This window comes from Streptomyces sp. CB01881 (assembly GCF_002953255.1).
In the GTDB taxonomy this organism is placed as follows: domain Bacteria; phylum Actinomycetota; class Actinomycetes; order Streptomycetales; family Streptomycetaceae; genus Kitasatospora.
The window spans coordinates 6343321-6399340 of sequence record NZ_CP026498.1; the positions used below are offsets into that span (position 1 = coordinate 6343321).

Annotated in this window: 57 protein-coding genes and 1 tRNA gene (1 of these 58 cut by a window edge); 12 read left to right on the top strand and 46 right to left on the bottom strand. The window is 72.1% G+C overall.

What is annotated here, in order from left to right; all coding sequences use genetic code 11:
* Window positions 1-1363: polyketide synthase (locus C2142_RS39945; RefSeq protein ID WP_241002637.1), on the bottom strand; the 1363-nt coding region annotated here is incomplete at its 3' end.
* 351 nt (window positions 1364-1714) lie between these two features.
* On the opposite strand from C2142_RS39945, the gene C2142_RS17345 reads away from it, so the two are divergent.
* Window positions 1715-2488 carry an alpha/beta fold hydrolase gene (locus C2142_RS17345; protein ID WP_148643480.1) on the top strand — a complete coding sequence of 258 codons (774 nt, stop codon included), beginning with the start codon at window positions 1715-1717 and terminating at the stop codon, window positions 2486-2488.
* 101 nt (window positions 2489-2589) lie between these two features.
* Here the strand turns inward: C2142_RS17345 and C2142_RS17350 are convergent, their stop codons facing one another.
* The gene (locus C2142_RS17350; protein WP_162002493.1) at window positions 2590-5442 is read right to left on the bottom strand and encodes a LuxR family transcriptional regulator; all 2853 of its coding nucleotides are present in this window, start codon (window positions 5440-5442) and stop codon (window positions 2590-2592) included.
* 1182 nt (window positions 5443-6624) lie between these two features.
* Window positions 6625-7476 carry a mycofactocin-coupled SDR family oxidoreductase gene (locus C2142_RS17355; RefSeq protein WP_148643482.1) on the bottom strand — a complete coding sequence of 284 codons (852 nt, stop codon included), beginning with the start codon at window positions 7474-7476 and terminating at the stop codon, window positions 6625-6627.
* A 165-nt stretch (window positions 7477-7641) separates the two neighbouring features.
* Between C2142_RS17355 and C2142_RS17360 the strand changes: the two genes are divergently transcribed.
* Entirely contained in the window at window positions 7642-8691 is a 1050-nt protein-coding gene (locus C2142_RS17360) for an acyl-CoA desaturase (protein ID WP_148643483.1), read from the top strand.
* Window positions 8692-8974: 283 nt separating this feature from the next.
* Entirely contained in the window at window positions 8975-9232 is a 258-nt protein-coding gene (locus C2142_RS17365; RefSeq protein WP_148643484.1) for a hypothetical protein, read from the top strand.
* Window positions 9233-9408: 176 nt separating this feature from the next.
* Here C2142_RS17365 and C2142_RS17370 read toward each other — a convergent pair whose 3' ends face one another.
* Together C2142_RS17370 and C2142_RS17375 are read right to left on the bottom strand one after the other, a co-directional pair.
* Window positions 9409-10053, bottom strand: a complete 645-nt coding sequence (locus C2142_RS17370) for a response regulator transcription factor (RefSeq protein WP_148643485.1) — start codon at window positions 10051-10053, stop codon at window positions 9409-9411.
* Complete coding sequence (locus tag C2142_RS17375) at window positions 10041-11339, bottom strand: sensor domain-containing protein (RefSeq protein WP_241002638.1); 1299 nt, start codon at window positions 11337-11339, stop codon at window positions 10041-10043. The genes C2142_RS17370 and C2142_RS17375 overlap by 13 nt, the downstream gene beginning before the upstream one ends.
* A gap of 184 nt (window positions 11340-11523) precedes the next feature.
* Between C2142_RS17375 and C2142_RS17380 the strand changes: the two genes are divergently transcribed.
* Entirely contained in the window at window positions 11524-12567 is a 1044-nt protein-coding gene (locus C2142_RS17380; RefSeq protein WP_241003216.1) for an acyl-CoA desaturase, read from the top strand.
* A gap of 225 nt (window positions 12568-12792) precedes the next feature.
* On the opposite strand, the gene C2142_RS17385 is transcribed toward C2142_RS17380, so the two are convergent.
* From C2142_RS17385 to C2142_RS17405, 5 genes are all read right to left on the bottom strand, one after another.
* Window positions 12793-12865: transfer RNA gene (locus C2142_RS17385), tRNA-Lys, on the bottom strand.
* A gap of 383 nt (window positions 12866-13248) precedes the next feature.
* Window positions 13249-14121 carry a hypothetical protein gene (locus tag C2142_RS17390; protein WP_148643487.1) on the bottom strand — a complete coding sequence of 291 codons (873 nt, stop codon included), beginning with the start codon at window positions 14119-14121 and terminating at the stop codon, window positions 13249-13251.
* 209 nt (window positions 14122-14330) lie between these two features.
* Window positions 14331-15092 (bottom strand): hypothetical protein, encoded by a 762-nt coding sequence (locus tag C2142_RS17395; protein ID WP_148643488.1) that lies wholly within the window; start codon window positions 15090-15092, stop codon window positions 14331-14333.
* A gap of 87 nt (window positions 15093-15179) precedes the next feature.
* Window positions 15180-15764, bottom strand: coding sequence for a hypothetical protein (locus C2142_RS17400; RefSeq protein WP_148643489.1), 585 nt, complete (start codon window positions 15762-15764; stop codon window positions 15180-15182).
* A gap of 182 nt (window positions 15765-15946) precedes the next feature.
* Window positions 15947-17311: a transcriptional regulator gene (locus C2142_RS17405; RefSeq protein WP_241002640.1), complete on the bottom strand. Its 1365-nt coding sequence runs from the start codon at window positions 17309-17311 to the stop codon at window positions 15947-15949.
* Window positions 17312-17524: 213 nt separating this feature from the next.
* On the opposite strand from C2142_RS17405, the gene C2142_RS17410 reads away from it, so the two are divergent.
* From C2142_RS17410 to C2142_RS17440, 7 genes are read left to right on the top strand one after another with little or no spacing between them, the layout of a single operon-like run.
* Window positions 17525-18706, top strand: a complete 1182-nt coding sequence (locus C2142_RS17410) for an inositol-3-phosphate synthase (protein ID WP_148643490.1) — start codon at window positions 17525-17527, stop codon at window positions 18704-18706.
* A 14-nt stretch (window positions 18707-18720) separates the two neighbouring features.
* Window positions 18721-19965, top strand: coding sequence for a methionine adenosyltransferase (locus C2142_RS17415; protein ID WP_148643491.1), 1245 nt, complete (start codon window positions 18721-18723; stop codon window positions 19963-19965).
* A gap of 5 nt (window positions 19966-19970) precedes the next feature.
* Window positions 19971-20801 (top strand): TIM barrel protein, encoded by an 831-nt coding sequence (locus C2142_RS17420; RefSeq protein WP_148643492.1) that lies wholly within the window; start codon window positions 19971-19973, stop codon window positions 20799-20801.
* A gap of 10 nt (window positions 20802-20811) precedes the next feature.
* Window positions 20812-22770 carry a phosphotransferase gene (locus tag C2142_RS17425; RefSeq protein WP_148643493.1) on the top strand — a complete coding sequence of 653 codons (1959 nt, stop codon included), beginning with the start codon at window positions 20812-20814 and terminating at the stop codon, window positions 22768-22770.
* Complete coding sequence (locus tag C2142_RS17430; protein WP_148643494.1) at window positions 22767-23744, top strand: aminoglycoside phosphotransferase family protein; 978 nt, start codon at window positions 22767-22769, stop codon at window positions 23742-23744. The genes C2142_RS17425 and C2142_RS17430 overlap by 4 nt, the downstream gene beginning before the upstream one ends.
* A complete protein-coding gene (locus C2142_RS17435) occupies window positions 23741-24481 on the top strand; it encodes an SDR family oxidoreductase (RefSeq protein WP_162002494.1) in 741 nt (246 codons plus the stop codon). Before C2142_RS17430 ends, C2142_RS17435 begins: the two co-directional genes overlap by 4 nt.
* 11 nt (window positions 24482-24492) lie before the next feature.
* A complete protein-coding gene (locus C2142_RS17440; RefSeq protein WP_148643496.1) occupies window positions 24493-25791 on the top strand; it encodes an aminotransferase class III-fold pyridoxal phosphate-dependent enzyme in 1299 nt (432 codons plus the stop codon).
* 6 nt (window positions 25792-25797) lie between these two features.
* Here C2142_RS17440 and C2142_RS17445 read toward each other — a convergent pair whose 3' ends face one another.
* From C2142_RS17445 to C2142_RS17465, 5 genes are all read right to left on the bottom strand, one after another.
* Window positions 25798-26214, bottom strand: coding sequence for an NUDIX domain-containing protein (locus tag C2142_RS17445; RefSeq protein ID WP_148643497.1), 417 nt, complete (start codon window positions 26212-26214; stop codon window positions 25798-25800).
* A gap of 284 nt (window positions 26215-26498) precedes the next feature.
* Window positions 26499-26915: a hypothetical protein gene (locus tag C2142_RS17450; protein ID WP_148643498.1), complete on the bottom strand. Its 417-nt coding sequence runs from the start codon at window positions 26913-26915 to the stop codon at window positions 26499-26501.
* Between the two features lie 39 nt (window positions 26916-26954).
* Window positions 26955-28052: a DUF4192 domain-containing protein gene (locus C2142_RS17455; RefSeq protein WP_148643499.1), complete on the bottom strand. Its 1098-nt coding sequence runs from the start codon at window positions 28050-28052 to the stop codon at window positions 26955-26957.
* 76 nt (window positions 28053-28128) lie between these two features.
* On the bottom strand, window positions 28129-29175 hold the full coding sequence (locus C2142_RS17460; RefSeq protein WP_162002495.1) for a DUF4192 domain-containing protein: 1047 nt from the start codon (window positions 29173-29175) through the stop codon (window positions 28129-28131).
* A gap of 225 nt (window positions 29176-29400) precedes the next feature.
* On the bottom strand, window positions 29401-30438 hold the full coding sequence (locus tag C2142_RS17465) for a DUF932 domain-containing protein (RefSeq protein WP_148643501.1): 1038 nt from the start codon (window positions 30436-30438) through the stop codon (window positions 29401-29403).
* A gap of 325 nt (window positions 30439-30763) precedes the next feature.
* On the opposite strand from C2142_RS17465, the gene C2142_RS17470 reads away from it, so the two are divergent.
* On the top strand, window positions 30764-31057 hold the full coding sequence (locus C2142_RS17470; protein WP_241002641.1) for a DUF6087 family protein: 294 nt from the start codon (window positions 30764-30766) through the stop codon (window positions 31055-31057).
* 34 nt (window positions 31058-31091) lie between these two features.
* On the opposite strand, the gene C2142_RS17475 is transcribed toward C2142_RS17470, so the two are convergent.
* The 31 genes from C2142_RS17475 to C2142_RS17625 form a co-directional block, all read right to left on the bottom strand.
* Complete coding sequence (locus tag C2142_RS17475; RefSeq protein WP_148643502.1) at window positions 31092-31400, bottom strand: hypothetical protein; 309 nt, start codon at window positions 31398-31400, stop codon at window positions 31092-31094.
* A 107-nt stretch (window positions 31401-31507) separates the two neighbouring features.
* Window positions 31508-31864, bottom strand: a complete 357-nt coding sequence (locus tag C2142_RS17480) for a single-stranded DNA-binding protein (protein WP_148643503.1) — start codon at window positions 31862-31864, stop codon at window positions 31508-31510.
* 3 nt (window positions 31865-31867) lie between these two features.
* Entirely contained in the window at window positions 31868-32473 is a 606-nt protein-coding gene (locus tag C2142_RS17485; protein ID WP_148643504.1) for a hypothetical protein, read from the bottom strand.
* 103 nt (window positions 32474-32576) lie between these two features.
* Window positions 32577-32927, bottom strand: a complete 351-nt coding sequence (locus tag C2142_RS17490; protein WP_148643505.1) for a hypothetical protein — start codon at window positions 32925-32927, stop codon at window positions 32577-32579.
* Between the two features lie 99 nt (window positions 32928-33026).
* On the bottom strand, window positions 33027-33479 hold the full coding sequence (locus tag C2142_RS17495; protein ID WP_194235786.1) for a hypothetical protein: 453 nt from the start codon (window positions 33477-33479) through the stop codon (window positions 33027-33029).
* Window positions 33476-33832 carry an HU family DNA-binding protein gene (locus tag C2142_RS17500; RefSeq protein ID WP_148643506.1) on the bottom strand — a complete coding sequence of 119 codons (357 nt, stop codon included), beginning with the start codon at window positions 33830-33832 and terminating at the stop codon, window positions 33476-33478. The genes C2142_RS17495 and C2142_RS17500 overlap by 4 nt, the downstream gene beginning before the upstream one ends.
* 94 nt (window positions 33833-33926) lie before the next feature.
* Complete coding sequence (locus C2142_RS17505; protein WP_148643507.1) at window positions 33927-34163, bottom strand: hypothetical protein; 237 nt, start codon at window positions 34161-34163, stop codon at window positions 33927-33929.
* A gap of 67 nt (window positions 34164-34230) precedes the next feature.
* Window positions 34231-34830, bottom strand: coding sequence for a hypothetical protein (locus tag C2142_RS17510; RefSeq protein WP_148643508.1), 600 nt, complete (start codon window positions 34828-34830; stop codon window positions 34231-34233).
* A 159-nt stretch (window positions 34831-34989) separates the two neighbouring features.
* On the bottom strand, window positions 34990-35952 hold the full coding sequence (locus tag C2142_RS17515; RefSeq protein ID WP_148643509.1) for a LysM peptidoglycan-binding domain-containing protein: 963 nt from the start codon (window positions 35950-35952) through the stop codon (window positions 34990-34992).
* A 126-nt stretch (window positions 35953-36078) separates the two neighbouring features.
* Entirely contained in the window at window positions 36079-36537 is a 459-nt protein-coding gene (locus tag C2142_RS17520) for a hypothetical protein (protein WP_206670984.1), read from the bottom strand.
* A 290-nt stretch (window positions 36538-36827) separates the two neighbouring features.
* The gene (locus C2142_RS17525; RefSeq protein ID WP_148643511.1) at window positions 36828-37904 is read right to left on the bottom strand and encodes a hypothetical protein; all 1077 of its coding nucleotides are present in this window, start codon (window positions 37902-37904) and stop codon (window positions 36828-36830) included.
* A 102-nt stretch (window positions 37905-38006) separates the two neighbouring features.
* Window positions 38007-38591: a hypothetical protein gene (locus tag C2142_RS17530; RefSeq protein WP_148643512.1), complete on the bottom strand. Its 585-nt coding sequence runs from the start codon at window positions 38589-38591 to the stop codon at window positions 38007-38009.
* A gap of 138 nt (window positions 38592-38729) precedes the next feature.
* Window positions 38730-38915, bottom strand: coding sequence for a hypothetical protein (locus C2142_RS17535; protein WP_148643513.1), 186 nt, complete (start codon window positions 38913-38915; stop codon window positions 38730-38732).
* Window positions 38916-39000: 85 nt separating this feature from the next.
* Window positions 39001-39465 carry a hypothetical protein gene (locus tag C2142_RS17540; protein ID WP_148643514.1) on the bottom strand — a complete coding sequence of 155 codons (465 nt, stop codon included), beginning with the start codon at window positions 39463-39465 and terminating at the stop codon, window positions 39001-39003.
* Window positions 39466-39568: 103 nt separating this feature from the next.
* Window positions 39569-40165 carry a GTP cyclohydrolase I gene (gene folE / locus C2142_RS17545; RefSeq protein ID WP_148643515.1) on the bottom strand — a complete coding sequence of 199 codons (597 nt, stop codon included), beginning with the start codon at window positions 40163-40165 and terminating at the stop codon, window positions 39569-39571.
* Window positions 40162-40893 carry a 7-carboxy-7-deazaguanine synthase QueE gene (locus C2142_RS17550; protein ID WP_148643516.1) on the bottom strand — a complete coding sequence of 244 codons (732 nt, stop codon included), beginning with the start codon at window positions 40891-40893 and terminating at the stop codon, window positions 40162-40164. Before C2142_RS17550 ends, folE begins: the two co-directional genes overlap by 4 nt.
* Window positions 40890-41390 (bottom strand): 6-carboxytetrahydropterin synthase, encoded by a 501-nt coding sequence (locus C2142_RS17555; protein ID WP_241002642.1) that lies wholly within the window; start codon window positions 41388-41390, stop codon window positions 40890-40892. Before C2142_RS17555 ends, C2142_RS17550 begins: the two co-directional genes overlap by 4 nt.
* Window positions 41387-41758, bottom strand: a complete 372-nt coding sequence (locus tag C2142_RS17560) for a hypothetical protein (protein WP_148643517.1) — start codon at window positions 41756-41758, stop codon at window positions 41387-41389. The genes C2142_RS17555 and C2142_RS17560 overlap by 4 nt, the downstream gene beginning before the upstream one ends.
* Complete coding sequence (locus C2142_RS17565) at window positions 41755-42687, bottom strand: hypothetical protein (protein ID WP_148643518.1); 933 nt, start codon at window positions 42685-42687, stop codon at window positions 41755-41757. Before C2142_RS17565 ends, C2142_RS17560 begins: the two co-directional genes overlap by 4 nt.
* On the bottom strand, window positions 42684-43589 hold the full coding sequence (locus C2142_RS17570) for a hypothetical protein (protein ID WP_148643519.1): 906 nt from the start codon (window positions 43587-43589) through the stop codon (window positions 42684-42686). Before C2142_RS17570 ends, C2142_RS17565 begins: the two co-directional genes overlap by 4 nt.
* Complete coding sequence (locus tag C2142_RS17575; protein WP_148643520.1) at window positions 43586-44431, bottom strand: hypothetical protein; 846 nt, start codon at window positions 44429-44431, stop codon at window positions 43586-43588. Before C2142_RS17575 ends, C2142_RS17570 begins: the two co-directional genes overlap by 4 nt.
* 69 nt (window positions 44432-44500) lie before the next feature.
* Entirely contained in the window at window positions 44501-44773 is a 273-nt protein-coding gene (locus C2142_RS17580; protein ID WP_148643521.1) for a hypothetical protein, read from the bottom strand.
* Between the two features lie 151 nt (window positions 44774-44924).
* Complete coding sequence (locus C2142_RS17585; RefSeq protein ID WP_148643522.1) at window positions 44925-46181, bottom strand: hypothetical protein; 1257 nt, start codon at window positions 46179-46181, stop codon at window positions 44925-44927.
* An 82-nt stretch (window positions 46182-46263) separates the two neighbouring features.
* A complete protein-coding gene (locus tag C2142_RS17590) occupies window positions 46264-47523 on the bottom strand; it encodes a recombinase RecT (protein WP_148643523.1) in 1260 nt (419 codons plus the stop codon).
* A gap of 304 nt (window positions 47524-47827) precedes the next feature.
* Window positions 47828-48139: a hypothetical protein gene (locus tag C2142_RS17595; RefSeq protein ID WP_148643524.1), complete on the bottom strand. Its 312-nt coding sequence runs from the start codon at window positions 48137-48139 to the stop codon at window positions 47828-47830.
* A 138-nt stretch (window positions 48140-48277) separates the two neighbouring features.
* Window positions 48278-48430 (bottom strand): hypothetical protein, encoded by a 153-nt coding sequence (locus C2142_RS17600; RefSeq protein WP_194235787.1) that lies wholly within the window; start codon window positions 48428-48430, stop codon window positions 48278-48280.
* Between the two features lie 118 nt (window positions 48431-48548).
* On the bottom strand, window positions 48549-48767 hold the full coding sequence (locus C2142_RS17605) for a hypothetical protein (RefSeq protein WP_148643526.1): 219 nt from the start codon (window positions 48765-48767) through the stop codon (window positions 48549-48551).
* 208 nt (window positions 48768-48975) lie between these two features.
* Window positions 48976-49686, bottom strand: a complete 711-nt coding sequence (locus C2142_RS17610) for a hypothetical protein (protein ID WP_148643527.1) — start codon at window positions 49684-49686, stop codon at window positions 48976-48978.
* A gap of 14 nt (window positions 49687-49700) precedes the next feature.
* Complete coding sequence (locus C2142_RS17615) at window positions 49701-53138, bottom strand: hypothetical protein (RefSeq protein ID WP_148643528.1); 3438 nt, start codon at window positions 53136-53138, stop codon at window positions 49701-49703.
* A gap of 16 nt (window positions 53139-53154) precedes the next feature.
* Window positions 53155-53988 carry a hypothetical protein gene (locus C2142_RS17620; RefSeq protein WP_148643529.1) on the bottom strand — a complete coding sequence of 278 codons (834 nt, stop codon included), beginning with the start codon at window positions 53986-53988 and terminating at the stop codon, window positions 53155-53157.
* Window positions 53988-56020: the 3' portion of a hypothetical protein gene (locus C2142_RS17625; protein WP_148643530.1), read on the bottom strand. It continues 1672 nt past the right edge of the window; 2033 of the gene's 3705 nt are visible here — the last part of the coding sequence; the start codon falls outside the window, past its right edge; it ends in the stop codon at window positions 53988-53990. The genes C2142_RS17620 and C2142_RS17625 overlap by 1 nt, the downstream gene beginning before the upstream one ends.

Below are 56020 nucleotides of genomic sequence, written 5' to 3' on the forward strand. Positions count from 1 at the left end.
GGGCGTTGGTGCCGGAGATCCCGAACGAGGAGACGCCGGCCCGGCGGAGCACACCGTCCGCCTTCTCCCACGGCCGGGCCTCGGCGAGCAGCTCGACGTCGCCCGCCGTCCAGTCCACGTGCGAGGACGGCGCGTCCACGTGCAGGGTCTTCGGCAGCACGCCGTGGCGCATCGCCTCGACCATCTTGATGATCCCGGCGACACCGGCCGCGGCCTGGGTGTGGCCCAGGTTCGACTTCACCGAGCCCAGCCAGAGCGGGCTGCCTTCGGGACGGTCCTGACCGTACGTCGCGAGCAGCGCCTGCGCCTCGATCGGGTCGCCCAGCGTGGTGCCCGTGCCGTGCGCCTCGACGGCGTCCACGTCCGCCGTGGACAGGCCCGCGTTGGCCAGCGCCGCCCGGATCACCCGCTGCTGCGACGGGCCGTTGGGGGCGGTCAGGCCGTTGCTCGCACCGTCCTGGTTCACCGCCGAGCCCCGCACCACCGCGAGGACCTCGTGCCCGAGCCGGCGCGCGTCCGACAGCCGCTCGACGAGCAGCATGCCGACGCCCTCGCCCCAGCCGGTGCCGTCCGCGGCCTCCGCGAACGCCTTGATCCGGCCGTCCGGGGCCAGCCCGCGCTGCTGGCTGAACTCCACGAAGGTCTCGGGCGTGGGCATCACGGTGACGCCGCCCGCGAGGGCCATCGTGCACTCGCCCTTGCGCAGCGCCTGGATCGCCCAGTGCAGCGCGACCAGCGAGGACGAGCACGCGGTGTCGACGGAGACCGCGGGGCCCTCCAGGCCCAGGCTGTAGGCGACCCGGCCGGAGACGACACTGCCGGTGTTGCCGTTGCCGATGTAGCCCTGGAGCTCGTCGGGGATGGTGCTGAGGCGCGAGGCGTAGTCGTGGTACATCACGCCGGCGAAGACGCCGGTCTGGCTGCCCTTGAGCGAGGACGGGTCGATGCCGGCCCGCTCGATCGCCTCCCAGGAGACCTCCAGCAGCAGTCGCTGCTGCGGGTCGGTGGCCAGTGCCTCGCGCGGGCCCATGCTGAAGAACTCGGCGTCGAAGTCGGCCGCGTCGTGCAGGAAGCCGCCGGTCTTCGCGTAGGTGTGGCCGGGCTTGCCGGGCTCGGGGTCGTAGATGCCCTGGGTGTCCCACCCGCGGTCGGACGGGAAGCCGGTGACGCCGTCCCCGCCCGCGTCGACCAGCCGCCAGAGGTCGTCGGGCGAACGGACGTCCCCCGGGAAGCGGCAGCTCATCCCGACGATCGCAATCGGCTCATTCTCCCGGCGCTCGTTCTCGCGCAGGCGCCGTCGAGCTTCACGAAGATCGGCTGTCGCTCGCTTGAGGTAGTCGAGAAGCTTCTCCTCGTTGTCCACCCAACGTCTCCTCACTGGTCCGGCCAGGAATTCGCGTGCTGGAAATGTCGATTCGGCTTGCGGCGCCGGAATCGGGACATGACGAATAACACCCAGCGGCGCATATATTCGTACGCTACGCAGGCGGCCCCTGGCCCGCCCACCCCTAACCCGCCCCTACCCGCCCCTATGGCGGGGGACTTCCGGGGCCGCGCGAACCGGGCCGACCACTGTGGATTCCCAAGTCCCTTGCCGCGCACGGGTGGCACCAATAGCCTGCAACGGAAGACGGTCACCGGGACCGCCAGCCGCAGCGTAATTCACCGCTCGGCTTCTCGGGAACACCCGACCCCAGGAAAGGACGCAGGAATCATGGGAGAGGCAGCGGGAGTGGCCAGTCCGTGGATTCGCAGGTTCCACCCGTCGGCCGACGCCCCCGTTCGGCTGGCCTGTTTTCCGCACGCAGGCGGTTCGGCCTCGTTCTATTTCCCGCTGTCACAGGCACTGGCGCCGGCCGTCGACGTGATCACCCTGCAGTACCCGGGCCGCCAGGACCGGCGCCACGAGGCGGGCATCGGCGACCTGCACGACCTGGCCGACGTCCTGGTGGAGGAGCTCCGCCCGTGGACGGACCTGCCGCTGGTCCTCTTCGGGCACAGCATGGGTGCCTCGCTGGCCTTCGAGGTCGGCCGCCGGCTGGAGCGGGAGGGGATCACCCCCGTCGCCCTGGTCGCCTCCGGCCGCCGCGCGCCGTCCCGGCACCGCGACGAGTACGTGCACCAGCGTGACGACGAGGGCCTGGTACGGGAGTTGAAGGAGCTCAGCGGCACGGAGCCGGGAGTGCTCGGGGACGAGGAGCTGCTCCGGATGATCCTCCCGGCGATCCGCAGCGACTACCGGGCCGCGGAGACCTACAAGTACCGCCCGGGCTCCGACCTGAGCTGCCCGGTCCACGCCCTGGTCGGGGACAAGGACCCGAAGGTCACCGTGGACGAGACCCGCTCCTGGGCCGACCACACCACCGGGCCCTTCGAGCTGACCGTCTTCGACGGCGGCCACTTCTTCCTCGCCCCGCACGCCGCCGAGGTCAACCGCATCCTCGCCGATCGTGCCCGCGCCCACGTGCGCAGCACGGCCGGCGCCTGACGGCGGCCCGCCCTCCCGGCCGCTTCCCCCGCGCCGGGACGGGCACCGCACTCCGTGCCGGGGCCGCCACCGTCAGGCGGCCACCGGCACGGCCCTCCCCCTCACGCCTCCCGCTCCGCCAGACCGTTCGGCCCCAGGGCCCCGTCCCGGCCGTCGAGCAGCTCGTCCGGCTCCCGCCGCAGCTGGAGGCCCTCCAGGAGTTCGTCCCGCCGGCTCACCTGGAGCTTGCGGTAGATCCTGGTGAGGTGCTGCTCGACCGTGCTCACGGTGATGTAGAGCTTGCGGGCGATCTCCCGGTTGCTGTGGCCGACGGCGGCCAGCGTGGCGACCCGGCGCTCGGCGTCGCTCAGCGCGGTGGACCCCGTGTCCTTGACGCCCTCCGGCTCCTCCTTCTCCGCCGCGAAGTTCTCGCCCGGCAGGTCCCCGAGGAGCTGCGGCGGCACGGCGTCGACGTGACAGAGCTTGGCCTCCTGGACGGCGCGCCGCCCGGTGGCCCGGGCCCGGCCGAAGTCGCCGAGGCGGTGGTAGGCGGAGCTCAGGTCGGCGAGCGCCCGGACCAGTTCGAGCCGGTTGCCGGAGCTCTGGAGCAGCTCGACCGCCTTCTTCAGGAGCCTCGGCCGCTGGCTGATGTCCTCGGCGGCGGCCTTGACCCGCAGCGAGGTGCCGCGGATCGCCGCCCCCTGGGCATCGGGCAGTTCGAGCTGGCGCTCGATCAGTTCACGGGCCACCTCCGGGCGGGCCAGTCGCAGGTAGGCCTCGGCGAGGTCGCTGCGCCAGGGCAGCAGCGACGGCACGTCGGCCTTCCACTGCTGCATCTTCTCCCCGCAGGTCTGGAAGTCGCTGAGCGCGGCGAGCGCCCGGTCGACCGCGAGGTGGTGGTGGCCGCGGGCCCTGAGGTAGAGCATCCCGAAGGCGGTGTCGAACATGGCGTCGGGGACGAGCTGGTTGAGCAGCTCCGCCGCCTTCTCGTGGCGGTTCAGCGCCGTGTTGACCATGACCAACGTGGAGACCGGCAGCCCGATGAGGACGCCCCAGCCCTTGGGCTGGAGCCGGCCGAACGCCGCCTCGGCCTTCGCCTCGGCGATCGCCAGGTCCCCCTGCCGGAAGGCGATCTCGGCCCGGACGCTGCCGAGCACGGCCTGCCAGGTGTTGGCCCGACGGCGCACCGCCTCGTCGATCAGCCCGTCGCACCAGACGGTGGCGAGGTCGGGGCGCCCGGCGAACTGCAGCGCGAGCAGCGCGAAGGCGATGATCTCCAGGGTGCTGTCGCTGAGCAGGCAGCTCTGCAGGATGTACTCGGCGCTGACGACGGCCGCGTCGGACGACTCCCGCTGGAGCACGTCGGTGAGGGTCGAGGTGGCGCGCGACCAGGGGTTGCCGAAGGAGCCGCCGACCTCGGGGCCGCCGGTGACCTCGCTCCGCTCCTCCATCGGACTGCCCTGCGAGGGGCCGCACATCGCCATGAAGATGAGGCTGAGCTCGGCGGCGAGCTGGGCGTCGTCCAGGTCGCCGACGGCGTTGAGGGTCTGGAACACCTCGCCCGCGCCCTCGATGTCGCCCTGCCAGAGCAGGTACCGGATCACGTTGACGGCGTCGCGCCCGGTAAGGAAGCCGGCCCGCACCGCGCTGCGCAGCGTGTCGAGGTGCGGGAGGATCGTCGCCGGGTTGATCCGCCAGGCGGCCCGGGCGAGCATCGCCGTGATGGCGAGCCGCTCGTCGTCGTTGACGCAGGCCTCCAGGGCGAGTTCGAGGCAGGCCGTGGCGTGTTCGGCGTCGTTGCCGGCGAGGGCCTGGGCGGCGGCGTCCCGCAGGACCTCCATCGCCCAGCGGCCGGAGGCGCGGTCGGCGGCGAGCAGGTGCCGGGCGATCTCCGCCGTGGTGGAGCCCAGCTTGTGGAGCAGTTCGGCGCAGAGCGCGTGGAGCTGGGAGCGGTCCTCCGCCTCCAGGCTGCCGAGCACGGCCGCGGCCACCGGGGCGGGGAAACCCGAAGGGCCGAGCAGTCCCGCGCTGCCGAGGATGTCCAGCATCTCGGCGGCGCGCTCCGGCATCACCCCGAGCAGCCGGGCGATCAGCGCCGGCGACGCGTGGGCGCCCAGCACCGCCTGGCCCTGGGCCACTTCGAGGAGCGCGGGCTCCCAGCGGTGCAGGATGGCGCGGACGGCCTGGTCGAAGCCGAAGCCGGGCGGGCCGTCCCGGAAGCCGTCGTCCTCCAGCTCGTCCTGGCGCTCGCGGCACTCCTCGACCAGCGCACCGGCCAGCATCGGGTTGCCGCCGCTCAGCCCGTAGACCCAGCCGGCGACCCGGTCCGCGCTCTCCCGGCCCAGCCAGTGGGTGGCGAGTTCGCGGACGCCGTCCCGGGAGAGCGGGTCGAGGCGGATGCGGTGGTGCGACTGCCTGGTCGTCTCGGCGTGGAAGAACGGACGGGTGGGCCTGGGTCGCGACCACTCGTTCAGCACCAGCAGGACGCGGGCGGAGTGGATGCGGCGCCGGAGGTAGAGCACGACCTGGAGGGAGGCGGCGTCGACGAAGTGGACGTCGTCGATGCCGATGACCACCGGACGGTCGGCGGCCAGCTCCAGGATCAGCGCGCACAACTCGCGCGTCCCCGGGACCGGCCGGCGGTTCAGGTCGTCCGCCTGGTCGTCGGCACCGGTGGGCCTGCCCGCCAGCTGGAGCAGGTCGGCCGCCCGGTCGGCCACCTCGTCGGGCAGCGACGGGTCCTGGAGGAGCTGGCTTATCGCGCCCATCGGGAGGGCCTGTTCCGCCTTGGCACCGGTCGCCCGCAGAACCAGGGCGCCGCGGCCGGCGGCCCGGTCCGCGAAAACGTTCAGCAGCTCGGTCTTCCCGCTGCCGAGCGCCCCGCTGACCAACGCCACCGTCCCGTTCCCCTCGGCGCATTCGGCAAGAAGGGTGTCCAGGGTGTCCAGGGCTTTTAAGCGATCGGCCAGAAACATTGCTTTCCCCCTAAGCGAATCAAGCATTCCCCGCAGGTTTACGGCCAGGAGCACGGCATCGCGCAACGCGCCCGCCAAACCCACCCGGTCACCGCCCCACCGGGCCGCTCCCGGGCAGGCGTCACCTGAAACCCACTCCCCCACCACGCTCAGTGATTGTTTCTACACCGATCAGCGAGGGGATGCCGTGACCCGCATCACAAACCGGCCTAGACCATAACGCGTACCCGACAAGGGATCGGTTCGGCCCGCCGAAGGACAGCCGACCCCCATTGGCCGCTTCCCCCCACGGGCCCGGTGCTGGGCCGGCCGGTACCGCGGCGCTCCGCCGACGCCTTGGTCCGGGTCACTATCGCGTCCGGCACGCCGGACGTCGCTCTGCTCTTCTGTTCTTCCGACACTTCCGACGCCACCGGTGCGAGTGCGCCGGTGGTCCCCTTCCCCCGCCCGCCACCACCCGGGCCGCCCGGAACCGGGCGGCAGGAGGAATGACGGGGCCGACGCCCGCGCGCCGGAACCAGGGACGGGCATCCGGGGCTGGACAGTCACCGGAAACCGGCAACTGCGCTGCGTCGCCATCAGATTGCCTCCCGCCGCGACGCCCTGGCAAGTCGTGCCGGACCGGAACCGCCGAGGGTCTCGGCCCGGCGTCCGGCAATATGTCCGGATTGGCCACCGGATGCCCCGAGCCGCGAACGCCCCCGGGCGCCGCACCCCGCGACGGGAACGGACCGACGGCCCCAGGGGACCCCAGGGGTACCGAAGCGGGCCGGCGCCGCCGCACCGCCCGCCCGGCGCCACCCGTTCCGGCCCGCCGCCGCCAGCGGACGGGCCTGCCGGTACGGCGGATTCCGGACTACTCACCGTCAGCGATTCGGCCATTGCCGACTCCGCTTCCGCAACACCGGGCCGGCCGGGAACCCCGCCGCCCGCGAGCCCGTTGCCCCCGTCGACCGGCCGTCCTCACCGACGGCCTTCCCGTCCGCCCCTCGCTCCCTCGTCCCCTCGCTCCCGCAACGGAATCCTCGTGCCGACAGACTCCTCCTGCCGACAGAAGGCGCGGTCCGCCCGCCGCCGCCGGGCACCCCGTCCCGCGTCCGGCCCGGGGTCGGGCCCCGGCACGGCCACGGGGGGACGGGGCCGTGCCACCCGCGCCGGACGCACCGGCCGTGCCGGCCGCTGTCAGGCGCCCACGCCCGCCTTCACGATCTGTCCGCCGTCGACCTTGAGCTGGAGCCCGGTGACGTAACGGGACTCGTCGGAGAGCAGGTAGACGACCGCGTGCGAGACGTCGGACGGCTCCACGCAGCCGACCGGCAGCGCGGTCAGGCTCTCGTACACCGGGACGGCGTCCTCCGGGCCCGGCGCGTCGAGGTCCGGGCGGAACACCTGGTGCATCCGCTCGTTCAGGATCATCGGCGTGGACACCAGGGACGAGTGCACCGCGTTGATCCGGCGGCCCGACGGGCCGAGCTGCACGGCGAGCGTGTTCACGTAGTCCACCAGACAGCGCTTGGCGAACATGTAGCCCGCCATCCCCGGGCCGCCCGGGTTCTCGCCCTGCCCGGGCAGCAGCCCCGCCACCGAGCCGATCACGACCACCGAGCCGCCCGCGCCGAGGTGCGGCAGCGCCGCGTGCACCGTGTTGAGCGCCCCCGACAGGTCGATGTCCACGCTCTCCGTGAAGGCGTCCACCCCGCGGTCGGCGCCGATCGCGATGATGCCCGCGTTGGCGACCACGGCGTCCAACCGGCCGAGCTCCGCCACACCGTCGGCGAACGCCGCCCGGACCGCGGCACCGTCACGCACGTCGGCCCGCCGGGCGAAGGCCCGGCGGCCCGCCTTCTCCACCAGCCGGACCGTCTCCGCCAGGTCCTCCGGCGTCGCACCCGGATAGCCGGTGGCCGCCACGTCCGCGCAGAGGTCGACGGCGATCACGTCGGCGCCCTCCTCGGCGCAGCGCACCGCGTGACTCCGACCCTGCCCCCGGGCCGCCCCCGTGATGGCAACCACCTTGTCCTGCAAGCGACTCACGCCGACTCCTCCGCTTCGCGATCCCCCCGTTCCGCGAGCCTAGGCAGGGCCCCCCGGCCCCCCAACCCCTATTCGCGGGCGGCGCCGACAGTGGGGTCCTCCCTACCCCGAATAGGGGCGTTAACGGGATTACGGCAGCTCCGCCGGATGAGCAGACTGGCGTTCATGACGTTCGAAGCCCTGGTCACGCCAGCGTCGCCCGTGCCGGACACCCGGGAGACGGGCAGCGATTTCGCCGCCCTGTCCCGCCGGATCTCGGAGGCCGGCCTGCTGGACCGGCGACCGCTCTACTACACGGTGCGGTTCACGCTGGTGGGCCTCTCCCTCGTGGGCGGCGTCGCCGCGGTGGTCGCCCTCGGCGACTCCTGGGCGCAGCTGCTGGTCGCCGCGGCCATGTCCGTGGTCTTCGGCCAGATCGCCCTGGTGGCCCACGACCTGGCACACAAGCAGGTCTTCAGCTCCCGCCGGGCGAGCGAGGGCTGGGGCATCTTCGTCGCCGACCTCCTGCTGGGCATGAGCTACGGCTGGTGGATGAACAAGCACAACCGCCACCACGCCAACCCCAACCACGAGGAGAAGGACCCGGACGTCTCGCCCGACATCCTGGTCTGGTCGAAGCGCCAGGCCAGCGCCGCCAAGGGGCTCCCCAGGTTCGTCGGAAAGCACCAGTCGCGGTTGTTCTTCCCGCTGCTCATGCTGGAAGGCCCCAACCTCAGCTACAACAGCTTCCGGGCCCTCAACAAGCCGACCATGAAGCGCCCCGTCGTCGAGGGCACCCTGCTCGTCGCCCACTTCGTGCTCTACCTGGGCGGGCTCTTCCTGCTCCTGCCGCCGGGCCTCGCCGTCGCCTTCATCGTCGTCCACCAGGCGCTGTTCGGCCTCTACCTCGGCAGTGTCTTCGCCCCCAACCACAAGGGCATGACGATGGTCACCAGTGAGGACCAGCTCGACTTCCTCCGCCGCCAGGTGCTGACCTCCCGCAACGTGAAGGGCGGCGCGTTCATCGACGCCCTCATGGGCGGGCTCAACTACCAGATCGAGCACCACCTCTTCCCCAGCATGCCGACCCCCGCCCTCCGCAAGGCGCAGCTCATCACCGAGCAGTTCTGCGCCGAACTCGGAGTCTCCTACCACCAGACCGGGCTCATCGCGTCCCACCGCGAGGCGCTGCGCCACATGCGCGCCATCGGCGAGCCCATCCGGCTGGAGTTCTGACCGGGGCGACGCCCAGAGACTCCGGCCCGGTGCCCTCCGCTCATCATCCCCCGTATGAACGGAGGCACCGGGCCGGTAACAACCCGCCCCGCTCCCCCCGGCTCCCCCCGCTCCCCCCGCACGCCACCTGGACACCCCCGACCGACCCCCTCCCCCGGCCCCCGCACGACTTCCCGAAGCACGAAGCCGCCGGCGCATCGCCGCCGCGGCCGCAGCACGGCAACGAACACGGAGAGCACCACAACGACGTTCCCAGCGATGGGCCATCGGTCAGGAGGCCGTCATGACGTCACCACACCCCCCGGCCCTGCCCGAGGACGCGTTCGTCTGGGACGCCCTCATCGGTTCCGGATTCGCCGACGCCCTCCAGGAGGGCCTCGCCCGCGCCGCCCACCGCACCCGCCTCCAGGACTTCGCCGCCGATCCGCCCGCCCCCGGCGGCGGTGACGCCGGACACCGGCTCCGCGCCCGTCTCCCGGCTCCCGCCGACCAGCCCGCGCTGCGCAAGCCCCGCTCCGCAGCCACCCGCCGGCACCACTGAACCGCCGGCCCCCTGAACCCCCACGGCCTCCGCGGCCCCGGCCTTCCCCCCGTGAGGCCCGGGCTGCGGGGGCCGTGGGCTGCCCTGTCCGCCGCCGGCCCTCCCGGAGCCCCCTCCCGTGACTCGTCCCCCGAAGTCCTCTCCCTGGGCCACTCCCTGGGCCACTCCCGGAGGTCTCAGAGGTTGAGGTGGGCGAGCACCGCCAGCACCCGCCGGTTGTCGTCGCCCGACTGCGCCAGCCCCAGCTTCCCGAAGATGTTGTTGGTGTGCTTGCTCACGGACTTCTCCGTGATGCAGAGCTGACGCGCCACCGCGGCGTTGCTGCGCCCCTCCGCCATCAGCGCCAGCACCTCCCGCTCTCGCGTGGTGAGGGACTGCATCGACCCCTTCGCCGAGCTCCGCTCCAGCAGCTGGGAGATGACCGAGGTGTCCATCGCCGTCCCGCCCGCGGCCACCCGCCGCACCGCGTCGACGAACTCGCTCACCTCGAAGACCCGGTCCTTGAGCAGGTACCCGATGCCGCCCCGGTGGTCGGTGAGCAGCTCCTTGGCGTAGAGGTGCTCCACGTGCTGCGACAGGACCAGCACCGGCAGCCCGGGCAGCTCCCGGCGGGCCTCGGCCACCGCCTGCAGGCCCTCGTCCGTGAAGGTCGGCGGCAGCCGCACGTCGACCACCGCCACGTCGGGACGGTGCTCCAGCAGGGCCTGCAACAGGCCGGGGCCGTTGTCCACGGCCGCGACCACCTCGAAGTCGTTGAGGGTGAGCAGTTGGGTGATCCCCTCCCGCAGCAGCGCCAGGTCCTCCGCGATCACAACACGCATGGCAACTCCATCGTCACTGTGGTGGGGCCCCCCGCCGGGCTCTCCAGGTCGAGCGTCCCGTCGAAGGGGGCGAGACGCCGGCGCAGGCCGTGCAGCCCCCCGCCCTCGCGGACGGTCGCGCCCCCGCCCCCGTCGTCGCCGACGACCAGCCGCAGCCGGCCGTCGACGTAGCCGAGCCGCACCCACGCCGAGGTGGCCGCACTGTGCTTCGCCACGTTGGCGAGCGCCTCGGCGAGCGCGAAGTAGCCGGCCGACTCGACCGGCGGCTCCGGCCGCGCGGGGAGGTCGATGTCGACCCGGACGGGAATGGGCAGGTCGAGGGCGAGCGCCCGGACGGCGCCGTCGAGGCCGCGCTCGGCCAGCACGGGCGGGTGGATGCCGCGGACGAGGTTGCGCAGGTCGGCCAGGGCCTGGGCACTGGCCTCGCGGGCGTCGCCCAGCAGCCGGTACGCGGTGTCGGGGTTCCTGTGGAACATCTGCTCCGCCAGCCCGAGCTTGAGCCCGATCGCGACCAGCCGGGCCTGGGCACCGTCGTGCAGGTCGCGCTCGATCCGCCGCAGCTCGGCGGCCTGGGCGTCCACCGCCGCGGACCGGGTCTCGGTCAGCTCCGCCACCCGCCGGGAGAGGTAGGCCTTGGCCGTCGGGGAGAGCAGCTTCTGGGTGATCCGGGTGTGCACCCTCAGCAGGCGTCCCGCGCACCAGAACCCGAGGTACATGATCCCCAGGCCCTGGAAGAACGAGAGCACCGCCGTCGTGGTGCTGTGCACGGGCCAGATCAGCCCGTAGCCGTAGGTGGGGTCCATCAGCGGCCAGAACAGCGGGGTGGCCACCACCCCGTGGAGCCCGTAGATCATCAGCCAGCCCGGCAGCAGCCCGAAGAGCAGCCCGACCGGGGCGTCGATCAGGAGCCAGAGCAGGTCCCGCCAGGTCGACAGGTCGGTCAGCAGCAGCCGGCAGTACCGCACGCTGCTGGGCACGTCCAGCGGTTCGAAGTCCTCCCCCTCCTGCGGCCGGTAGGGGCTGGGTATGTCCACCCCCCACCAGGAGCTGAGAAGCCGCCGGTGCAGATCGGCCACGCCCCGGACGGCGAACAGCGCTATCGGCAGGGTGAGGACACCGACGCCCAGCGGGAGCGCCAGGATCGAGACCACCGAGAGCGCGAGCATCGGGACGGCCCCGAGCTGGGAGAGCACGGCGACCGCCACGCCACGCCGTGCGGAGACCAGGGCCGCGCACAACCAGGGAACGAGTTCGGAGCGCAGCCACGACCGTCGGGCACTGCTCACGGGCACATCGACTCCCCGCCCCCGTCTCGTCGGTGCACGTCTCCTGCTACGCAGCGTACTTGAGCCGAGGCGTTCCGGATGGGGGGAGGGGGAGTTTTCTCCACCTTGAGAAGTGGGGTTTCACCGGTTCTCCCCGGGCGTCCCGCCGACAAGACTCGTCGTCATGAGCACTGAGTCCGCGACGATGCCGGATGCCCCCGACCTCCGGCGGAACGCGCCCCGGTCCGAAACCGGCGGCAGCGATTTCGCCCAGCTGAGCCGCCGCATAGCCGCCGAGGGACTGCTCGACCGGCGCCCGGTCTACTACACCGTGCGCTTCGGCCTCGTCCTGACCGCGTTCTTCGGCGGCTGGTGGGCCCTGTTCGCCCTCGGCGACACCTGGCTGCAACTGCTCCTCGCCGCCGCGATGTCCCTCGTGTTCGCCCAGATCGGTCTCGTCTCGCACGACCTGGCCCACCGCCAGGTGTTCAACCAGCGCCTCCACAGCGAGATCGGCGGCCGGATCGCCGCCAACCTCCTGATGGGGATGAGCTACGGCTGGTGGATGAACAAGCACACCCGCCACCACGCCAACCCCAACCACGAGGAGCGCGACCCGGACGTCGCCCCCGACATCGTGGTCTGGTCCAAGCGGCAGGCCAGCCAGGCGAGCGGGGTCGCCCGGTTCATCGGCCGGCGGCAGGCGTACCTCTTCTTCCCGCTGCTCCTGCTGGAGGGCATGAACCTCAGCTACAACAGCTTCCGCGCCCTCAACAAGCCGACCATGAAGCGCCCCGTCATCGAGGGCACCCTGCTCGTCGCCCACTTCGCGGCCTACTTCGGGCTCGTCTTCGCCGCCCTTCCGGCCGGCAAGGCGCTCGCCTTCATCGGCGTCCACCAGGCACTGCTCGGCGTCTGCCTCGGCTGCGTCTTCGCCCCCAACCACAAGGGCATGCTGATGGTGACGCCCGAGATGAAGCTCGACTTCCTCCGCCGCCAGGTGCTGACCTCCCGAAACGTGCGGGGCGGCGTGCTCATCGACGTCCTCATGGGCGGGCTCAACTACCAGATCGAGCACCACCTCTTCCCCAACATGCCGACCCCCGCGCTCGGCCGCGCAGCGCAGATCACCAGGGAGTTCTGCGAGGAGAAGGACATCCCGTACTACGAGACCGGCATCGTCCGCTCGTACCGCGAGATCCTCACCCACCTGCACCGCACCGGCGAGCCCATCCGCGCCGCCGGCTGACAGACTCCCGGTGCGCGACCCGCCCCCGTGGTCGCGCACCGGGCCCCCCGCCGATGCCCGAGCGGGAAGCGCGGAAGGCCCGGCCGGATCCCCCCGGCCGGGCCTTCCGGCGTGCCGGACGTGCCCGAACACGACATGTGCCCGAACACGACAGCACCCCGGCCGGAGAACCCGGCCGGGGTGCTGCGTCACGAACCGAGGGGGTGTGGCCCCCTCATCCCAGTGTGGGCCGCCAGGGGCTCGAACCCTGAACCTACGGATTAAAAGTCCGCAGCTCTGCCAATTGAGCTAGCGCCCCCTGCTCCACCCACGTCCACCCTCGTCCAGGTTTCCGCAGGTCAAGCGGGGTACTGCTTCGGTCCTCGTCCAGGGGAGTCTACTCAGGTCTACCCCGATGTCAGGCGGATCCGTCCCCGCACTGTCCCCGCTCTATCCCCGCACCGTCCCCGCGTTGGGCCGGCCAGAGGGCCAGCCAACTGTGATCACTGATCGTGACCAGGGCCGATGCGCTGTCGGAAACTCGACGGCTTCGGATCTTCCAACACAAGGGAAGGAGTTTCCTCCTCCCGCAGCGGAACCGACCACCAAGCTACCGGATCACGCCCTTGGCGTCGCCTGTGACTGCTGGTCGGCTCCGCCGGGCAGGCGGCGGAACGTCGCCCACCCGGCGGCCCAGATCCGCTACTCGGCTGCGGCCGGCTCCGGCACCTGATGCAGTTCCTTCGGCACCTCGTGGACCGCCCACCCCGAACCGCGGCTCCAGCGGTAGACCGCCGCCGGCTCAAACCTGGACGCCACCCAGATGTCGCCGATGTGGTCCGGGACCTCCGGGTCGCCGACCGGCTTGAACCGGTTCCTGAGCGCCAGGCCGACGGACATGTGGGACGTGTCCGACCAGATGAACAGGTGGGCTTCCGGCGCGGCCGCCAGCTTCTTGACCTTGTTCTGGCCCTCCGACGTCGCCAGGAAGTCGGAGACGTACGGGGCGATGTGCTCGGCCGTGGGCGAAGCTACGCCGTGGCTGAGGGTGGAGGCGAAGATGCGACCGGCCCGCGCCGGGTCGGTGCTGATCTGCGCAACCGAGATGACGTCGATGCTGTTCATCATGTCCAGCTCGGCGGCGTACTCCGGCACCGGCCAACCGTTGGCCCACCGGGTCTTGTCCTCGTAGGGCTCCAGGCTCGCCCGGGTTTCCCCGCGCTGCTCCAAGTTCTTGAGGAGCTCCTTGAGCTTCGTGGCCGGCGGGCCGCCGATCCGCGCACCCGAACGGAACCGGACCGCCCAGGCACCGAGGAGTCCAGGGATCACGGTCTCGTCGTACTGCCTGTTGATCGACTTCCACATGGCCTGGTTTTCGCCATCGGTAGTGGAGCTGATCTCCAGCCCGATCGTGCGTGCGTGGTCGGGCTCATCGGGACGGGCGAGCCAAGCATCGATCATGCCAGGCCCGGTCTGGTCGTCGACCGCCACCGTGCGGGTGCCGAGCACCTCGTTCACGATGGCTGCGGCCAGGTTCTCCTCAGGGGTCGGCTCGACCCCTCGCTTCTTCGCCATGCTACGGAGAGTAGGCGCTGTCACTGTCCGGAGTCGAGCGATTTTCCGTTCAACTCGGTTGACTGTCTGTCGAGTTCGCGATCAAGGCCATCCGCATGGACACCGCGGGCGCTCGGGGTATGAGGTGTCGGCCGAGAGCCCTCCGGGGCCGCCTCGGGCCCGACCGGGGCCGGCTTGGCCCGGGGCGGCCCACGGGTGTGAGAGGTCGTTCAGGCGACCTTCCCGGCGGGCAGGGCGGGGACGGCGGGCAGGAGGACTGCCTGGAGGCCGTTGTTCCACATCTGCGACTCGCTGCCCTGCGGCCGGAAGTGGCGGGCGCGGTGCCGGGGGTGCCTCCACAGGTGGCGGAGCGCCCAGATGGTCTCGTTGCGGCTGCGCCACCACCAGGCCTCTTGCGGCGATGGGGCGAACTCCCGGTCCCTGGGGATCGCGGCCGCTGAGGTCCCGTCAGGGCCGACGATGTGCTCGACGGCGATGTCCACCGTGCCGTTCTCAGAATCGAGGCTGATGAGCAGGGCGCTGGCGGAGGGGTGCTGGCTGCGGATGCGTGCGGCAAGCGCGCCGGCTACGTCGGGGGCGGGCAGGCGGAGCAGGTAGCGGGCTGGGGCGTCGGCGCCCATCGGGACTACGGGGAGGCCGCTGACGTTCAGGGCATCGGGCAGGAGACCTTCCATGTCCCGGATTCGCAGGTGGTCGCGGAGCGATATGCGTTCGCCTTCCCGACGCCGCCACAGCTCTCGCCGGTGCGGGGTGACCAGGACGGTGCGGACCTCGGGCCACAGGGCCTGGATGCGTGGGCCGCCGGATTCCTTGGTGAACTCGATGCTGGCTGTTCCCGGGCGGAATGCCCTGGCGGTGGCGGCGAGGACTTCGAGCGCGGCGGCGGCCAGTGCCGCCTGGGCGTCGGCGACGGCGGTCAGTGCGGCGTCGTACGGGCCCTGGAGCTCCGCGCGCTGGAAGGGCGCAGGCATGGGCGGTGGGGCAATCACGATCTTCGGAGTTGACATGAGGTGTCCTGGGTTGGGGCCGGGCCGCGCGGCGGCGGCCCGGCTCGCGGGTCACTTGGCGGCGGCGAGCTGGCGGTGGGCCAGGTCGGCCAGGCGGTCGCCGAGGGCCTTCGCGGCGCGAAGCTCAGCGGAGGAGCGGCCGGCCCCGGAGGCGCAGCTGTCGAGGAACTGCGTGGCGATGGTGGTCAGGCGCCACATCGCGAGGGTGTCGTAGGCGGGGATGGTGCGGGTCCAGCCGCCCTCGGGGCCGATGCGGTGGGTGATGCCGGCGCGGTAGGCGAGCAGCAGCCGGTCGTCCGCCTCGTCGCCGGTGTAGTCGCCTGGGAGTCGTCCGCTGCGGGTCAGCCACTCGCAGAAGGGGCCGGGCAGGACGAGGGTCCATCGGCGGCTGGAGACGACGTGGTGGCGGGCCTGCTCGGCGTGGGCTGCGGCGTAGCCCATGTGGCGGTGCACGGCCTCCGGGTCGGTGTCGACCGCCTGTAGTGCCCAGTCGTAGCCGCAGGCGGCGTGCTCGTGGTGGCGGCGGGCGGAGGGGCCGAGGGTCTCGTCGGCGGCGCTGCGGCGGTGCTTGTCTCGGGCAGTTTGGAGGTCACCGGGGGTGGCGGGTCCGGGCGCCGGTGTGGTTGGGGTGGACATGGCGGCCTTTGCTTCGGGGCCGGGCCGCTTGGGGCGGGCCGGCTGTGGGCTGGGGGCTTGCCGGGTGGTGCCCGGCTGTTGCCCCCAGCCTCCCCAGCGAAGCACGCCGCTGAGAACATCAACTACCGCCCTAGTCAAGATAGTTGAGGTGTCGAGGATCCCGCTGCGCGCCTTCGGGTGGATCAGCCGGCGTAGGAGCTGAGGAAGTCGCGCGCGGTCGCGGAGTCTCGGCGCCGGGCGAGTTGCGCGCAGAGGCTGTCCAGGGAGCCGCTGGAGCGGGCGGAGGCGACGCCTCCGAGCAGGACGACGGCCTCGGTGGCCCGGCCGACGGCGTGGTCGACGTCGTCCTGGACGAGGTGGGCTTCGGCGGCCCGGGTCAGGAAGAGGGCGTGGTCGCGCTGGCAGCCGGACTGGCCGTACGCGGCTGCCAGCGCGGCATCGAAGTGGCGCAGGGCCCGGCTCGGATCGCCTAGGTCGAGGGCGCACGATCCGGCGAGGTTCTCCAGCTCGCCGCGGTTGAACCAGTAGGCCCACGCCGGGTCGTCGTCTCGCGGACCGCGGTCGAGGGCTTCGTAGGCGTCGCTCAGGGCATGGGCGCAGTCGGTCCGCCGGCCGGTCTTCGCGTAGGAGCGGGCGAGGCGGGCGTGCAGCATCGCCTGCACGCGGGGGGTCGCTGTGCGGGCGACGGCGCGCTGAGCGGTCTGCACCAGGTCTACGGCCTCGGCCGGCCTGCCGACGGAGTAGACCTGGATCGCCATGAACGCGAGTGTGTTGGCGCCGGTGGCGTGGTCGTCGGCGCCGGCTGCGGCGCGCAGCGCGGTGAGGTAGTGGCGTTGGGCGGCTGCGTGCTGGCCGGCGTCGAATGCCAGCCAGCCGTTGATCCGCGAGGCTTCGGCAACCGCGCTGTGGAGCCGACGGCCGACGTCCTCGGTGTACCGGGCGTCGTCCAGCAGGCGGGCGGCGAAGCTCAGTTCTTCAGCAGCCAGGGAGCGCAGGCCGCCGCTGCCGAGGGTGTCGTCCAGGCGCCGCAGGTCGTCCAAGCGCTGCTCGATGCGGTCGACCATCTGGTGGTCGACCTGCAGCCGGCCTTCGGTGGCGGCGGGGGCGGGATGTCCAAGTGAGGTGAACCAGTGGTCGGCGGCGCCGGTGAGGGTGGCGCCGGTAGCGATGAGGAAGCCGCGTCGGTCCATCAACAGCCCTCCACGGGCGGTGTCGGCCAGGGCATGCAACATGCCCGCTTGGGTCCACGGTAGGTCTATGACGGTGCGGTTATCGAGGGTCAGGAGCAGCCAGTCGGGCCAGCCGAGGGTGTGGACGGCCTCGGGCGGAACCCGGTGGAGGTCGGCCATGGCGAGCTGCGCCGTCAGCTCGGGGACGGCGGTGCCGTTCTCCCAGCGGGAGACCTTCTCGCGGCGGGTGGCCATCGTGCCGTAGCCGAGGGCGGCGTGCCGCTCGGCTACGCGTCGTAGGTAGGGCTCCGCGCCGAGTCCGAGGCGATCGCGTAGGAACGCCAGCGGGTGGGCGTGGGTGGGGAGGAGCTTCGTCACGAAGGTGTGCCCCCTTGGAGGTGGGTGGGCGACAGAGCGTGGACGGTGCCGGGCAACCGTATGCGGTCGTGCCGACACCACGGCCAGGAGCACGTAGGTCGGCAACGCGAAGCAACAGGGCGGCACTTCCGAGCACCCTCAGCCGCGGGCTTTTCTGGACGAGCCGTCAGGGCTGGCTCGTTGGGGGCCTGCCGGGAGCAGAGAGGGTGACGGATGTCTGCATACGCGGATGAGGGATCGGAACGCACGGGTGTGTGGCTGGTGGGGGCCCGCGGTTCGGTGGCGACCACCACGGTGGTGGGGGCGCTGGCGATCCGGGCCGGGCTGGCCGACACCACCGGCATGGTGACCGCGCTGGAGCCGTTCGCGGCGTGCGGGCTGCCGGCTGTGGGGGACCTGGTGTTCGGCGGGCACGACGTGACGCAGACGCCCTGGGCGAAGAAGGCCGAGGAGCTTGCCGCGGGCGGCGTGCTGCCCGCCCGGCTGGTCGATGCGGTGGGTACCGAACTCGCTGCGGCGGAGGGCGAGCTGCGGGCGGCGCCGGCCAGTGGGCACCCGGGGCTGGACGCTGAGCAGGTGATCGCGGACCTGATGTCGTTCCGTGAGCGCAACGGGCTCGCCCGGGTGGTGGTCGTGCACGTGGCGTCGACGGAGGCCGCCGCGGCGCCGCACGAAGCGCACGCGAATGAGAACGCGCTCGCCGAGGCGCTGGCGGCCGGTGAGCCGGTTCTGCCGCCGAGTTCGGTGTACGCCTGGGCGGCGATGCAGGCGGGCTGCGGCTACATCGACTTCACGCCGTCCACGGGTGCCCGGCTGCCGGCGCTGGACCAGGCGGCCCGGCGGCGCGGGGTGCCGTACGCGGGCCAGGATGGCAAGACGGGCGAGACCCTGGTGAAGAGCGTGCTCGCGCCGATGATGGCGCAGCGGAACCTGCGGGTGACGTCCTGGTCGTCGGTGAACCTGCTCGGTGGCGGGGACGGCGCGACGCTGGCGGAGCCGGCGGCGAACGCCTCCAAGACGGCCAGTAAGGCCCGGGTGCTCGAGGCCACCTTGGGCTACGTGCCGGAAGGCCCGGTCCGCATCGATGAGGTGCGGGAGCTGGGGGACGCCAAGGTCGCGTGGGACCTGATGACGTTCGACGGGTTCCTCGGCGCCCGGATGCGCCTGGACTTCACGTGGCAGGGCATCGATTCCGCGCTCGCCGCACCGCTGGTGCTCGACCTGGCTCGGCTCGTCGCCCGCGCCCACGAGGCCGGCCGGTGCGGGGAGCTGGAAGACCTCGCGTTCTTCTTCAAGGACCCGGCGGCCGGTGTGCCGCATGACCTCGCCTCGCAGTGGAAGCGCCTGTGCGCGTTCGCCGACGACCTCGCCACTATCCCCGTCCTGGCCGCCTGATCGGAGTTCTCCTGATGGACCGCAACAACCTGACGTACGTCCCGGCCCAGGTCCGGCGCGAGGACGGGCCGTTCGAGATCGTGGAGCGCAAGGGCCACGGTCACCCCGACACTCTGGCTGACGCGCTCGGCACGCACCTGTCCGCCGTGTACTCCCGGTACACCCGCGATCGCTTCGGCGCGGTGCTGCACCACCAGTTCGACAAGACGGGCATCTTCGGCGGCCGCGTCGAGGTCGCGTTCGGCGGCGGTCGGATGCTGTCGCCGGTGCGGGTGCTGCTGTCCGGCCGGGCATCGGGCTCCTTCGCCGGGGAGGAGATCCCCGTCCGCGACATGCTCATGGAGGCAGTCGGCGAGTTCTTCGCCGAGCGGTTCCCGATGCTGGACACCAAGCGGGACCTGCGGCTGCTGTACGAGGTGAGCCAGGGTGACAGCCCCGGCGGCGTCGGGGCCAAGGACGAGGCCAACGTCCGTAGCCGCTGGTTCGCTCCGCAGTCGCTCGCGGACCTGCCCGAGCTGTCCAAGCTCGCCTGCAACGACACGTCGTCCGGGTGCGCGTTCAGCCCGCCGACCGCGACGGAGCAGCTGGTGCTGGATGTGGAGGGCGTCCTGGCCGGCGGCCAGCGGCCGGCGTGGCTGGGCAGCGACATCAAGGTGATGGCCCACCGCTTCGGCAACCGGGTCGACCTGACGTGCGCGGTCCCCCAGCTGTCCTCGTACGTCCCCGACGTCGCCACCTACGTCGCCAACCGGGAGGCCGCCCGGGAGACCCTGGCGCAGTACGTCGCCGAGCGGTACCCGCAGCTGGACGTGCGGCTGTGGCTGAACACCCGCGACGACGAGGACCGGCCGGAGCTGTACCTGACCTACACCGGCTCGTCCATCGAGACCGGCGACGAGGGGCTGGTCGGGCGCGGCAACCGCTACGGCGGTCTGATCGCCGCGAACCGGCCCTACACGATGGAGGGCATCTCGGGGAAGAACCCGGTCTACCACACGGGCCTGGTGTACTGCGTCGGCGCGGACCTGATCGCCAGCCTGGTGCACAGCGAACTCGGGCACGGCGCGGAGGTGATCCTCGTCGGCCAGAGTGGCCGGGAACTGGTCGACCCGTGGGCCGCCGTGGTGCGGGTCGAGCCGGCGGCTGACGGCCGGCCCGCGCCGGACGTCGAGCTCGTCGCGGACCTGGTGGACCGCGGCCTGGCCAAGCTGCCGGACAGCGTCGAGGACATCCTCGCCGGCGCCTACCGGATGCACTGACCACGATGACCAGCCGACCGGCCCGCCCCGCCTTCACGCCAGCCGTCGATCAGGCCACCGGCGGCTACACCATGCCGCTGGACGTCCTGGCCCGGGCTGCGGGGCGGGCCGGTCTGCGGACCCTGGAGGTGCCCGCCTTCGCCGTGGACGCCTACCTGCAGCAGCACGGGCCAGCCGGGCTCGGCGCTCTCCTGGATCGCTGCGGGGTGCGTATCGGGCAGTTGTCCTGCGGCAGCGGCGTTCCGGCCGACCTGACCGTGCCCAGCGCCCAGTGGCCTGCGGCGGTGGCTGCTTGGCGGGGCGCGTGCCGCACCGCGCTGATGGTCGACGCCCGGCTGTCGGTGTTCGTCCCGCGCGCTGCGCAGGACTTGACGCTGGTGGCCGGGCGGCTGAGCGAGCTGTCGGCGGTGGCCGCGTCGGTGAGCCCCGGCCTCGTGGTCAGCGTCGAGATGCACACCCCGGTGCTGCTCGCCCACGCCGCGCGGCTTGTGGAGCTGGTGCCGGCGGCGCGGCTGCTGGTGGATGTGGCGGCGCTCGCGCTGGCCGGCCTCGACCCGGTGGCGCACGTGCGGGCGCTGCCCGCGGGCTCGGTGGGCTGGGTGCACTTGGCTGACCTGCCGCATCTCCCGGCACCCGGGGAGCGCCCTGAGCGGCTGCTACCCGGCCTCGGGTGCCTTCCCCTGCCTGCGGTCCTCGGCAGCCTGATGGAGGGCGGCTACAGGGGCCCAGTGTCGGTGGAGGTACCGGCGCCGTCCCCGGACAGGGGCCGGGTGGCCGCCGCCGGCTGCTGCTTCACCACCGGCCCGCTGGCCGGCTTCTTCGACCTCACCGAGTAGGAGAGCACAGGTGGACATCGACCTGCGGTCCGCTCTGCGACTGGGCCGCGACGCCTTCGGTATCGCCGCCGAGTACGGCGAGAAGCTGGCCGGCGGCGCCAGCGCGAACTGGTCTGCCGCTGTGCATGAGAAGCAGGCCGGCGAGCCGCGATGGGTACTGCGGTGCTGCCTCCGCGACCCGCGCCCCGAGCGAATCGCCTTTCTGCAGGAGTTCGCGTCCGCCGCGCGCCGGTCCGGGCTTCCGGCGCCTGTCCCTCACCGGACTGTGGATGGCCGCTGGTGGACGGCCGACGACGACGGCCGCCCCTGGGTGCTGCTGTCCCACCTTCCCGGGGTGCCTCTGGCCGGATCCGCGATCACGGAGGCCGGGGCGGCATCGGCAGGCGCCCTGCTCAGCTCCTTGCATGCCCTGGACACGGGCCCGGCCGCGGGCGCTCCCGGCCCCGACTCCCCATGGGATGCCTGGCTGACCAGCCCCGAGGCGGCCTGGCAGGCAACCGAGCACGCGTGCGGACAGGACGCCGGCCTTCTACAGGCGTACGAGCCGTTCGTGGAGGCCCTGCGCCGAGCAGGCGCCCCGCTTGTGGAGCTGACCGACCGGAGCGTGACCCATGGCGACTTCCACGGGCACAACCTGCTGACCTGTTCCGGTCCGGCCGGACCGGTCAGCGCCGTCATCGACCTCGACGCCGTTGCCCTTCGGCCCAGGGCGTTCGACCTGGCGACGGCCATCTTGATGCTCGCCCGCACCGGCAGCGGGGACTACCGCCTCCAGCCGCACCTGGCGCGGGCGCTGCTGAGCGGCTACCAGCGGGGGGCCACCCGCCCGATCACGCACGCCGAGCACGCGGCCCTGTGGCCGGCCATGGTGCTGTCCCAGCTCCCGGACCCGGGGCACCTGGCAGCGCTGCGCCGACGCGGTCTGCCGCTACGGCAGGCCCTGGTCCGGCCGCTGGCGGCGCTGCAAGCGCTCGGGGCGCAGCGCCCGCTGGCGGCCGTTCCTCGGCCCCGACGGCCGCAGCCTGGTCGCCTGGTGCTCGGCTGCGACGGAGCGCAGGCTGCCGTCACCGGCCCCGGCGCCTTCCTGGACGCGCTCGCTGAGGCGTGCCGCCCGTGGCTGCGCGCTGCGGCCCCCGAGACAGCGCCGGACGGCATGTGGACGCTTCACGCCGAGGCCTCGGTCGGCAGGTCTGGGGCCGTGGTGGCTTCGCGGTCGGGTGCTGAGGTCCGCCGGGCCGGGCGGGCCCGAGAAGTCCGTGTGGCTCCGCCGACTGGCACCGGCGATGTTCTCGTTCCGGCCGTGCGGTTGCTGCGGGCGCTGATGCGGCGCCAGCTCGCCGCTTCGGGTGAGCTGTTCTTGGATGCGGCCGTGCTCGACCTGCGCGGGCGCGGCGTCGCCCTGGTCGGGGGTTCGTGCTCCGGCAAGACGAGCACCCTGATCAGCGCGCTGCACCGGCACCCGTCTCGGCTGGTCGCGAACGACGACGCTTCGGTGCGGCTGGTCGGTCCTGACGTCCAGGCTCGCGGATACCCCCGGGCCGTCGAGGTGCGGCGCGAGAGCCTGGTGCACCTGGGGTCCGCCGCCGGCCTGCTTGAGCACGCTGCAGCCGGATCCGCCCCGGCCGGGCCGCTATACCTGACCGCGCCCGCCTTCGCGGCCGCTCTGGGCGTGCCAACCGCCGCGGCTGTGCGCCTGGATGCCCTAGTCCTGCTCACGGCCTGGCCGTACCCACCGGCCCTGCGCCGCCTGGGCCCGGGCGAGGCCGCCGCGAGGATCAGCGCCCACCTCGCCCCGGCCGACCCGTATGAAGGCTGGCTGGACCTCGATCTACCAGTGCCGGCGCCGCTCCCGCATGCCGCCGCGCGCCTGACCGCGACGCTGCCGGTGTGGGAGCTCGCCCAGCCGATCACCGCGCTCGCCGAGTCCGCTGACCTGCTCGCCACCCATGACCTCGGAGGACACCGATGACCCCGCCGCCCCTAGCCGCCGACCACCACCCGCCCACCGAGCTCGCCCGCGTCGCGTTCACCGAGCTGACCGGAGAACGAGTGGAGCGCATCGCCCCCATCTCCCAGGGCTGGGGGCACCTGTCGTGGGCCGTGCGCACCAACAGCGGCCGCTACTTGATCAAGTCCGGCATCCGCCGCCCCCACCAGGCCGACCTGTACCGGCAGGTCACGGCGCAGCAGATCGCGGCGGCCAGCGGAGTCAGCACCCCGCTCGTCGTCGCCGTGGGAGCAGCCGACAGTCCGCTCCAGCGGCCCTGCTACGTGCAGACGTGGATCGAGGGCGCTGACGCGGCCACGATGCTGCCCCGCATGGACGCCCAGGAGACCGCCCGATTCGCCGGCGCCCTCGGCCGCCAGGTGGCCACCGTCCACCAGATTCCGGGACCGCGGTTCGCCGAGGACTGCGCCGCGACGACCACCTACCCCACGTGGCCTGCCGCCTGCCTCGCGCGCCTCCAGAAGCTGACAGCCGCGATCGAGGAGACCGCGGTCCTGCCGCCGGCCGTGCTGTACGCGGTCGCCGACCGCCTCACCGCGCTGGTCGGCCAGCTCGGCGAGAACGTCGTCCCCCGCCTGTCCCACCGGGACCTGTACCTGCCCAACACACTGATCACCAGCGGGAACGGCCAGGTCGCGATCCTGGACTGGGAGGCAGCGGCTTTCTACGACCCTGTGTGGGACTTCGTGAAGCTCGGCATGTGGGTGTTCGAGCGGCACCCTGAGCTGCGGGCGCCGTTCCTGGCCGGGTACACGGACGTCGCGCCGCTGCCGGACGGCTTCCACGAGCGACTGATGATCTATCAGGGCATCGAGTACCTGGCGGGGTTCCCGTACTTCGGATCGGCGTGGCCCGACGACGGGATGCTGGCCGCCTTCCGGACCCTGCTGGCCGGATGGATGGACGCGCAGGGTCTCGACGGGGAGCGCCCGTGACCGCCACCTCCCCCGTCGTGCTGGTTGCGGGAGGGAGCAGCGGCATCGGGGCCGGCGTCGTACGCCGGCTGCACGGTGACGGCTACCGGGTCCTGGCCACGTACCACCGGCATCCCGAGCGGGCCGAGGCGCTCGTTCAGGCTCTGGATCCGGACGGCCGGCGGCTCGCGTTCGTGCCCTCCGACCTCGCAGATCCGGCCGGGCCCGGGGCGCTGGTCGATGAAGCAGTGGAACGGTTCGGGCGCCTGGACGGTGTGGTGCACTGCGCGGCCACCATCGACACCACGCCGCTGGACGAGCTGACCTCCGAGGCCTTCGAACGTGTGCTGCGCACCAACGTCACCGCGGCGTTCCTGCTGCTGCGTGCGGCCGCCACCCGGACCACGATGAGCAGCGCCGTGGTGATCTCCTCGATCGCCGCGACCTACACCGGCCCCGACTCGGCCGCCTACGAGGCGTCGAAGGCCGCTCTGTCCATGCTCACCCGCTCCCTCGCCGACCACTACGCGCCCCGGGTCCGGATCAACGCGATCGCGCCCGGGGCCGTCGAGACGGAACGCAGCCTCGCCGCCGAGGGCTTCCCCCGCGCGATGCTGCAGCGCCGCATCCCCCTGGGCCGGCTCGCCGAACCAGCCGACATCGCCGCCACCGCCGCGTTCCTCCTCAGCCCGGACTCCGCATACCTCACCGGGCAGGCCATCACCGTCGACGGCGGCCTGTCCCTCAAACTCACCTGACCGGAGGCGCCATGATCACCAACCACCCCGTCGGCGAGCAGGCCGCCGCCCGGCTGCGCCGTCTCGTTCCCGGCGGCGCCCACGCCTACAGCAAGGCGGCCGACCAGTGGCCGACCACCGCTCCGCCTCTCCTCGCTCGCGGCCAGGGCGCGTGGGTGTGGGACATGGACGGGCGCCAGTACACCGACTGGTTCGCCGGCCTGACGTGCTGCCCGCTCGGCCACGCGCACCCGGCGGTCACCGCCGCCATCACCGCCGCCCTTGAGCGCGGCACGGCGTTCCAACTGCCCGCCCACGCCGAACTAGCCGCCGCCGAGACGTTCCTCGAGGTCGTCGCGCCCGACGACGAGATGGTGAAGTTCGCGAAGAACGGCTCCGACACCGTGGACGGCGCGCTGAAGCTCGCCCGGTACGCCACCGGACGGACGAAGGTCGCCCGGTGCGCCGAGCACCCGTTCTTCTCCACTGGGGACTGGTTCATCGGCACCACCGCCGCCAGCGGGGGCACCCACCCGGAGCCGGCCGCCCGCACCCTCGACTTCTCGTACAACGACCTCGGGTCCCTCGAGCGGCTGTTCGCGGAGGACGGCAAGGATCTGGCGGCCGTCATCCTGGAGCCGGTGCGGTTCACCCCGCCCGACCCGGGGTTCTTCCAGGCGCTGCGCCGCCTGTGCGACCGCCACGGGACCCTGCTGATCTACGACGAGACGGTGAGCGGGCTGAAGTGGCGGCTCGGCGGGGCCGGCCCCCTCACCGGGATACGGCCCGACCTGACCTGCTGGGGCAAGGGCATCGGCGGCGGCCTGCCGCTGTCCGCACTGACCGGCGGCCGGGACCTGATGCAGTTGGGCGACCACGCCCGGCCTCAGGCCGGCCAGCCCCCGCTGTTCCTGCTCTCCACCACCCACGGCGCCGACACCGCGAGCCTGGCCGCCATGGTCGCCACCGTCACCGAGATGGCCGCCGCCAACGCCATCGGCCGCGCACACGCCGCCGGCGCCGAGCTTCGCGGCATGGTGAATGCGATCCTCGCCGAGGAAGGTGTCGAGCAGTCCGTCCGGCTGGCCGGCTACGACTGCTTCCTGAACATCGAGACCGCCGAACCCGGGTTGAAGGCGCTGTTCCTCCAGGAGGCCGTCCGGGCCGGCGCCCTGGTCCGTGGGATCTTCTACCCCACCGCCGCCCACACAGCGGAGCACCTGGAGCAGACGGCGGTCGCAGTACACCGGGCCGCGCAGGTCTGCGGCCGGGCACTGACGGACGGCGCGGGGGCCGATCTGCTGCCGGTACCGGCGCGGCGTCCCCTCTGAGTGCCGCTACCCGCGGGCGGCGCTGTGGCCGGCGCCGCCCGCGCGCAGCAGGGCCTCCACGCCGTCCGGGTACCACGGCATCCGCTGGCTGGCCTGCTCGACCGGCACCCAGGCGACCTCGGTCACGTCGTCGTCGTGCTTGCTGGCGGTCGGCTCGCCCGAGAGCAGTTGGGCACTGAACACGGTGAACACGTCGTGCAGGTCGTCCGTGATGCGCTCGCTGACGTCGACGATCCGCCGGGCCTCCACCACGACGCCGGCCTCTTCTTTGGCCTCGCGCTCGGCCGCCTCCGCCAAGGTCTCCCCTGGTTCGCGTCGGCCACCGGGCAGGCTCCAGCTGTCGTCGTTGCGCACCAGCAGGACGTTCTCGCCGTCGCTGTCGCTGATCAGCACGTAGGCCACATCGACGCGGTCCGCTGGCATCGTCGCTTCCTCTCGGTCGTGCACTCGATTGTTCCAGGGCTGGGCCCGTAGCGCGGCGCGGCGGGCCTCGGCGCTGGAACGGCCACGGCCCCGAATACGGGGCCGTGGCCGTTATACCGTGCGGCCCTACGCGGGTGGGCGGGAATCCTCGTTCCTGCCGGGTTCCTGCTCTCGCGGCCCGTGGACGTCCTCCCACGTGGGCCCGGTCGGGCAGTCGGTGAAGCACAGGACGCCGGCGGCGGCGCCGCAGTCCTCGCAAGGGTCGGGCACGAAGAGGTAGTCGGTCATGCGTTCCGTTCCTCGGGTGTCGAGTCGTGTGTGGGCGGGGGCGGTACTTCGACGAGTCGGCCGATCAAGGGGGCCATACGCAGCGCGAAGATCGCGCTGCCGTGGGCGTTGGCGAAGCCGCGGCAGATCGCGCCCTTCGTCCCGGGCGGGGCGAGGGCGGGTAGCGTCGAGTGGCAGACGATGTGCCCTCGGCGGGCCAGTGCTTCCTGGGCGAGCTGGCGCAGCCGTCCGGGGGCGAGGTGCATCAGGTTCCCCGGCCGGTAGATGCACGTGCCGCACAGGTCGGCGAGGACCCGGACCTCCCCTGTGGCGGGGTCCGCGACGGCCGGCGCCGGGTCGTCGTCCGGCTCGGTGTGGGCTTCGCTGTACTTCACGGTGTCCCCCTGGTTGTGGTCGAAAGGGCTGCGGGCCACGGCCAGGACGGGCGCCAAACGCCCGCCCCGGCCGGACGGTCAGCGGTCTCGGCGGCGAAGGCGGGCTTCGCGCTCCTGCCGGGCCAGGTCGGTGATCTCCTCCATGGAGCCCGTCATCGCGAGCTGCTCCATCAGGAGTTTGGCCAGAAGGTAGCGCGGGTCGGCCGTCCTTGCCCGGTCGAGGGCGATGAGCGCGGCCGGGATCTCCCCGGCGACGGCGGCGGCGTACCCGGCGAGGGTCAGGGGTGCGGCGGCGAAGGTCGTGCTGTCGCTGGCGCAGCGGGTGAGCAGCGCCCACAGCTCGCGGGCGCGCGGGAGTTCGCTCGGTTCGCTGTAGCCGAGCGCGATGTCCCGCAGGGGCCTGTGCCGCAGCCCGACGATCAGCTCCGCCGTCTGCTCGGGGGTGAGGTCCGTCAGTGGGGTGTCGTCGCCGCCACCCAGCAGCAGCCGGTCGAAGATCGCCGTGAGCCGTTCGGTCTCGGCGTCGAAGCTGGTCGACCGCACGCGCTCGGCCCGCAGGCCGACCGCCTCCACATTCGCAGCCTGCTGAGCTTCCGTGTCCCTCCCGGTGACGGGCTCGAATGCGGCGAGGATCTTGGCTTCGCTGGGCGGCGTCGGGATGCCGGCGGCGCGGGCGTTCATGGTGACCACGCCGGGGTTGTTCGGGCCGTCCACAGGCATTCCCTCGACCCGGTAGTGGGGGTTTTCGTGGTGGTAGAACCACCAGTGAGTGGGGGTCACGAATATGACGCCGAGAGTGTCGACGCCGTGGGCTTCGGCCGAGAGTAGAAGCGCGTCCGCGAGGACTTGGTGCCGGCTCATCGCGTTGTAGCCGTCGCCGGCGTCCTTCTGGCTCGCGCACAGGTACAGCAGGATGCCGGCCGGTCCGGTGGCGAACTCCTCCAGGCGGTGCAGGGTGTTGTGCATCATTTGGTGGGCGGCCTGGTGCGGGTCGTCCGTGCCATCGGGCAGGTCGAACTTCTGGCTGAACAGCGGGCCGTCGCGCATGGTGTCGTGGGCGAGGACGAACACCGTGCCGTCGGGGCCGTCGGGCTGGTAGCTCAGCAGGTAGGGCAGTGCTTCGACGGCCTGCGCGGCGTTCCTGACGTCGAAGGCGGGCACCGTGTTGATGTTCAAGGGACTGTCTCCGTTCGCGGGGTAATCGGGCGGTGGGCCAGGGGCCGCTTGACCAGCGGCCCCTGGCGCGGCTGACTCAGCCCGTGGCGGGGTTCTGTCGGGCGGAGCGGCTCAGGCGCAGGTGGCCGCGCAGGTGCTCGAAGGAGCCTCCGCTGTTGAGGAGGTTGTTGATCACGCGGGTCAGGTCGTATCCGGGCTCGGCCTCATCGGCCGCGTGGAGAGCGAGGCGGGCGATCCCGTCGTCGCCCATCGCCCAGGCGGTCGTGGCGTAGAGCGCGAGAGGGGCCGCCGCCAGATCGGAGAACGGGACGACGCAGCGCCGGGCGAGGTCGTGCCACAGCTTCCTCGCGGGCTCCAGTTCGCCGGGCTCGCAGTGCTCCAGCGCGGCGTTGCGCACGTCGGTGTACTGGAGAACCAACAGGAGCCGGGCGGCAATGTCGTCGGTGGGGCCGGAGCCGGTCTTGAGGTTCCGGATCGTGGCGGACACGAGGTCGATGCCGTCGTCCACCACGGTCTGGTGGCCGTCGGAGCGGATCTCGTCGCGGAGCGCGCAGAGTGCGGCGTCGAGGAGGGAGGCGGTACAGATGGCCTCGACCCCGGCGACCGGCGCGAAGCTGGCGAGCACGTCGGTGCTGCGCGGGAGATGGTGGGCGGCGAAGGTGCCCGACGCCGGGCGGATCGGGTGAGCCTCGTGGAGGCTGCTCGGGTCAGCGGAGAGCATCGACCAGTAGTGGGTCCGGGTGATGTACAGGCTCTCCGCCAGCCGGATGCCGCGCGCGTGGCAGGCGGCACGCAGGTAGGCCGCGATGGGCTGGTGGGTCTGGCGGGACTGTGCGCCGCAGTCCGGGTCCCTGGGGTCCGCGCAGACGTAGGCGGCGAAGGTGCGGACCCCTCGGCTGGCCGTCTGGTGCAGGAGGAAGTCGACCATCTCGTCTGTGGCCGGCTGCCACTTGGCGGGGTCGGTGGGCAGGCGGCCACGGACGAAGCCCATGGGCTCGCTCGCGCCGGGGGTCAGGCCGATGAGGACGATGCTGTCCTCCGGGTGGAAGCCGAACAGGTGGGGCAGGAGGTCGACGAGCCCTTGCGGGCCGACGAGGGCGACGGTGCCGTGATCGTCGTTCATGTGGTTCCTATCGGGAGGGTCCGGGTTCGCGGCCCGGACCGGCATCCAAGAGACTTCCGTCTCTTTTCTTGACCCAAGTCTATTTGCGGGCAGGGTTGTTGGGCACACCCCAGGCCGGCCAAATCAGGGGCGGCCCGACCCCGGACGGCCCCCGCCGGGCCCGCGCAGGCACCTGCTTACGGGCGCCGTGGCGACCGGGGGCAGCGCCCCCGGTCGCCGGGACTATCAGGCCGCGAGCAGCAGGGCCTTCGCGTCGTCCTTGAGCGCGTTCTTCTGGTCGTGCAGCAGGGCGGTCATGGCCAGGTTGTTGCGGTGCTCATGCTCGGTCAGGGCCTCGGGCACCTTGACGGTGCGGAAGTAGTCATCGAACTCGATGACGGCCTGGAGGGCGGCCCAGCGGGTGCCCCGGATGTTGTCCTGGGTATCCGCCTCGGCGAACAGGTGGTGCAGGCGGTCGCGGCGCTCCTGGTGAGCGGCGACCAGGTTCTTCCGGGTCCCCTCAGCCGGGGGCGTCCACAGCTGGGCGATGAGCTTGTCGAACTCCTGGTTGGTCATCGCGGTCTGGAACAGCTGGGTGGCCTCGGCCTCGAATGCGGCCGCGTACCGCTCAGTGAAGCCGAGCGCACGGCGGGCCTCCTCCAGCTGGGACAGGGCGTCAGAGGTGTGGCGGATCTTCCAGGTGCGCTGCGCCTCCGTCACAGCCAGGTCCAGGGTGTTGGTGCACACCGCCCGGATGGGGGTCTCGACGGCGACAGCGGCGGATCGGCCGTCGTGGCTGTTGGCGAACAGGGTGTACAGGTCGATGCGGTCGGCCGCGCCCTCGGGGTCGAGGGTGATGCTCGGGGACATGGTGGACATGAAGACGACCCGGCCGCCGTCGAGGGCCCCGGCGGTCTCATAGGTGACGTGGCCGCCGCCGACCAGCTCATCCAGGAAGGCGAAGGCCTCGCGGTTCTGGATGGGGGTCCAGGTGTTGCCGACCAGGCCGCCGAGCCAGTCGCCCGTGTCGTCGCGGAAGGTGCCGAAGCGGTTGGGGATCTTCTTGCCGAGCTTGCCCTTGTGCATGGAGAGCAGCGGGCGCTTCTCGACCTGCCAGTCCAGCTTGGCGAGGTGCAAGACCTCCTCGCTGGTCTTGGCCTCCTCGGTCACCGTGCCGAGGCCGTGCCAGGCGGGCTGGCGGTGGGAGTAGAAGGCGGCCTCGCCGGTGGTGTTGTCGATGGCCCCGGCGTCGGCACGGCCGGTGATGACGGCGCTGTCGCGCATGCGTGTCTCCTGTGTGGTGTGGTCCGGGTTCGCGGCCCGGACTGGCAACCTTTCGGACTTCTGTCCGCTTTCTTGACTCAAGTCTAGATGCCGGGGGCGCCCTTGGGCACACCCAACTTCGGCTCGCAGCAGGCATCCTGGAGAAGCCGAGGGAGATGGGGGCGGGGAAGCCACAGAGCGCTAGGCCCGGATCGGTTTGGCCTGACGGCTTGTCGGCTGACACACTCGGCGGGGTCCTCGCGGAGCGCCGTCGGCGCGGCGACCGGCCACTGAGCGGAGCTCCGCGCGCTTCACGCTGGTGCGCTGCAGGAAGGGAGTCCGGCTGGTGGATGACGAGCCACTGGAGTCGTGGATGGCCCGGCGGGACGCGTCCCGCCGCCCCGTGGGCGCCTTGAAGGCGGTGCGACTGGACGGCACCGAGGGCGCTGCTCACGTCCGGCCGGAGGAACCGCGGCTGGTGATGCGGTGGGATGGTGTGCAGTGGCTGCCGGAGACGGTCGTCGCCGACTACGCAGCGGCGCAGCGCCTGCTGCACGGGGTCGACGGGGACGGCGTCGTCCGGCCGGTGCCGGCGCCGAAGCTCGGGCGGGGCACCGGTCGTCACAGGAAGCCGCGGTGATGGGCCCCGGCCCGTCCTGGGGGCGGGGGTGCCGCTAGCCGCGCTTGCGGTTGCGCAGCTCCAGGCCGGCTTCCTTCGCGTAGCGGGTGATCAGGGCGGACTCCAGCCCCGACGCCTCGGACAGCTCGTAGACGGTGCGGGTGCGGTCCGGGTAGGCGGCCACGACGGCCTCGCGGCGTAGCCTGCGCATGTCGGTCAGCGTCGAGTCGACCTCGGACAGGGGCTCGCGCAGAGCCTCCATGATCTCGACATGGGTGAGGCCGGCTTCCTCGAGGGCCTTGACTGCCTCCTGGAGGGCCTTGGCGGCGCCGGCCAGCTTCGTGCTCGGCTTCCTGCCGCTCATGATGCTCCTCGCGTGATGGTCCGGCTTCCCGGACGGGGGTACGACGTCATGTCTATCAGTCGGCCGGAGGGCGGTGCGAGGAGCGCTCGCACCGCCGCCCCGATGCGTTAGTCCGGCTCGCCGGGGATGGCCGTGCGCATGAAGGGCGCGCCCTCGTGGAGCAGCGCGCCGATGTCGGACACCTCGAGTTCGATGGCGGCCGGGGCGCGCCCGGTGCGCTGACGCAGGGAGCCGATCACGATCACGCGGTCGCCCGCCCTGAAGGTGTCGGCGATCAGCGGGGCCGTACCTCGCCAGGCGACGCACCGCAGGAGCAGCGGAGCGGCGGCGGCCCGGCGCTTGCCGCGTTCGGCGAGGGCGGGGCGCTCTTCAAGGATGAACGTGACGTTCTGGACGGGGCTGCCCGGCATGCGGTGAAGTTCGGGGCTGGTGCTGATGCGGCCGATCCACGTCTGGGTGCTCATGGGTCACCAGCCCTGGCCGGCCACGATGCCGGCCAGCTCGGGGGCGTCGGTGACGGCGGCGGCGTTGAGCTCCTGCTGCTGGGTGAGGCGTTCGACCAGGTCGGCGTGTTCCTCGAAAGCCTGGCGCAGGTGGGGGTGAGCGTAGGTCTCGGCGAGCTCATCCAGCGCCATGCGCAGCTGCCAGGTGAGCCGTTCCTGCGGCGTGGTGTAGCGCGTGCGGATGGCTGCGGCGTCGTAGATGGAGACGAGTCGCGCGAAGATGCCCCAGCGGCGGCCGGAGCAGGCGTAGTAGTGGATCCACCGGGTCCGGCGGGTGGGGCCGGACTCCTGGTAGGCGAATCGCACCTCGCCCAGGTTGGGCAGGAAGATCCAGTCCCCGTCTCGGGCGGCCCGGTGGAGGTCGTGGCCGTCCGGCGCGATCGGGGTGATGCTGCTGCGCCGCACGTGGGCGAGGGACCGGCCGGTCTCGTCCACGAGGGTGTGGCATCCCTCGTCGCGGGCCGTGATGTCCTGGCCGTGGTCGTCGTCGCAGTCGTGCACGGTGGCGGTGAAGGTGAGTCCGTGAAGTTCAGCGATGCTGCCGCGGTAGCGGACCGGGAAGCCGGCCATGTCATGTCCCCCTGTGTGGCTGCTGGCTGGGGGGCCGGAGGGTTCCGGCCCGGCGTGTCGCCAGGGCCCGCCGCAGCGGGTGCGGCGGGCCCCGGCGGGGCTGTCAGCAGCAGATGCTGGCGACGTAGCGGCCGATGGCATCCCGCAGCTCCTGGGCATCCAGGGCCCCGGGCTCGTCCAGGCAGTCGGCGTTGTAGATGGTGATCTCGCCGGCGGCGTTGAGCGGCAGGGTTCCGTGTTCGGCGAACCGGAACTGGTTGACGTCCAGCTGTCCGGCGCGGGGGGAGATCACCCGCACAGTGATGCCGTCGTAGGTCTCGGAGCGGATCGTCTGAGCGAGTGAGGCGATGAGGATGAGGTCGCCGACCCGGCACACCTGCTTGATGCCCGAGACGGCGGCGCCGACGAGCGGGCGGATCTTGGCGAGGACGTCTCCGTGGCTGACGTGCGGCATGTTTGCTCCCTGGTTGGGCCGGGGTTCGCTTGCCCCGGCTGGCGGTACCAGCCTCCATCAATAACAGACTCAGGTCAATTATATTTACCTGGGTCTGTTCTATTGGGATTCGGCAGGCCCAGCACCCTCGGGAGCGACCGGTAGGTGCGCGCCGAGCGCCGCTTCGATGAGTCCGCAGACCGTCCTCAGCGCCTCGTTCCAGCCGTCCGACCACGGATCCTCGCCGCGCTGCTCACCGAGGGAGGCGATCGACGTCAGGGCCACCACCATGGCCGGCACCGGCACCTCGACTACGCGGGTCGCCCCGCCGTGCCCGTGGATCGCCTCGACGCCCCTCGCGCGGTCCCACGCGACGGTCGAGCCCCACTCCCCCCTCCACCGGGTGACGGCGGCAGAGCCCGCGGCAGCCGAGAAGTAGCAGCCCTCCGCGACCGTTCCGGTGCCCGAGACCCCGGACACGTCCACGTCGCGGCGCAGCACGTACGGCGTGGGCGGCGCCGGGTGGAACTGATCGAAGAGGCCGGATAGGCGGTCCGCGAGGCCACTGTTCATGCCGCGTCCCGCGCCGCCGCGCGCGTGCCCTTGGGGTCCTTGCGGATGGAGCTGCCGGCCTCCGGGAGCGCGCGCCGGCCGTCCGTGAGGTCCTTCAGTCGCTGGTGGGGGCGGAAGCGGGGGACCCGACGCGCGGGGATCGTGACCCTGTCGCCGGTCTGGGGATTGCGGGCGAGGCGGCTGGCGTGCTGGGCGGGCTCGAAGGTGCCGAAGCCGGTGACGGAGACGGAGTTCCCCTCGGCGAGGGCGCGGGCGATGGTGTCGAGCACGACCTCGACGGCCTCGGCGGCGGCGCGCCGGCTCCCGAGCTGGGGGGCCACGCGATCGACGAGGGTGTTCTTGTTGACGTTCATGATGGGCTTCCTGTCCTGGTTGCTGCGGTCGGGATTGGTGCCGGGCTGGGCGCCGGTGAGTCGTCACGGCGCCCGGCCCGGGGCTTAGAGGCCGCTACACGGCGAGCTGCGGCGCGGGCGCCGGAGCCGGGCTGGGCGCGGGCAGAGGCGGGGTGACGACCGGCTTGGCCGGGCCGGGCGGCGTGGCACAGCCGGGCTGGGCGGGCTGCGATGCCGGGATGGCGGGCGGCTGGCTGGGGGCGTCGGCGGTGCGCGCCACGGCGGCGCCGCTGATGGTGCCGAGCACCAGTCCGGCGAGGAGAGAGCCGACGAACAGGGCGGGGCTGCGCATAGCGGAGTTCCTTCCTGAGGTGGGGCCTGACCGGCCCCGCGCGGGGGCGGGGCCGGTCAGGTTCCGGTTAGTGGCCGGGGGTCGGGCGACCGGGCACCAGGGGCGGGACGCTGGTCGGGACGGGCGAGGGGCTGGAGGTGGCCGACGGGCTCTGTGCCGGGGCCGGGCTCACGGTCGCCGTGGGCGAGGGGGCGGGCGCGCAGATCGTCGGCGCGCCGGTCGGGGCGGGCGCCCCCGGGGTGGGGGCGGTCTGGACGTGGGTGACCGTCACGGTGACGGTCGGGACGGGGGCGGGCTGCTCGGCCGTCTGGGTGACGACGGCCGGGGCGGGGGTGAGACCCGGGGCCGGGACGGCGGGCGCCACCGGCAGGGCCGGGGCAGCCGGGGCGAGGACCGGGGCCGCCGGGACCTGGGTCGGCAGGGCCGGGAGGGTCGGGGCCTCGGTGTTGAGCTGGGCCGGGGCGGCCGTCAGGGTCGGGACGAGGTTGGTCGGGACGGGCTGGGCGCTCGGGGCCGGGGTGGCGGCCGGGCGGCCCATCACGACGGACCCGGCGACGAACCCGGCGGCGGCGAGGCCGAGGGCGACCACGGTCCGCTTGTCGAGGCGCTTGGCGGCCGGGCGGGTGCCGGACTGGGCGTTGGCCTCGGTGGCGGTGGTGTCGGTCATGGGGCTGTGACTCCTTGTGCGTTGGGCCGGGGCTTCGCGTTTCCCCGGCTGGCAGGACCAGCCTCGCACATAACAGACCTGAGTCAAATAACTAGACTCTAGTAACTTTGGGTGCGGGGTGGGCACTCAAAGCGCCCACCCCGCAGCCGAGTTGGAGACCTACCGAGCACGCAGGCCGTGAGCCGTCTGGTAGGCGTACAGCCACGTCACAGGCCCCGTCAGCCCGTCCGCCGGCCCGAGATCATCGACGTAGTGCTCCTGGAGGGCGGCCACCTTCTCCAAGTCCAGCGACTCCATGTCCTCGCTCGGCCCGACCCGGTACGCCGGCCCCCAGTCGCCGGCCTGGAGCCAGGTCTGCAGCTGCTTGGCGTACGGGCTGTGCGCACCCAGGACGAAGAACTCGCGGCCCGGGAACGGCGGGGCCGGGATCTGGAGCTGCTGGCCCACCTGGATCAGGTCGGGGTCGGAGATGCCGTTGAGGGTGACGAGCTGCGTCACGCTGGTCTCGAAGCGGCCGGCGAGGGCGCTGAGGGTGTCGCCCGGCTGCACCGTGTAGACGCCTGCGCCCTCCCCCGAGGGCTGCGGCGCCGGCTGCGCACCGCCACCCCCCTCGGGCCTGGGTGCGCCGCGCTGGACCCAGGCGTACAGGTCGTCGCCGGGGCAGTCGGTGGCGTAGCCGTCCCGGTGGCCCCGGACTTCGCCACCGGCGCCGCCCTCGCTGCGGCAGTACTCGATGGCGTCGACCAGGCCGTCCAGCAGTGCGTCCGTCGGCGAGGTGATGCCCGAGGTGCCGACCATCGCGCACACCGCGTAGTGGCCCGCGTTGAGCGCCGAGTTGCCGTTCGCCCCGTTCCGGTGACCGAGGCCGCGCCCCTCGTGCACGTAGCCGTGCGGGCACACGACGAACGAGTACGCGATGTCGATCCAGCCCTCGTCCCGGTTCGCCATGTGCGAGGCCTGGATCGCGCGGACGTGGCCGGCGCAGCGGTCGTGGTCGGCCAGCAGGGCGTCGGGCACCGGGGAGCCCTCGTAGTGGATCTTCACGCCCCGGGTGGAGCTGATGCGGGTGTAGGAGCCGGTGGGGTCGGCTGCGCCCCACTCGGAGCGGGAGACGAGCTTCATCGGCCCGCCTCCCGCCCGAAGCCGGCCCGGCGGTGGCTCTTCTGGTTGGTCGGCACGGTGTCCTCCCAGGTGGGGTGGTTGGTGTGCCGGGGAAGCTATGCCGGGGCCGCCATTAAGGTCGCGCCGTCAGCTGCCGGTCTTCTCGACCAACACGCCGTCGTCGTAGACGAATCGGCGCGTCCGCTCGTAGTCGGCGGGCAGGAAGATTGGAACCGTGCCGCCGCCCTCGGCCGGCATCAGCCCGGTGCGGAAGCCGCCGGTCAGGACCATCACCCACTCCTGGGGCTTGGCCTCGGAGAAGCCTTCCGGCAGGACGGCGCCTTGGGAGGCGCGCCGCTCGGTGGCGCGGCGGGCGTGCTGGCGAGCCATGTGCGGGCACAGGGTCAGCGCGGCCTCGGCGCCCCCCTCGTGCATAGGCGGGTCGCTGTAGGCGCCGGACTCGGCCGACTTGGGGCCGCCTAGGAACGCGACGAGGCTGCTCATCGGCTTGGCGCACAGCGAGCAGTGCCACTGGATGGCCAGGATCATCGCGGTCCGGCCGTCGATGGCCAGGAAGTCGGCGGTGCCGTCGGGCCGCTCGTTCACCGCGGGAATCGGGAGACCGCGCTTCGGGTCGATCGGCCGGGCCGCTAGACCAGGTGGCAGCTCAGGCAGGGGGGTAGTCGACATGTCTCCTCCAAGGTGGCCCCCGTCGCAAGGGGGTTGGCAGATGGACGACCGCGCCCGCCGGCAGTCCGCTCGCGTGTCGGGCTTGTCGCTAGCAGGTTCGGCACGACAGGGCCAGGCCCGTCGCAGCTGGGTCCGGGGAGCAGCAGGGCCCGGCACGGGCGGGCCCCACCACAGTCCCCACCCCGTCCCGGGGCGGACAACAGGGCTCAGCGCGCGGAGCGGACGACACCCTCCGGGGCCATACCCTGAGCGTCGAGCAGGTCTTCCGATACCCAGTAGGGCTCGACCAGCGCGGAGTCCGCGACGGTACGGCCCGGGCCGCACCAGACCGTTTTCAGGTGCCCGCTGCGCTGATGCGGGCGCAGCCGCCAGCCGCCCCGTCCGCTGCTCCCCGTAGGCGCCGGCCTGGGGCCTTTACGGGCCTCCTGGGCCCGGACGCGGGCCGCCTTGAGAGCAGGGCCCAGCCGCCATCCCAATCGCAGGAACTGGTCAGGCTTCTTCCAGGAGCGCTGCTGGTCACGTTTGGCGCTCTTGCCCCTGCCCGCGCCCTTCGACGTGACCTTGGAGGCCTCCTGAATGTCCGCCTTGGACGAGCACAGGTACATGGCGAGCCGCAGAACGTGCCCGATGAAGCTCACCTCACACTCCGTCGGCTCCTCGCGGCCAACCTTCCGCGCGTTGCGCATCGCCAGGTCCTGCACGGTGAACCGCGCCTCGGCGTCGGTCGGGATGGAGCAGTACAAGTAGTCGAGTCCGACCGCGCCCCGTTCCTCGCTCCGGTACTCGACCACCGCCACGGCGGTCAGCTCGCCCATGCGCGGGTCGGTGGTGTGGCACAGCAAGGTGCTGTCCTTCACCCGTCCGCACAGCATCACGGCCAACAGCCGGCCAGGCCCGCCGTCCAGCGCCACACACGGCCACGGTTCGGCGAGGACGAGCATCGGGTTGTTTGGTCGCCGCAGCCGCCGGAACACACCTCCGGCCATCATGCCGACCGCGTAGCTCTGGAGTTCGGACCCCATGTCGGGGTGCACGGCGTACACGCATTTCTCCCGACCCCACAGCCTCCACATCGCCGAGAGGGTCGTCATGTTCCTGATCTCGTGCACGCCCAAGTCACCAGCAGACCCAGCAGCGATCATGGCGCCGCCCTCGATCGCCTGCTGGGGCAGCAGCCCGAGTCCTATGCGACGCAGGATGCGGTCTGCGGTCTGCATCTCCCACTCCACCCGCTCCGCCGCCTCGGCCACCATGCGGCCGACCATCACGTCCTTGCTGGCCATCCCGGCCCTCCACCCCCCGGGCCCCGGCGGCCCGACGTCCCCAACACTCACCAGACAGGGCAAAGGCGGACAACAGCCTTATACAGCATCAGACTTGGGAATTCAGGACTCCGGTCCTTCGACGAGCTCGGCGTCGACGACCTGCGCGTCCTCCTCCAGCTCGGCAGCGAACTCCTCGCGGATCTGAGCCAGGCGGGCCGCCAACCGGTCGATGCCCTCGCCCACCCCACCCGGAGCCGGCAGCTCGCCACCACCCGCGGGCGCCAGCTCGATCCGGGCCTGCGCCGCGCGGCCGAACGACTCCGGCGCGAGGCACGCCAGGAGGAACTGCGCCGCCCGCCAGTCCGGCTGCGCGAAGTCCCGCTCCGTCTGCACCACCTGCTGGCCGGTCTCCGGGTCCCGCACCACCCGGGTCCGCTCCCGCAGCACGTGCCCGCCCTGCGCCGCCTTCCGCACCAGCAGCACCAGCTGCGCCTTGCCCTCGCTCCGCGCGCGCATGAACCTGTCGCGAAACTCGCGAAACTGCCGCTCCCCTGCCCTCGCTCGCTGGCCGGCCTCGATGCGCTGCTGCTCCTGCTCCCCCCGTTCCAGCCACCGGTACACCGTGCTGGCGTGCACGCCGGCCATCGGTGCCGCATCGCTCACCGGCACGCCGGCGCGCACCGCGTCCAGCAGCCTCTTCTCCACCTCCGGTTCGAGGGCTGGGCGGCGGCCACGGCGGCCAGGACGAGGGGTATCCACAGTGGGGACGGTACGTCGGACAGCAGGTCAAGGGCGCTCCGACGACCGCCCCGCTGTGTGCCCGGGGCGGACGTCCGGCGGCTGTCAGGCGGGAGCGTCGGAGCGGGCGGCCCGACGCTCCTGGAGCCGCCTACGGGTCTGATCGGGGCTGGGTCGCACCCAGGCGTGCCAGCCTGCCTGTTCGGTCCACTGGCGGGCATGCCCGCGCTCGGGGAGGCCGCAGTGGGCGCAGCCGCCAGGGTCGGCGGCCGGGGACGGTTCGGTGCTCATGGCTTCCTCTTCACTGGGGTCGGGGTAGTCCGGGCAGGGCTGCGCCCGGTACCCCGTCGGGGCACCGGGCGCAGCTGCGGGGCTTCTACTCCCAGCCGAGGGTGTAGACGAACTCGTCGTACGCGTAGCCGGTCGCGCCGCTGGCCATCGGCGGCAGGGTGACCACGGCCGCCGGGTCGCCGTTCTCGTCCATCGTCAGGTCCTCCACCGGCCAGCCGAGGGTGGTCTGCCGGGGGCCGTCCTCGGTCTCCCACACCGTGACCACCAGGGCGTCGTCCGGCAGGGCCACGAGCCGCCCCCACAGCATGGAAGCGCTCATGGCGTCCTCGACGGTGTTCACCTGCGGCAGGCCGACCACGCAGACCCGGCGGCCGTTCTCGTCGCGGACGTGGGCCTGGACCGGCCAGGCGACGACGGCCCAGCCGGACCCGTCGTCGGTGGCGCGCTCGGCGACGACCAGGGCGTCGGCCGGCATCTCCAGGAGCCTGGTTCGGAGGGTCGAGACTCGCAGGACGTCTGCGGGCACCTCAAGGGGGACAGTCAGCAACATCGTTGGTCTCCTTGACCGGTAGGCGGCCGGGATTCGCGGTCCCGACCTGGCTCTGCCATCCTCCACCGACACCGCGCGCCTTGGGCACAACTGCCGCGCCCGGTCAGGACGGTGACGGCATCAGGGCGAGGACTTCAGCGCGACGGGCCAGGTCGGTGTCCAGCAGCCCGGTGAGGTGGGTGGTGACCATGGCCGCGTCGTGCGCCCGGGCGCCGCGCAGGGTCATGCAGGCGTGCTGGGAGCGGATCAGGCACGCTGCGCCCTGGACGTCCAGGTGGGAGTCGAGGGCTTCCACCACCTGCCGGCCGAGGCGCTCTTGCACCTGCGGACGGGCGGCGTACTCCTGGGCGAGGCGGGCCAGCTTCGACAGGCCCACGATCCGGGCGCCGGGCTTGGGCAGGTAGGCGACCGTCGCCCGCCCGGGGAACGGCAGGACGTGGTGCTCGCACAGCGCCACGAACGGCACGTGGACGGCGGCGATGATGCCGGGCCGCTCGTCCTCGGGCGGGAAGGTCACCTTCAGGTGCCGGGCCGGGTCGAGGTGGACGCCGCTGGTCAGCTCGGCGAGGGCCTTCGCCATGCGGCGAGGCGTGTCGGCGGTGGACTCGCTGTCGCACGGGATGCCGAGGGCGGCGAGCAGGCCGGCGGCGTGATCGGTGGCAGCGTCCAGGTCGATGCCGTCGGGAAGGGTGGGTGTCATCGGTTGCGCTCTCCAGGCCACAGCAGCACGTGCTGCCGCATCGACAGATTCCAGCTCTGGCCGATCACGTGCTCGGCCAGGGAGCGCGCCACGTTGGTGGTGCGCTCGGCGGTGGTGCCTTCCGGCATCACCCACACGGCGTGCGGGGGGATATGGAACCGCTCGACCAGGGCGGCGATCTCCTCGAGGTCGTCCGGGCCGGTGGCGACGAACTTGAAGCGGGCCCGGTCGCGGTGGGAGAGCTCCGCGAACGCCGCCAGCGCCTCGGGGACGATCCGCCGGTCCTCGTCGTCGCCGGCGTTGGCCAGCTTCGGGCTGACGTTGAAGGTCAGCCGCGGCACGCCGAGGGTGACCGGCTGGGGCACGAGGGTGCCGTTCGTCTCGACCTCGACCCGGCGAGTTGTGTGGCGCAGTACCGCCATCCACGACCGCCAGCCGTCGGTCTTCTGGTGCAGCAGGGTCTCTCCGCCGGTGATGACCACGAGGGCGTGCGGGTGCGCGGCGACCCACTCGGCGAGGTCGACGACGGGGACGCGGGTGATCTCCTTGCGCAGGTCGAACCGCTTGGCGTCCCACGAGTACGGGGTGTCGCACCAGGTGCAGCGAAGGTTGCAGCCGCCGAGCCGCAGGAACAGGGCGAGCCGCCCGGCGGACGGGCCCTCTCCCTGCACGGTGGGGCCGAACGTCTCCACCACGGGCAGACTGGCCGGCAGGACGAGTGCGCTCACTGCTGCGCCGCCGTCCACGAGGCGGCGTTGACCGCTGTCTCGGACACGCGCACGTGGGAGACGACGGCGCCGGCGGCCCTGGGCAGGGTGTGCAGGGCGTCGGTGGCGACCCGGCTCAGGAGCTCGGCGACGGCTTCGACGCTCGGCCAGCCGAGGTCGGCGGCGTGCCGCTCCTGCTCGGTCGGGTCGTCCGCGCCGAACCGGAACAGCTTGCTGCCGTGTCCGGCGAGGATGGGCGCTAGCGGGTCGGTGTGGCCGAGCATGGCGCCGTGGTCGAGGAACGTGTCGATCCACTCGCGCAGGGCCCGCTTGAACCCTCCGAACTCCACGACGGTGCCCGCAGCGAGGTTGGGCGAGGTGACGGTGATCTCGGCCCACCAGCTGTGGCCGTGCAGGTTCTCGCATTTCCCTGCGAGGTGCGGGAGCCGGTGGGCGGTCTCGAAGTTGTGCCGCACGGTGACGGCGTGCCGCACGGTGAGGGCGCTGTTGTCGCTCACGCCTTGTCCTCCTTCGGCAGACGGATGACGGCGCCGGCCTCTCCGTCCTCGGAGACGGCCACCTCGTCCAGGCGCAGGCCCATCGCGGTCAGGTGCTCGGCGAGGGTGCGGGCCAAGGCCTCGCACGAGGCGGGGCCGCACTCGCGGTCGCCGGGGCCCCACCAGGCCCGGATGTGATCGGCCAGGTCGTGGAACTCGGTGTCGCGGTCGTCGTGGCCCACGTGGACGCTGGCGCGGATGTGGAACAGGTGGCGGTGCCGGGCGCGCAGGTAGAGGCGGTGCTCGGGAGCGGCCGGCCAGTGGTGGAAGCCCGGCAGCCGGACCTCCGCCCACACGGTCGCGGTCGCCCCGCCGGGGGTCGTGATCATGGTGTCTCCTTGTCGGTGATGGGCGGGTAGGACTGCTGGCCGAGCAGCTGCTCCCTGGTGGTCCGCGCGAGACTCCACACGGTGGTGGTGGCCTCGACGGTCTGCGCGCACATGAGGCAGCAGGCCGTACGTCCTCGTGTCGGGTGTGCCGGCTGGTCGAGGTCGTAGCTGAACCCGCGGTCGATGACGCCGACCTTGCGCAGCAGGGCGGAGTCGACGCGGACGTCGGGCCAGCGCAGCGGGCCGAGCCAGGTGGAGGAGTCGCAGGAGTCCGGCGGTACGGCCAAGCACCACTCGTTGACGGTCAGGCCGAGCACGTGGACCCACAGGTCGGGGTACTGGCGGTGCCGCTCCCACAGGGTGTGCATGAGCCTCAGCCGCACCGGGGTGGGGGCCTGGACGACGTTGCCGAAGCAGATCCGGTCGTACTGCTGCGCCAGCTCGTCGAAGTAGTCCCAGCCGTCCACCAGCGGGTGGTAGACCGGGATCGGGGCGAGCCCTTCGCCCTCCAGCCGGGCGCGGGTGCGGATCTTGTTGTCCCGGCCGCCCTGGTCCAGCTCGATGTAGCCCCACAGCCGGTCGCCGTGGCGCTGCACCAGCTCGACGTACCGGGTGTACAGCTCCTCGAAGCCGTCGATCTCCTCGGGGGCCAGGCGCAGTGCCTCGTCCATCGTCACGCCGGGGTGGGCGCGCTTGTGCCGGTTGGTGAGCCAGAAGATCCCGCTGTCCAGCAGGACCTGGTGGCTGGCGTCCAGGAGCGCGACGAGGCGACGTTCATGGCCGGCGGTCAGCAGGTCGTTGGTGGCGAGCAGGACATGGCGGGGGTAGTGCTCGGAGTCGCCCGCGGCGAAGTAGATGTGCCGCTCGTCCTTGTCGAAGGCGCCGCCGCCGGTCTGCCGGATGGCGGGGGGACGGGTGCGGGGGCTCATCGGAGCGTCTCCTCTCGGTCGAGGCGGGCGGGGGTCGGGCTGCCGGTCAGCTCCTCGATGCGGTGCGCCGCGTGGTGCCAGCAGCGGCCGAGGGCGGTGGCCGCGTCCGCGCAGATGCGCGCGGCGGCCTCGTAGGAGGCGGTGTCGCCGGGCGCGTACCGGAAGCCGGCGGGCAGGTTGCCGACGCGGCGCAGCAGGGCGGTCTCGATGCGCTGGTGGTTCCAGCGCAGCGGGGCGAGCCAGGAGGAGGAGTCGCAGGAGTCCGGCGCGAGGGGCAGGCACCACTCATTGGCGGTGAGGCCGAGCGCGTGTATCCACAGGTGTGGATAACTGCGGCGCCGCTCCCACAGGGTGTGCAGGATGCGCAGCCTGACCGGGGCCGATGCCTGGACGACGTTGCCGACACAGATCCGGTCGTGCTGGGATGCGAGCTCATCGAAGTAGTCCCAGCCGTCCACCAGCGGGTGATAGACCGGAATCGGGGAGAGGCCCATGTCCTGGAGCGAGGCGCGCTGCGCCCGCTTGTGCACGAGGCCGCCCTGATCCAGCTCGATGTACCCCCACAGCCAGTCCCCGTAGGTCCGAGCCAGGTAGACGTACCGGTCGCGCAGCTCCTCGAAGCCGTCGATGCTCTCGGGCGGCAGCGCCAGGGCCTCGTCCATCGACACCCCGTGCGCGCGCCGGTGCCGGTTGGTCAGCCAGAAGATGCCCGAGTCGAGGAGCACCCGGTTCCCGGCGTCCAGGAGGCCGCGCAGCCGCTGCTCCTCGGCGTCACCCATCAGCTCGTTGACCGCGGTCAGGACGTACGGGCCGGCGTTGTACTCCCCTCCGCCGGCGGTGAAGTAGATCGGCCCCTCGTGCGGGTCGAAGGTTCCCCCGGCGGTCGGCAGGACCGTCGTCACGACTCGTCTTCCACGAGCAGGGGCTCCTGCCCGCTGATCCGCGCCCACTTGTCGAGGAGGTGGCCCGCGAGGTAGCGCTCCGGCTGGACCATGACCAGTCGGCGGCCCATCGCGCGGTCGGCGAACGGGGCGAGCGGGGTGGGGTAGGGAAGGAACAGGCTGTCGTCGATGAGCAGCGGCGACCAGCGCGGCCATCCGTCGAAGACCTCGGCGACCACGAGGCGATGCTCGCCCAGCTCCCAGACCTGGCCCTTCTCGACCTGGTGCTCCGGTTCGCCCACGGTCACGCCAGCCAGGGCGAGCAGGTCACCGCGGGTGGGCTGGTCCGGCTCGCTGTCCGCCTCCTCCTCGCCGACGTCCGCGCGGGCGGCTTCCCCGGAGTCGAGGTCGGCGAGGAGAGCATCGAGCTGGCCGTGATCGAACCCGGTGGCGGCGAACAGGTCGGCGTCCACCGCTTCCAGGCTCGACAGCATGTCCGCCAGGCCAGCGTCGTCCCATCCCCCGCGGGTGGTCAGATGGTTGGAGGCGATGAGGTACGCCTCGGCGTGCGCGTCATCGCGCGAGGCCCAGCCCCGCACCACCGGGACCGTCCAGACGCCGTCCTCAGTGACAACTACGCCCTCCGGCGCGTCCTTCCCGGCGTCTCGGCGGCGGACGAGGGTCTCGTAGCGGCCGTGGCCGGCCACCAGGCGCCCGGTGCGCTCATCGAGGAGACCGGGCTCGGTGAAGTCGAACTGCTCGACAGACAGGTCCAGCCCGCCGTCGTCGTGCCCTTTCGGGTTCCGCGTGGCGGGCTGGATGTCGTCCAGCGGCATGTAGTCGATGTAGCGGGGGGCAACCATGAGCGGGGAACCTAGGCGGCCTCCCCCGTTAGGTCACGTCGACCTAACTGCCCGACGGCCGGTGAGGGTTCAGCTCTCCTCGGCGCGGTCCGGGGCGTGGGTGCCCTGCTCGACGCGGGGGAGGCGGGCCCGGGTGGGGCCCTGGCGGCTGAACGGGTCGCCGTAGGCCGCCACGAGCGAGTCGTAGATCGGCGTGCCGGCCTCGCGCGGGCCGCCAATCGTTGCAACGGGTGCCGCCACCGGGACGACGACCGGGACGGCGGGCGTCCCAGCCGGCAGCGCGGGACGGGAGGCGAACCAGGCGGAGGCGGACGGGTCAGCCGAAGATCCAGAGCTGGTCATGACGATGTAGATCCCTTCAACTCTCTTGATGAACATGGACGTTAAAAAGCTCGACCGGTGAGGTCGCGGCGAGCCTGGTGCCGGAGATGCGGCCCAGGCCCGCCACGGCCGTGCAGCGCGCCGCCTACGGCGCGTGCCGCGTTTGGCGGCCTTACGCGCTCTTGCTGCCGCGCTTCGCGGCCCGCACGCGCCGCACCTCGTCGCGGCCGGCGGTCTGGACCCGCTTCGTCGGGTAGTCCAGCTCGTCGAGGGAGGGACGCTCACCGGGCGGGTTGTCCCAGAACGCCTCCAGCTGCCGCACGCGGGCCGTCAGGTCCGGCTCCGGGTCCTTGAGACGCCCGCCCGTCCGGACGTACTCGTACTCGCCGTAGGTGCCGTAGGGCACGCCCTGCAGCAGGGTCTTGGCGATGGACTGCTGCTTGTCGGCGTCGGACTTCGCGGCCCGGTGCCGGTCGTAGTCCGCCAACGCCCACTCGATGTCGGCTCGGTCCCCGATGAGCGTGTACGACTCCGGGGACCGGCCCGCCGATGCGGCTTCCTGCATGTTCCAGCAGTGGATGCGGGCTGGGCAGTACCGCCGGCAGATCGGGTCGTTGCTCGGGCCGGGCCGGTCGCGTGGCAGCTCGGTGCCGAGGTCGAGGGCCGTGGCTATGGCGGTCAGCCGGGCCAGCGCGCGCCTGGCTGCGTTCTCGTCGTAGGGCCTCGCGAACTCCTCGTCGGCACCGCTCTTGCGCTCGAAGTAGATGATCCGCACCTCCCGGACCAACTCGCCTGCCAGGACCAGGGCGAGGGCGTAGAGCTGCGCTTGGTCCCAGACCTCCTCGGCCGGGCCCTTCTCGCCGACCTGGGACCACTGCCAGTCTCCGGCGGTCTTGAAGTCGTACAAGATGCCGGTGATCGGGTCGTACTCGTCGTAGCGGCTCGGCCGGTCGAGTCCCGGCAGGGTGACGCGCTGCTCGTACAGCCGCCATGGGTAGAGCACTCGGCGCCGTGCGGCGACCGAGTCGTGGATGAGGATCCCGGCGGTGGCCGCGCGCCGGTCGGTGGGCGCCGGGGTGTAGCCGGGGGGCGGGTTCTCCCGGTACCAGATGGCCCTGCGGCAGGACGTCGTGTCGGAGGCCCCGATCGACCAGTGCCCCTTCGGCCGGGGAGCGCGACGGCTACGCCGACGTGTGCGGTCGTACTCAGCAAGGTCCTGTCCGAGGCTGCGCCCGGTGCCGGCTTGGGCGCGTTCCCGCAGGAGGTCGGCCAGATCGCGGCGGTACCTTCCGCAGGCGGTTGGGGCGTGGCCGCCGGAGCGTTTCCTACCCCGGTGGACATGGCGAGGGGCGCCGCAGCGGCAGGGCAGCATGCGGGGGCCGATGGTGGTGGCAGCGGCTGCGAGTTCGCGGGCACGCTGGATGAGCAAGGGGTCCAAGGTGATTCCCGAAGGTGGGCAGGCCGGCCAGCCGCGCGAGGCGACTGGCCGGCCTGCGGGTAGGTGGTGGCGCTCAGGCCTGATCGGCGGCGCGGCGACCCCACGCGCGGTGGTCGGGGTTCTGGCGAACGAGCATGCCGCCAGCGGCGAGGTACTGCGCGGCGTCGTCGTTGTATTCGCGAAGTGCGGCGACGACATGGTCTCGAAGCCCGTCGAGGAGCTGGCTCAGCTCTTCGGGTGTGGCCTCGGTGGTGTTCTTGCCGTTGGATTCGCGCCAGCGCCGGGTGACCTGGGTGACGTTCCTGCCGAGGGCAGCCGCGTAGGCGCGCAACTCCGCGCGAAGCTCATCGAGTGTCGGCGGCCCAGCGGCGTCATCCTGCGATGGACTCGGCTGCTGGTCACCGCCCTGCTCGGGCTCTGCCCCGCTGCCCTCCGTCGTGCTCTCCACCACGGTGCCACGGATGATCACCGGGCCAGGCTGGGACGCCTCCGAGCGGGCAGCGCGTCGGCGCGCTGCGCCTTCTTCGCGGGCAAGCTCTCGCTGTTCCGCGTCCGCGCGGCCCATCTCGTCGTGCTCGTAGATGCCGGTCAGCTCGCGGGGGAACGCGACACGCCATGCCTGAGCCTCGGCCACCTTGCCGATCATGTGGGTGCCCATCCCCGGCCAGAGCCCGGAGAGGACCTTGTTACCGGTCCTCCGCCCCTCGCCGAACGCGTCATTGGTCCACTCGTCCTTGGTGACGGCGAACTCCTTGAACAGGGCGACAGCCTGGGAGACTGTCCGGTCGCCCGCGATGCTGTAGTGCTCGATGCGACACATGGCGGCGGCGGGGTGCTCCTCGCCGAGCCAGACGTCGACCCACCGGCGGCGGTTGATGCCGTCCTCGCCCTCGACCCACCACTTCGGGTCGTCCTCGGGACCGGTCCAGAACGGGCCCTGGCGGCGGATGAAGCGCTTGGTGCGCTGGCCGATGTGCCGGAACCCGTCGATGCCGGTCTGGGCGGTGTAGATCAGCTCGTCGGGCTTGTTGTACACCTTGCGGGTGCGCCCGATGTAGTAGATCTCGCGGCGGAACGGGTCCAGGCCTGTGCTCTTGCAGATGTGGAAGAACGCGACCTGCTCGTGGGTGGGCGCGTTCGCAAGTCCGATCGAGGCCAGGGCCGATCGCTGCGCCTTGGTCCAGAACCGCTGATCGGCGGTGATCTCCAAGACCTGGTCGGCGGTCTGGATCGCCATCTCGGCACGGTTGTCGTTCAGCGGCGTGATCGGCTCGGGCGGGGCCGGCGCATCCTGCCGGACGGCAGCAGGCTTGTCCTGCTGGGTAGTTGTCACCGTGAGGTGCCTTCCTTATCTCCGTGGCGGCACCGGGGTTCGCAGGCCCCGGTGTGGCTGCCTGCGTCTACCCTCCCGCTCCGGGGACGCCCGTGGGAACACCTCACCACGTGGCCAAATCGGCTGCGGAGACTGGAGATTAGGAAGAGTGGCCGCCGGGCCAGCGGGGTGCGAATCCCGCCCGGATTCTCGCGCTCCCCTGATAGGAGACAGCCCCGAAGGGTTGGTTGCCAGAGCACGAGGCCGGTCGGCCCGGCGGTCACATCTTCACTCTAGGGTACGGCCGGCGCCAGCCGAAGGTCGATCACCAACCGGAACGGCGGTCCGGAGCGGTAGCCCGCTCCAGTGCACCGGCCCCGGCGTGCTGCCACAGGCCGTCGTAGAACGTCTTGGACGCCACGACGGCCAGCGCCACGGTGGTCAGTGCGGTCTGGGCGTGCGCGATGTCACCACGGGCCAGCACGGTGACGATGCCGACGATGGCGGAGGCCACGGCGCCGACCACGGCGCGTACCGGCTTGGTCCAGTGCGGCTGCTGGATGAAGGCGGTGGCCCAGGGCGTGATGGCGCCGAGCAGCAGGCCCCACGCCTCGGTGTCGTTGAGGAGGTCGTTCACGGTTGTCTCTCCCGGGTGCTGGTGGTGTGCGGGTCGGATTTGGCGGTCATAGGGGCCAGGTGGCGACCAGGGCGAGGGCTGCGCCGGCCAGGTAGCGGCTGGTGAACCGGTAGCGGGCCAGGATGCTGGCTGGTGTGACTACTCCCGGGGTGGCCGCTCGTCTCTTGACAGCGCGGCGGGCAAGCCGGCCAGGGTCAGGCCGGTGACGATCACGCTGGGGTCCGCCGGAGGCGTCCACACCTCCCGGACGATCACGGCCATGCCGAGGACGAACAGGACCAGGTCCCGCACCGTCCTCAGCCCGGTGATCTCGCGCCATCTGGTCCTCCGTCGGGGTCGTCGGCCAGCGGGTTCCTGCTGGCCGTCCGGGGGCCGTTCCACAGCCGGGGACGGTAGGACGCTGCGGTGCTTAGGGTCGCGTCGAGGTGTTCTGCAGCTCGGCGAGAGCGGCCTCGAGCTCCGTGATCCGCTGGTCCTTGGCGGCTTCGCGGGCGGCCCGGACGGCGTTCTCCTCGCGGGCGAGCGCAAGCTCGGCTTGGGCCTTGCCCCATGCCTCGGTCAGCTGGGCGCCGAGGCGGGCGATGTACGGCTCAGCGTCGACGGTGATCGGCTCGGCAGTGTGGTTCATGGAGGGCGTCTCCTTCACGGTCCTGGGGGCACTGTGTTGGTGGGGCAGTCCGGGTCGCAGCGGCAGGTCCGCTGCGTGGCGAGGATCTGAGCCTGTTCGCGAAGGTGCCGGACGCCGGCGCGCAGAAGGGCGGCCTCCACAGGGCTAAGTCGCCGGCTCTCAGCGTGTCCGAGGAGGTGGTTCAGCTCCTCGTGGGTCGGCGGCTGGCTCATGCCGAGGGTTCTCCGCTGCTCGCTTGGTGGGCTTGGTCGCGTCGGGGCACGGCAGCGTCCCACATGGTGGTGGTGAAGGTCTCGGGGAAGCTGGCAGGGCCGCGAGCCGGGGGCGGGGTGCCGGTGATGTTGGCCGCCAGTTGCTGACGGGCTTGCTCGACGAGGGCGGTCTTCGCGGCGACGCCTTCGGCCGTGATGCCGTGGGCGGTGCGGATCACCGCCAGCGGGTCGGGTGCTGGCCGCGCCGCGGCCTGGCCGCTGCTGGTCTTGCCCAGCCGGTGGGCGGGGGTGACGACGTGGACGCGTGTGCGCTTGGCTTGCTCGATTCGCTCGAGGTGGGCGGCGCGCGCCGTTGCCCGGTCGGGTGCGTTGTGGAGGGTGATCGGGGCGTCGTCGCCGATGGCCAGGCCGTGCATCGCTTGGGTGGACGGGGCGGTCAGGCCCTTGGCGGCCGCGGGGTCCTGCGATCGATGCTCGATTGGGTCCGGCAGGAAGGGCTCGTGCAGCACCATGTCGAGGATGCTCGCCAGGCCCTCCGGAGTGGTGTGGTCGACGTCGTACTCAGCTGCTCGCCATTCCAGGGTCGAAGCCGGGAAGACGGTCACGTGGTGCTCGCCGTCCGGCCTGCGCTGCCTCACCTGCCAGCAATCTGTGGACCCAATGCGGATCTGGGTGACATCGGTGATCTCGTAGCGTTCAACGGGCATGGTCTGCTCTCTCGTCAGATGCGGAAGGACCAGAAGCCTGCGCTTCCGTCGGGGCTGGCGGATTCGAGGCTGACGGTGAAGCCGGTTCGGGAATTGGCGACGACCTGCCATTTCCGCAGGGCGTGAGAGTCGCGGAGCGTGACGATGGGCACCATGTCGGAGTTCATCGTCGGCCCGTAGGCGAGTGCCATCGCTGCCCAGTTGTTCATCTGCACTGTGCCGGTGCACAGCCCGTAGTCGGGTTCGGCGTACCAGTAGTTCGGCCAGGTCCCGCGGTACTGCACGGCGGCGTTGTCGATCCAGATCTCGCTGCTGGAGCCGTCGTCGTTGCGCCGGCCGATCCAGGCTCCCCGCTCGGTGGCGTAGGCGTAGCCGTGCAGGGTGTTCTGTGTGAGGTAGACGATCGAGGCGCCCTCGGCGGCCATCCGTACGGCGCCGCCCCAGGGCTCCTGAGTGTCGGTGCGGATGGTTTCCAGGGTGGATACGTAGTCGGTCAGGTAGAGGCGGAAGGCGGAGTCCTGGTCGCGAAGTTTGAAGGTGCCGCTGTTCAGGCCGATGTAGGCGCCGCCACTGCCACCGCCGACTGCGTTGATGAAGGCGTAGTTGTCACCGCTGGTGGGGAAGAAGCGGATCTCCGGCAGGCCGCCGCCGGGGTTGATCTCGATTCGCTGGCCGCTGACGCCACTCGACAGGCCGCCGACGATCTTCACTGAGCCGTCGCCTGCGGCGATGGCGACGGTCTGGACGCCAGCCGCATTCCACGCACCGATTCCTCCGGAGTTCAGCTCAACCCTCGCGCCACTCTCGGCTGTCTTGATGCGGGCGGAGACTGTGACGTCGGCTTTGAGCTGGCCAACTGTCAGCTTGCTAGCGGAGACGGTGCCGATGTTCGCGTCCTGGATCGTCGCGAGCGCGATCTTCGCGCCGACGATGGTGGCGTCGGCGATCTGGACGGCGCCGATGATGTTGGCAGGGAACTCCAGGGCCTCCAGGGTGAGCATGTCGACCTCGGTGACCGAGGGGGTGCCGCCGTCCACGTTGAGCAGCAGGTGCGGCCGGACGTAGCGGACGTTGGGGTGGAGGCTGGCGGGTTTCTGCGGGTCGGGCTGGGTGGTCCAGAAGGGGCCTGCGGCGGGGCCGTAGCCCTTAAGGAAGCCGGTGAGGGTGACCCAGCCGCCTCCGGGGCTGAGAGGCGTGGCGTTGGCGGCGACGGCGAACGGCAGGTCTACCGCATTGGTGCCGGCGGTGTTGATCCGGGTGAGGCCGTCGGCGGCGATCCCGGTGAGGCCGGCGGTGATCTTGCAGGCGGTGCCAGCGGTCTGCCGGACGCGCACGGACATGCGGTACAGGACCGCCGGGTCGAGGAGCAGGTTCTCGGACCACTCCAGGCGCAGCACCTTGGAGGCGACGAGGGCGCGGGCGCCGGTGGGGGCGTCCGGCCGGGCGGCGGTGCTCCACGTGGCGCCGGCATCGCCGGAGGTCTTCACCCACCGCGGGTCGTCGGAGGCGAAACCGGTGAAGAAGGAGGTCTGGAGGCTGGCGCGCTCGACGTCCGCCCACTTGCCCGCGGTGAGAATCTTGTCGGCGAGGTCGGAGCCGATCACCATGTCGGGGATGGCGGAGACTTCGGCGGATGGCGAGGAGGCGTTGCCTGCCCTGTCGACGGCCCGGAACTTGAGGTAGTAGGTGGTGCCGTAGCTCAGGCCGGTGACCGGTGCGGCGGCTGCGCCGGTCAGCCGGTCGACCACGGTCGCGGCGGTGGGGGTGAAGCCGGCGGCGGTGGAGGCGTGGACCTCGAGGGCCGCGAAGTCGGCGGGCATTGTCTCGCCCTGGGCGCCGCGCCCGTCCCAGGTGGCGCGGATGCCGCCGATCAGTCGGGCGAGGATGGGCTTGGACGGGACGGGCGGCGGTGTGGTGTCGGTGGCGAGGATGATCTCCTCGGACAGCTGCCAGCCGGAGGAGTTCCCGGAGGCATCGACGGTGCGCACGCGGGCCTGGACGCGCTGGCCCGCGGGCAGCTGGTCGTAGTGCGCGACGGTGCCGTTCACGGCCTGCTCGGGCGACCACTGCGGGGTCTGGCCGCCGATGGGCAGGCCGGGCAGCAGGTACGAGACGTAGTAGTTCCCGGCGTCGTCGTACACAGTGCCGTCGGCGTTGTCGGTGACCTTCGGCCAGGACACGGCCAGGGCCGCATGCTGCTGGCCTTCGGAGTCCAGGTAGGCCCAGGAGCCGACCAGGACGGCGGCCGGCGCTTTGGGTGCCACCGTGTCGTTGCGGTCGCCGAGCGGCGGCAGCGGGGTGCGGGAGGCGGATGCGGCGCCGTTGGTGAGGGCGTCCAGGCGCCGCTGGATGCGGATGCGCTGCTCCACGAACACGTCGTTGAGTTCGAGGCTGCTGGTGGGATGGCCGCCCTCGTCGTAGGTGGTGGCGATGGTCCGCACCCGCAGCGGCTCCAGGGTGGCCGGGTCGGTGCGCCGCTGGTCGTAGCGGATGTAGTCGCCGGGCTGGTAGTCGATGCCCGGGCGGTGCTGGGTGGCGGCCGGGTCGAGTTCGATGGTGAAGCCCTCGGCGGCCGAGGTCATACCGCCGAGGGTGACGCGGGCCAGCTCGGCGAGGGTAGCGGCGTCGGTGATGCCTCCGCGCCCGTCGAACGCCTCGCGGCGGCCGAACCGGGCGGCCGCGGTGGCGTCGACGACCTCGGCCAGGGCGCCTCCGTCGCCGGCGGCCAGGAGGTGCGAGCGGACGGTGCGGCGGGAGCGCTGCCGGGGCCCCTTGAGGACGTCCCGGCCCAGGTAGAGCACGATGCCGGGGTGGTCGGTGGCGCAGACCGTGTCGGGCACGTAGGCGCGCAGCCGGTAGCCCTCCATCCGTACGTCGGCCCAGCCAGCGCCGGTGATGGCCTGCACGGTCTTGATTAGATCGCCGCCGGCGTCGTACTGCGCGGTGTAGGTGGTGGGCCAGGGCCGCCCGGCGCTGTCGGTGGCGGAGGTGAAGTCCCAGGTGACCTCGGGCAGCGCGCCGCGAGCCTGGGCGCGCTGCAGCAGGGTGGCGAGGATCGCGCCAGGGCTGGCGTTGACGAACGGGAAGTGCGGGTCGAGGCCGATGACCGGCGCGCCGGGGGTGTGCCCGGCGGGGTAGATCAGGGCACGCTCCAGCAGGGCGAGGGATCCCCGGCAGCCGACCTGGACGGGGCGGGCCTCGCCGCCCCCGTCGGCCGGGTCGTCGCCGTCGTCCTCGAGGAGATATCGCTCCGGCCGTTCGGTGCCGTCGATGACGAGCGCGATCCGCGGGTCGTCGCCGGACAGCAGCGCGGCACCGGGGGCGTTGCGGGCGTAGGAGAAGGTGAGGGCTCCGGGCCCGTTGTGCTCGGACTGGACCTTCAGGCCGCTCGGGTAGGGCAGCAGCCCGAGCAGGGGCCCGCTCGGGCTGTAGACGCGCAGGTGGATGGCCACAGTGGTTGCTCCGGTGTCAGGTCAGGTAGGCGCGACGGCCGGTGACGGTCAGCTGGGTGCCGGCGCCGGGGTTGGTACCGGTCAGGCGCACGCTCGGCGGTATGCCGGGACGGCCGGGGGCCAGGCGCAGGAAGGCCGGTCCGGTGTTGGTCAGGCGCGCCGGGTCGGGGACGAGGCCGCCGGTGCCGGTCAGCTGCCAGGTGGCGGAGTCCACGGTGAGGGACTGGCCGGCGGCGATCTGCCCGGTGTAGGTGAAGGAGTCGCCGTTGCGGCCGGGCCCGTCGCTGGTGTCGGTGACGGTGGGCGCGGTGATCGGCCCGGTGATGCGGTAGGCGAGCTGCTCCATGGGTGCGGTGGCGTCCGCGAACGGATCAAGGTCGAGGTCTTGCGGCAGCGGGGAGCCGGGGGCGGTGGCCTCGAAGGCGATGTCGCCGGACTCCCAGTAGCCGGCGGGCACGTTGACCTCCACGCCGACCCGCAGGCCGTTCTGGCCGAGCGGGGTGGGCGCGAGGGCGGACAGGACCTCGCCCTGGCAGCGGCGGAGCTGCCCGGCTGCGGTGTACCGCTCGAAGGTGAGCAGCCGGTGCGGCCGGGCGATGGCGCGCAGCAGGTCTTCCCATGCCTGTTCGACGGCCTGCCAGCCGCCCGCTCGCGGGGCCAGCCACAGGGCGAGGGTGAACTTGCCGGGGCCGTGGTGCTTGGGCCTCCACAGCTCACCGATCCGGTTGGGCACGGCGGCGTTGGCGCCAACAACCACGGGGGTCGTGGCCAGGCCGGACCGGTACTCCACGTCCCGTACGAGGCCGTCAGTGAGTTCGTAGCCGTCCACCAGCCACCGTTCGCGGGCCATCAGGCGCTCTCCTTGTCGAACAGGCCGAAGCTCGCGAGGGCACGCAGCCGGTTGTTGACGGTCTCGCCCGGGGACTCCGGCAGCGGGTTGGTGATGTACTGCACGATCGCGCCGGGCGAGATGACGGTGCCGATGCGGTCGCCCTGGCCGCCATCGGCGAGCTGCCCGCGGGCGGCGTTGAGGGCGCCGACGGCCGAGGTGCCACCGAGACCACGCACGGTCTGCGGCGTGAGGACGCCTTCGCCGGGGCTGAGCCGGGCCAGGGTGGAGTCCTGGCCGGGCGCGTACCCAGGGACGACGCCGCCGGTGGCGTAGCCACGGACGAAGGACAGAACACCGTCCACCGCCCGGTTGACCATGCCCCGCATCATGTCGCCCCAGGCGTTGTCGGGCATCCAGTTGAACCAGCTACGCAGGGGGTTGAGGGCCTTGGCCAGGGCGCCGGCGGCCCAGCCCCGTAGCCGGTCCATCGCGCCGTCGACGATGCCACCGAGGAAGTAGCCCTGGACGGGCGCGCCGGCGTCGGCCAGGCGGCCGGCGCGGGCGGCATCGTTGAGCGCGGTGATGCCGCCTTCTCCGCCGAGCTGCCGCACGGCCTGCGGGATCAGGACGCCCTCACCGGGGCTGAGCATCGCCGGTACGGTGTCGCGGCCCGGGGCGTAGCCGGGAACGACACCGCCTCGCGCGAAGTTGACGGTGAAGCTGGGGAGTTTGCCGAGGCCGAAGGCGTCGGCGAGGGAGTTCCACAGCCGGCGGATACCGCCGTCGTAGACGGTGTTGACCCAGAACTTGATGGGCCAGCCGAAGACCGTGGTCAGGGTCGGCCAGATCCACTTGACGAAGTCGACGAGGCCCTGGAGAGCGATCCGCACTCCGGAGACGAGGCCGCCGATGGCGGCGTTGACCACGTTGCGGAACCACTCCGATCGCTCGTAGGCCGTGATGAAGGCGACGACCAGGGCCGCGATGGCGGTGATGATCAGCATCAGCGGGTTTGCGGACAGCGCGAGCATGGCCACCCGGACCGCAGCGATCGCGTTCGAGACCGCCATAAGTCCGGCGGCGACGCCGGCGATCGTCAGCAGCGCGGACACGAACGCGCCCATGCCGGGGATCGACAGCAGCACCTCCACGGCGGACGCGACGCCCTGCATGACCAGCAGGAACCCGGACAAGGTGTTGCCCAGGCCGCCCAGCTCGGCGGCGATGTTCGCCACCGAGGTGATCAGGCCGAGCAGTTGGCCCCACAGCTGGCCGTTGCCGAGCGCCCCGGCCAGCTGCATGACCGCGGGCAGGAACTCGGTGCGCAGCCGGGCGATCAGCGGGGCGAGCGCCGGGTTGTTCGTGAAATTGAACCAGGCAACGCCGACGGCTGCGACCAGGCGGCCAAGCTCCTGGACGACGGGGACGGTGTTGGCGAAGTACCCGGCCAGCTTGGCCTGTGTCTCGCCCTCGCCGGTCAGCGTGCGGAAGCTGCTGGCAGCGCTGGCCAGTGAGGTGAGCAGGGCTTGGCCGGCGGGGGCGGCGGCCTGGCCGATGTGGAAGACACCGACTGCGATGTCCCGCAGGATGCCCCACAGCTGCGCTCCGGTGTCCCCGGCGCGCTGGAAGAACGCGCCGAGCTGGCCGCCGTCCCGGCCGGCCTGCACGAAGGCGGCAGCGGCGGCCATGCCGCGTTCGGCGGCGCCGGCCAGGCGCTCCAGCAGCGGGCCGGCCGCGACCGTGATGTTGCGCAGGACATCGGCCGCGCTCAGGCCGGCGGTCGCGAGCGAGGCGATGACCCGCGTGTTGGTCGCGGCGATCTGTGCCAGGTCCGCGCGCCAAGGCCCGGAGGTGACCATCTCCGCGCCCCGGATCGCGACCTGGCCGAGTACCTGCCCGGTCTGGGCGAGCGCGCTGTTGAAGATCGGCAGCAGCTGCATGCCGCGGGTGATGGCCGTCTCCAGCGGCGGCAGGAGCGCTTCCTGCGCGGTGTCCCGCAGCCCGCGCAGGGCCGGCTGGACGGTGCCCTGGAGAAAGCGGGCGAAGCGCT

What these genes read in the sequence shown, in the direction of transcription:
- C2142_RS17575 (WP_148643520.1), bottom strand. Translation starts at nt 44,431, where the DNA reads ATGGTTGCCCCCCGCTACATCGACTACATGCCGCTGGACGACATCCAG.
- C2142_RS17465 (WP_148643501.1), bottom strand. Translation starts at nt 30,438, where the DNA reads ATGCGCGACAGCGCCGTCATCACCGGCCGTGCCGACGCCGGGGCCATC.
- C2142_RS17605 (WP_148643526.1), bottom strand. Translation starts at nt 48,767, where the DNA reads ATGAACCACACTGCCGAGCCGATCACCGTCGACGCTGAGCCGTACATC.
- C2142_RS17395 (WP_148643488.1), bottom strand. Translation starts at nt 15,092, where the DNA reads ATGCCTGCGCCCTTCCAGCGCGCGGAGCTCCAGGGCCCGTACGACGCC.
- C2142_RS17440 (WP_148643496.1), top strand. Translation starts at nt 24,493, where the DNA reads ATGATCACCAACCACCCCGTCGGCGAGCAGGCCGCCGCCCGGCTGCGC.
- C2142_RS17430 (WP_148643494.1), top strand. Translation starts at nt 22,767, where the DNA reads ATGACCCCGCCGCCCCTAGCCGCCGACCACCACCCGCCCACCGAGCTC.
- C2142_RS17390 (WP_148643487.1), bottom strand. Translation starts at nt 14,121, where the DNA reads ATGGCGAAGAAGCGAGGGGTCGAGCCGACCCCTGAGGAGAACCTGGCC.
- C2142_RS17540 (WP_148643514.1), bottom strand. Translation starts at nt 39,465, where the DNA reads ATGTTGCTGACTGTCCCCCTTGAGGTGCCCGCAGACGTCCTGCGAGTC.
- C2142_RS17420 (WP_148643492.1), top strand. Translation starts at nt 19,971, where the DNA reads ATGACCAGCCGACCGGCCCGCCCCGCCTTCACGCCAGCCGTCGATCAG.
- C2142_RS17525 (WP_148643511.1), bottom strand. Translation starts at nt 37,904, where the DNA reads ATGGCCAGCAAGGACGTGATGGTCGGCCGCATGGTGGCCGAGGCGGCG.
- C2142_RS17560 (WP_148643517.1), bottom strand. Translation starts at nt 41,758, where the DNA reads ATGATCACGACCCCCGGCGGGGCGACCGCGACCGTGTGGGCGGAGGTC.
- C2142_RS17345 (WP_148643480.1), top strand. Translation starts at nt 1,715, where the DNA reads ATGGGAGAGGCAGCGGGAGTGGCCAGTCCGTGGATTCGCAGGTTCCAC.
- C2142_RS17365 (WP_148643484.1), top strand. Translation starts at nt 8,975, where the DNA reads ATGACGTCACCACACCCCCCGGCCCTGCCCGAGGACGCGTTCGTCTGG.
- C2142_RS17535 (WP_148643513.1), bottom strand. Translation starts at nt 38,915, where the DNA reads ATGAGCACCGAACCGTCCCCGGCCGCCGACCCTGGCGGCTGCGCCCAC.
- C2142_RS17500 (WP_148643506.1), bottom strand. Translation starts at nt 33,832, where the DNA reads ATGAACGTCAACAAGAACACCCTCGTCGATCGCGTGGCCCCCCAGCTC.
- C2142_RS17580 (WP_148643521.1), bottom strand. Translation starts at nt 44,773, where the DNA reads ATGACCAGCTCTGGATCTTCGGCTGACCCGTCCGCCTCCGCCTGGTTC.
- C2142_RS17400 (WP_148643489.1), bottom strand. Translation starts at nt 15,764, where the DNA reads ATGTCCACCCCAACCACACCGGCGCCCGGACCCGCCACCCCCGGTGAC.
- C2142_RS17410 (WP_148643490.1), top strand. Translation starts at nt 17,525, where the DNA reads ATGTCTGCATACGCGGATGAGGGATCGGAACGCACGGGTGTGTGGCTG.
- C2142_RS17370 (WP_148643485.1), bottom strand. Translation starts at nt 10,053, where the DNA reads ATGCGTGTTGTGATCGCGGAGGACCTGGCGCTGCTGCGGGAGGGGATC.
- C2142_RS17490 (WP_148643505.1), bottom strand. Translation starts at nt 32,927, where the DNA reads ATGCCGCACGTCAGCCACGGAGACGTCCTCGCCAAGATCCGCCCGCTC.
- C2142_RS17510 (WP_148643508.1), bottom strand. Translation starts at nt 34,830, where the DNA reads ATGACCGACACCACCGCCACCGAGGCCAACGCCCAGTCCGGCACCCGC.
- C2142_RS17445 (WP_148643497.1), bottom strand. Translation starts at nt 26,214, where the DNA reads ATGCCAGCGGACCGCGTCGATGTGGCCTACGTGCTGATCAGCGACAGC.
- C2142_RS17485 (WP_148643504.1), bottom strand. Translation starts at nt 32,473, where the DNA reads ATGGCCGGCTTCCCGGTCCGCTACCGCGGCAGCATCGCTGAACTTCAC.
- C2142_RS17460 (WP_162002495.1), bottom strand. Translation starts at nt 29,175, where the DNA reads ATGAACGACGATCACGGCACCGTCGCCCTCGTCGGCCCGCAAGGGCTC.
- C2142_RS17565 (WP_148643518.1), bottom strand. Translation starts at nt 42,687, where the DNA reads ATGAGCCCCCGCACCCGTCCCCCCGCCATCCGGCAGACCGGCGGCGGC.
- C2142_RS17620 (WP_148643529.1), bottom strand. Translation starts at nt 53,988, where the DNA reads ATGGCCCGCGAACGGTGGCTGGTGGACGGCTACGAACTCACTGACGGC.
- C2142_RS17505 (WP_148643507.1), bottom strand. Translation starts at nt 34,163, where the DNA reads ATGCGCAGCCCCGCCCTGTTCGTCGGCTCTCTCCTCGCCGGACTGGTG.
- C2142_RS17360 (WP_148643483.1), top strand. Translation starts at nt 7,642, where the DNA reads ATGACGTTCGAAGCCCTGGTCACGCCAGCGTCGCCCGTGCCGGACACC.
- C2142_RS17480 (WP_148643503.1), bottom strand. Translation starts at nt 31,864, where the DNA reads ATGAGCACCCAGACGTGGATCGGCCGCATCAGCACCAGCCCCGAACTT.
- C2142_RS17350 (WP_162002493.1), bottom strand. Translation starts at nt 5,442, where the DNA reads ATGTTTCTGGCCGATCGCTTAAAAGCCCTGGACACCCTGGACACCCTT.
- C2142_RS17495 (WP_194235786.1), bottom strand. Translation starts at nt 33,479, where the DNA reads ATGAACAGTGGCCTCGCGGACCGCCTATCCGGCCTCTTCGATCAGTTC.
- C2142_RS17415 (WP_148643491.1), top strand. Translation starts at nt 18,721, where the DNA reads ATGGACCGCAACAACCTGACGTACGTCCCGGCCCAGGTCCGGCGCGAG.
- folE (WP_148643515.1), bottom strand. Translation starts at nt 40,165, where the DNA reads ATGACACCCACCCTTCCCGACGGCATCGACCTGGACGCTGCCACCGAT.
- C2142_RS17610 (WP_148643527.1), bottom strand. Translation starts at nt 49,686, where the DNA reads ATGCCCGTTGAACGCTACGAGATCACCGATGTCACCCAGATCCGCATT.
- C2142_RS17515 (WP_148643509.1), bottom strand. Translation starts at nt 35,952, where the DNA reads ATGAAGCTCGTCTCCCGCTCCGAGTGGGGCGCAGCCGACCCCACCGGC.
- C2142_RS17380 (WP_241003216.1), top strand. Translation starts at nt 11,524, where the DNA reads ATGCCGGATGCCCCCGACCTCCGGCGGAACGCGCCCCGGTCCGAAACC.
- C2142_RS17475 (WP_148643502.1), bottom strand. Translation starts at nt 31,400, where the DNA reads ATGAGCGGCAGGAAGCCGAGCACGAAGCTGGCCGGCGCCGCCAAGGCC.